Genomic DNA, 55,301 nt, shown 5'->3' with positions numbered 1-55,301 from the left:
CGACTTCGAGGCGAAGTACATCGACTCGGCGGCCGGCCTGGTGCCCGCGCCGCTGACCGACGAGCAGACCGCCGAGGTGCGCCGGCTCGCCGTCGAGGCGTTCGACGCCGCGTCCTGCGAGGGCCTGGTGCGCGCGGACTTCTTCCTGCTCGACAGCGGCGAGTTCGTGATCAACGAGATCAACACCATGCCGGGCTTCACGCCGATCTCCATGTACCCGCGGATGTGGCAGGAGACCGGGGTGTCCTACCCGGAGCTTGTCGACCGTCTGATCCAGGCCGCGCTGCGCCGCCCTACGGGCCTGCGCTAGCGATACGGGGCCGGAGGGCCGGTACTACAGGCTCTTCGGCACCGACTTCTTCACCGGCTCCGCGAAGGCCGCCAACGGCGTCACGTCGTGGGCGTACTTCGCGGGGAGGGTCAGCTCGACGTAGGCCTCGCGGTAGGTCGTGGTGAACCGCGGGCGGCCGTCCTGCTGCCGCTCCAGCATCCAGTTGACGCCGTCCGCCTCCACTCCCTGCGCCGCCGGATCGTTCATCTTCTCCGGCCGCGGGACGCCGCAGCGCAGTACGATCGCCGGATCTCCCCATACGGCGGTGAGGTCCGACTCCGGGTCGGCGGTGCGCCGCTTCTGCCCGTCGACGGCGTCCGGCAGCTCACGGTGCAGTGACCGGCACACCCCGGCCTCTTCCGGGGCCGGGGTGGGAACCGGGACCGCGACGGCATCGTCCGTGAGGGAGCAGCCGACGGCAGCGAGGAGCAGCGCGGCGCACGACAACGACGACAACGCCGACACCGAGGAATGCGACACGAGCCGGCGGGAAGAGGAAGTCACCGGCCAAGAGTAGACGGGGCTAGATGTGCACGACCGGGCAGGTCAGAGTGCGGGTGATGCCGTCCACTTGTTGGACCTTGGCGACCACCAGCCGACCGAGGTCATCGACCGTGTCGGCCTGTGCCCGCACGATCACGTCATAGGGTCCGGTCACGTCCTCGGCCTGGATCACTCCCGGAATCTTGCCGATGGTTTCGGCGACGGACGACGCCTTTCCCACCTCGGTCTGAATAAGGATGTACGCCTGTACCACGGAACCTCCAGGGCGGCCACGAGGATCATGTGGGAGATAAAGAGACGCCACCGTATCGCAGCGTCGCGGGCAGCGGGGAGACTTGCGCGGCCGTCGGCGTACGGAGCGTGGCGTACGGAGACCAGAAGTTGACGTATGAGTTGACGGTACCTACAGCAGTGATGGCTCGCGACCGCAAGCGCACTGGGGCAGAAGGGGCACATCCATGAAGGGCACTGTGGGCGAACTGGGGGAGTTCGGGCTCATCAGAGAGCTCACCTCGCGGCTCACCTCCACCCCGGCGGTACGGCTGGGGCCCGGCGACGACGCAGCCGTCGTGGCCGCACCCGACCGGCGGGTCGTGGCGAGTACGGACATCCTCCTCGAGGGACGCCACTTTCGGCGCGACTGGTCGACCGCGTACGACGTGGGCCGCAAGGCGGCGGCCCAGAACCTCGCCGACATCGCCGCCATGGGCGCGGTGCCGACGGCGCTGCTTCTCGGGCTCGTCGTGCCCGCCGAACTCCCCGTGAGCTGGCCGACCGAGCTGATGGACGGCATCAGGGACGAGTGCCAGGTCGCGGGCGCCGCCGTCGTCGGCGGTGATGTCGTACGCGGCGAGACCATCACCGTGGCGATCACCGCGCTCGGCGACCTGCGCAACCACGAACCCGTGACGCGGGCCGGGGCGAGGCCCGGCGACGTCGTCGCGGTCACCGGCTGGCTGGGCTGGTCGGCGGCAGGTCTGGCCGTCCTCTCCCGCGGTTTCCGCTCACCGCGCGCCTTCGTCGAGGCCCACCGGCGCCCCGAGCCGCCGTACCACGCGGGCCCCGCTGCCGCCGGGCTCGGCGCCACCGCCATGACCGACGTCAGCGACGGGCTCGTCGCCGACCTCGGGCACATCGCGGAGGCCAGCAAGGTCCGTATCGATCTGCGGTCCGGGCTCATCGACATTCCGACGCAGATGTCGGACATCGGGCAGGCGGTGGGCGTGGACCCGCTGCAGTGGGTGCTGACCGGTGGAGAGGACCACGCGATCGTGGCGACATTCCCGCCGGACACGAAACTGCCCGCCCGCTGGAAGATCATCGGTGAGGTCCTCAACCCGTCGGCGCTGCCGCAGGTGACGGTCGACGGGGCGCCCTGGACGAGCAAGGGCGGCTGGGACCACTTCGGCGACGACCATTTCGGGGACATCGAGACGGGGCTGTAGCCCGGTCCCGGGGGCCGGGCGTACTAGATTCGCCCGTATGCGAATACTTCCCTGCGTCCTCACCGTCGCCGGATCCGACTCCGGCGGCGGTGCGGGCATCCAGGCCGACCTCAAGACGATGCTGGCCCTCGGCGTGCACGGCATGAGCGTGCTCACCGCGGTGACGGCGCAGAACTCGCTGGGTGTGCAAGGCGCCTGGGACCTGCCGGTGGAGGCCGTAAGGGCGCAGTACCGCAGCGTCGTCGACGACATCGGCGTACAGGCCGTGAAGACCGGGATGCTGTCCTCGGCCGAACTCGTCGAGACGGTCGCGGAGCTGCTCGCCGGCACCGACGCGCCGGTGGTCGTCGACCCGGTGGGCGTCTCCAAGCACGGCGACCCGCTGCTCGCCACCTCCGCCCTGGAATCGGTACGGACGAAGCTGCTCCCCACGGCGACCGTCGCCACTCCGAACCTCGACGAGGTCGCCCAGCTCACCGGCGTACGCGTGGAATCCGAGGCCGGACTGCGGCGGGCGGCCGGAGCGCTGCTCGAATTCGGGCCGCGCTGGGTCCTCGTCAAGGGCGGGCACCTGCCGGGCGACGCGGTGGACCTGCTCACGGACGGCACCGAGGAGTACTGGCTCCGCGCTCCCCGGCACGACAACCGCCACACGCACGGGACGGGCTGCACGCTGGCGTCCGCGATCGCGTCCGGCCTGGCGAAGGGGCTCGACATACCGCAGGCCGTCGCCGCCGCCAAGGAGTACGTGACGGAGGCGATCGCGGCCGGGTTCGCGCTCGGGTCCGGGATCGGCCCGGTGGACCACGGCTGGCGCCTCAGGAGTACTCCTTCAGCCTGATGTTCGTCGCCGCCTTCTCGGTGATCTTCTTGAAGACCCCCGCGAGCAGCCGCGAACTCATCATCCGGTACGCCCGGTCGCGCTGCCGGATCTTCTTCTCGGTGGGCGGCGCGAGGAAGGGGCCCGCGTTCCCCGCCGTCTTCTGGCAGCCCTTCGCGAAGTCGGAGACCTCCGCCTCGTACGCCGCGAAGGCGGTGCGCTGGTCGCCGCGCGCGGCGGCGAGTTCACCCGCCAGGACGTAGGCGCACACGAGCGCCGCGCCGGTCCCCATGCCGCCCATGGTCGCGCCGTGACCCGCGTCGCCGAGCAGCACCACTCGGCCCCTGGACAGCCGGTCGATGTGGATCTGCGCGATCGCGTCGAAGTACAGTCCATCGGCGGCGTCGAGGGCGGCCAGTATCTTCGGGGTCTCCCAGCCCATGTCCGCGTACCGCGCGGCGAGGATCTCCTTCTGCCGGGGGAGGTCGCCCCGCTCGTACTCCAGCCGCTTCGAGGCGAAGACGAAGCTCGCACCGGCCCGGTCGGGGTCGCCGTCGTAGTTGGCGAGGGAGGCCATGCGACCGGGGTCGCTGCAGATCCGCGCGGTCCGGTCGAGACCGAGGTGGTTGGGCAGGTCGAAGCCGGCGACGTAGTACCCGAGGAAGCGCAGGTACCGCGACTCGTCGCCGAAGGCGAGACGACGGGTGCTCGAGTGCAGTCCGTCGGCACCGACGACGAGGTCGAAGCGGCGCGCCCGCGGTCGAAGGTGACGTCGATGCCGTCGGCGTCCTCGGTCATGCCGGCGATCGAGTCTCCGAAGACGTACTCGACGGTGTCCCTGGTGCGCTCGTACAGGATGGCGGAGAGATCGCCCCGGAAGATCTCCACATCGCCGCTCAGCATGGCGGAGGGCAGATCGACGCGCGGGCGTCCGTCGATGTCGACGACGCTCTGCACACCCATGCGGGTCTGCCGACGGTGGACCTCGTCCCAGATGCCGAGCTCCTGGAGGACCTTGCGGTGGACATGGCCGCGGAAGTCGACGGCGAAGCCGCCGGCGCGCAGGGCGGGGGCCTTCTCGACGACGGTGACACGGGCGCCGTACCGGGAGAGCTGGAGGCGAGGGCGGGGCCGGCCAGCCGCAGTTCGTCCAGCCGGGCGGCCTGCGCCTCGGCGAACGGCACCCCTGCCAGGTCGGCGAGCGCCCGCCCGCGCCACAGCCCGAGCGCCTCCCGCAGCAGCTCCGCCGCCCGCGCGTGATCGCCCTCGGCGAGGGCCCGGTGTCCCGCGCGGGCCAGCCGTTCGAAGCGGTGCGCGTCCACGTCCTCGGGGTCCGCGACGAGGCGGTAGCCGGCCGGCAGCGACTCGACGGTCACGCCGAGACGCTTGCGCAGGCGGGACACCTGGGACTGGAGCGCGTTGGCGGCCCCGGCCGGCGGCTCGTCGCCGTACAGGCCGTCGGTCAGCCGGTCCGTGCCCACGACCCGGCCCGCGTCCAGCAGCAGCAGAGCGAGGAGGGCGCGCGGGCGGGGGCCGCCGGGAGCGAGCGCGTCACCGTCGGAGGAGCGGATGTCGAGACAGGGGTGCCGACAGGCGTCCGGACATATCTGACGGGCGTCCGGACACAAAAGAACCGGCCCACCACGAGGGTGGACCGGTTCTTAAGCAACCAGCTAGGTGGCCGCGCTTGGCATACGTCAGCGCGAGACCTTGCCGGCCTTGATGCACGAGGTGCAGACGTTGAGCCGCTTCGGCGTCCGACCGACCACTGCACGCACGCGCTGGATGTTGGGATTCCAGCGACGAGACGTACGGCGGTGCGAGTGCGAAATGTTGTTGCCGAAGCCCGGCCCCTTGCCGCAGACGTCGCAGTTGGCAGCCACGGGTCACTCCAAAGACTTCAGATGCACTTACAGTGGATCCCGGCATGCCGGGATCGAAGAATCGAGTGGCGTAGCCGGGGGAATGTCCCGATTTTCATCGGGCAACCGGAGCAGCATACATCGGCTGCTCCCGTAGAACGAAACTACCATGGCTCCCGAGGCCCCCCGCCCCGTCCCCCTGGGTCCGCCCCCGCCACCGAGATGGCGGGACGCGCGACTACCCTGCGGTTCAACCCGCTCTCAAGGAGGACGCCAGGTGCCGCAGACCCTCGACGCCGTCGCGGTACGCACCTGGTGCTCACTGGCCCTCGAGGCGCTGGGCAGAGCCCGCGAGGAAATCGACGCGATCAACGTCTATCCGGTCGCGGACGGGGACACCGGCACCAACCTCTACCTGACCGTGGAATCCGCCGTACAGGCTGTCGAAGCGGTGTTCACCGCACACGAGACCGTCACCGGCGCCGACGCCGCGCAGCCCTCGGTTCCCGCTCTCGCCGACGCGGTACGGGCCATGGCCCACGGCGCCCTCATCGGCGCCCGGGGCAACTCCGGGACCATCCTCGCGCAACTGCTGCGCGGCATGGCGCAGGTGCTCTCGGACCGGGCCGCCGACGCGGAGGGACTGCGCCGGGCCCTGCGCAGGGCCGCCGAATCGGCCTACCAGGCCGTCGCGCACCCCGTGGAGGGCACCGTACTCACCGTCGCGACGGCCGCGGCCGAGGCCGCCGAACAGGCGGGCGGCGACGCCACCGAGGTGGTGCGCGCGGCGTACGCGGGGGCGCGCACCGCGCTCGACGAGACCCCCCGGCAGCTTGCGGTGCTCGGCCGTGCGGGTGTGGTCGACGCGGGCGGCCGGGGCCTGGTGGCCGTGCTCGGCGCGCTCGTGGAAGCCGTCTCGGGCGAGGCCGTCGCCGTACGCAAGAGGGAAGCGCCGGCGCCACTGCCCGTCGGCGACGACTGCCCGGCGGACGCGGAGTGTGCGGACGCGGCACAGGAGGGCGGTCCCGCCTTCGAGGTGATCTACCTGCTCGAGGCGGACGACGCGGCGGTGGCCCGGCTGCGCACCCGGCTCGACGGGCTCGGGGACTCGCTGGTGGTGGTCGGCGGCGACGGCCTGTGGAACGTCCATGTGCACGTGGACGACGCGGGCGCGGCCGTGGAGGCGGGCGTCGAGGCCGGCCGGCCGTACCGGATCCGCATCACGCACTTCGCCGCCGACCGGGCCGCGCCGCCCCGGGAGCGGGCCCAGCGGGCTGTCGTGGCCGTCGTGCCCGGCGAGGGGCTCGCGGGACTGTGCGCGGAAGCCGGCGCGACGACGGTGCTCGCGCGTCCGGGGGAGCCGCCCGCGAGCGGGGAACTGGCGGAGGCGATCCGGCGCGCCCACGCGCGCGAGGTGGTCCTCCTGCCGAACGACGCCGACCTGCGGCACACGGCGGCAGCTGCGGCGGAACAGGTCCGTACCGAAGGGGTACGGGTCGCCCTCATCCCGACCCGCGCCGCGGTCCAGGGCATCGCGGCCCTCGCTGTCCACGAACCCGACCGGCGCTTCGACGAGGACGTCGTGGCGATGACGTCGGCGGCGGGCGCCACCCGCTACGGCGAACTGACCGTCGCCGAGCGGCAGTCGTGGACGATGGCGGGCATCTGCCAGGCCGGTGACGTGCTCGGCCTGATCGACGGCGACGTGGCCGTGATCGGGTCCGACCTCACGGCGGCGGCCCGCACGGTCCTGGACCGCATGCTGGCGGCGGGTGGCGAGATGGTCACCCTGGTCCTGGGGGAGGCGGCGCCGGCGGGCCTGGCGGAGTACCTCGAAGCGCATGTCCGCGAGTCCCACCTGGCGGTGGACACGGTGACGTACGACGGCGGCCGCCAGTCGTCCCCGCTGCTGATCGGCGTCGAGTAGCGCCTTCCGTTCGCCGCCCGCGAAGACTTCACCACCTCCCCGCCCGGGGAGACCTCCCTTTCCCCGCCCGGTGGGACCTCTCCCCGCCAGGGGAGAAAACGGGCCCTCCCGCGAGGGAGCGTGGCCCGTTGTCAGTGGTGTGGTGTGCAATGGATCCCGTGCCCGCGCTCGACGAACCACTCAAGAAGACGCTCGGCGGCACCACCGCGAAGGTGATGGCCGAGCACCTCGACCTGCACACGGTCGGTGACCTGCTGCACCATTACCCCCGGCGGTACGCCGAGCGCGGCGAGCTGACCCAGCTCGCCGACCTCCCGCTCGACGAGCACGCCACCGTGGTGGCACAGGTCGCCGACGCGCGCGTCCTGCGCTTCAACAACGGCAAGGGCCAGCGCCTGGAGGTGACCCTCACCGACGGCAGCGGACGGCTCCAGCTGGTCTTCTTCGGCAAGTCGATCTACCACCACCAGAAGGAACTGCTGCCGGGCCGCCGCGGCATGTTCTCGGGCAAGGTCGGCATGTTCCGCAACATCCGCCAGCTCTCCCACCCGGCGTACGAAATGCTCGGCAAGGACAGCGGCGCCGACGCCGTCGAGGCCTGGGCGAACCAGCTGATCCCGCTCTACCCCGCCTGCGCCCAGATGGAGAGCTGGAAGATCGCGAAGACGGTCGACGTGGTCCTGGCCTCGATGGAGGCCACCGGCTGGCAGGAGATCACCGACCCCCTGCCGACCGCCCTGCGTGAGGGCCGCGGGCTCACCGACCTGCCCGACGCGTTCCGCAAGGTCCACCGGCCCGGTACGAAGGCGGACATCGCCGAGGCGCGGGACCGGCTCAAGTGGGACGAGGCGTTCGTCCTCCAAGTCGCGCTCGCCCGGCGCCGGTTCGCCGACACCCAGCTCCCGGCCGTCGCCCGCCGCCCTGTCCCCGGCGGCCTGCTCGACGACTTCGACGCCAAGCTGCCCTTCACCCTCACCGACGGCCAGCAGCGGGTCACGAAGGAGATCTTCGACGACCTGGCCACCGAGCACCCCATGCACCGCCTCCTCCAGGGCGAAGTGGGCAGTGGCAAGACGATGGTCGCGCTGCGCGCCATGCTCGCCGTCGTCGACGCGGGCGGCCAGGCCGCGATGCTCGCGCCCACCGAGGTCCTCGCCCAGCAGCACCATCGGTCGATCACCGAGATGATGGGCGAGCTGGCCGAGGGCGGCATGCTCGGCGGCGCCGAGCAGGGCACCAAGGTCGTCCTGCTCACCGGCTCCATGGGCATGCCCACCCGCCGTCAGGCCCTGCTCGACCTCGTCACGGGCGAGGCGGGGATCGTCATCGGCACCCACGCGCTGATCGAGGACAAGGTGCAGTTCCACGACCTCGGCCTGGTCGTCGTCGACGAACAGCACCGCTTCGGAGTCGAGCAGCGCGACGCCCTGCGCTCGAAGGGCAAGCAGCCCCCGCACCTGCTGGTGATGACGGCGACCCCTATCCCGCGCACGGTCGCGATGACGGTCTTCGGCGACCTGGAGACCTCGGTCCTCGACCAGCTCCCGGCCGGCCGTTCGCCCATCGCCACCCACGTCGTCCCGGCCAAGGACAAGCCGCACTTCCTCGCCCGCGCGTGGGAGCGCGTGCGCGAAGAAGTGGAGAACGGCCACCAGGCGTACGTCGTCTGCCCCCGCATCGGCGACGACGAGGACGACCCCAAGGGAGCCAAGGGAGCCAAGGGCGCCAAGAAGAAGGCCGGTGCTGCCGAGGAGGACCCGGAGAAGCGGCCGCCGCTCGCGGTCCTGGAGATCGCCGAGCAGATCGCCGCCGGCCCCCTCGAGGTCCTGCGCGTCGAGGTCCTGCACGGCCGGATGCAGCCCGACGACAAGGACGACGTGATGCGCCGGTTCTCCGCGGGTGACGTCGACGTCCTGGTGGCCACCACCGTCATCGAGGTCGGCGTGAACGTTCCCAACGCCACCGCCATGGTGATCATGGACGCCGATCGCTTCGGAGTCTCGCAGCTGCACCAGCTGCGCGGCCGGGTCGGCCGTGGAGCGGCCCCCGGGCTGTGTCTGCTGGTCAGCGAGATGCACGAGGCGAGCCCGGCCCGCGCCCGGCTGGCCGCCGTGGCCGCCACTCTCGACGGCTTCGAGCTCTCCCGCATCGACCTCGAACAGCGCCGTGAGGGCGACGTGCTCGGCCAGGCCCAGTCCGGCGTCCGCTCGTCCCTGCGCATGCTCGCCGTCATCGACGACGAAGAGGTCATCGTGGCTGCCCGGGAGGAGGCCGTCGCCGTCGTCACCGCCGACCCCGAGCTCGAACGGCTCCCGGAGCTGCGCACGGCCCTGGACGCCCTGCTCGACAAGGAGAGGGAGCAGTACCTCGACAAGGGCTGACAATGGGGGAGCAGTATCCGTTCTGCTCACCGGCCGTGAACCCGGCAACGCACCTACGACGCTAGGACCCGACACCCATGACCCGCGTGATCGCCGGCACGGCCGGCGGACGCCGCCTGGCCGTCCCGCCGGGCAACGGCACCCGCCCCACATCCGACCGCGCGCGTGAGGGCCTGTTCTCCACCTGGGAGTCGCTGCTCGGCACGCTCGAGGGCATCAGGATCGCCGACCTGTACGCCGGCTCGGGCGCCGTGGGGCTGGAGGCACTGTCGCGCGGCGCCGTGCACGCCCTGCTCGTCGAGGCCGACAGCCGCGCCGCCCGCACCGTCCGGGACAACGTCCGCACCCTGGACCTGCCCGGCGCCGAAGTCCGGGCGGGCAAAGCAGAGCAAATCGTGACAGGCCCGGCGCCCGAGACGCCTTACGACGTGGTGTTCCTCGACCCTCCGTACGCCGTCACCGATGACGATCTTCGGGAGATCCTGCTCACACTCCGCACTCAGGGCTGGCTCGCGGACGATGCCATGGCCACCGTGGAGCGCAGCACAAGAGGTGGACAGTTCAACTGGCCCAAGGGATTTGAGCCACTGCGGGCCCGTCGCTACGGCGAGGGCACGCTTTGGTACGGTCGCGCCGCCTCTACGTGCGAAGACGCACCATGACCGGACCGGAGAGCGAGGGACTACAGATGCGCCGCGCAGTCTGTCCCGGGTCATTCGACCCGATCACCAATGGACATCTCGACATCATTGCCCGCGCCTCCAAGCTGTACGACGTCGTACACGTCGCGGTGATGATCAACCAGTCGAAGCAGGGTCTGTTCACGGTCGAGGAGCGGATCGACCTGATCCGCGAGATCACGGCCGAGTTCGGCAATGTCGAGGTCGAGGCCTTCCACGGCCTTCTCGTCGACTTCTGCAAGCAGCGCGACATCCCGGCCATCGTGAAGGGCCTGCGCGCGGTCAGCGACTTCGACTACGAGCTCCAGATGGCCCAGATGAACAACGGCCTCTCGGGCGTCGAGACCCTGTTCGTCCCCACCAACCCCACCTACAGCTTCCTCTCCTCCAGCCTGGTCAAGGAGGTCGCCGCCTGGGGCGGCGACGTCTCCCACCTGGTCCCCCCGAGGGTCCTCGGCGCGCTCACCGAGCGCCTCGCGAAGAAGTGACGATCTGACGGAGCGTCACCAGGTGTCGGACGAGGGCCGACTGCCCGTACAGTCGTCCCGTCCGTCTCCAGCCGGAAGAACAGGTGGCGAGCAAACGGTGGACGTGCAGAAGAAGCTCGACGAGATCGTCGAAGCGGTGGGCAGCGCCCGGTCCATGCCCATGTCGGCCTCGTGCGTGGTCAACCGCGCCGATCTGCTCTCGATGCTCGAAGAGGTACGCCAGGCCCTGCCCGGCTCCCTCGCGCAGGCGCAGGAGCTGATCGGCGGCCACGAGCAGCTGGCCGAGCAGGCCCGCCAGGAGGCCGAGCGGATCATCGAGTCCGCGCACGCCCAGCGCGGTTCGCTCATCTCCGACACCGAGGTCGCCCGCCGCTCCCAGGAGGAGGCCGACCGCATCCTCGCCGAGGCCCGCCGCGACGCCGAGGAGATCCGCGCCGAGGCCGACGAGTACGTCGACTCCAAGCTCGCGAACTTCGAAGTCGTGCTCACCAAGACCCTCGGCTCCGTCGACCGTGGCCGCGAGAAGCTGCTCGGCCGCGGCCCCGGCCTGGACGACCAGGGGTACGCCGACGAGGAGGCCCCGGAGCGCAGCCACGACCCGGAGACCCTGCGCCAGCGCGCGGACGAGTACGTCGACACCAAGCTCGGCGCCTTCGAGGCGGTGCTCTCCAAGACCCTCGAGGCGGTCGGCCGCGGCCGGCAGAAGCTGCACGGCCGGGTGGCCTCGGACGACCTCGGCGCGCACATGGTGGCCCAGGACGAGGCCGGCGCGCAGCGCAGCAGCGACGCGGACTTCCTCGCCGACCTGGCCGAGCCGCACGCCGTCGTGCCGATGCCCGAGCAGCAGCAGGCGCAGCAGATCCCCGCGCAGCAGTCGTACGACCCGTACGCGTACCAGCAGCCGCCGCAGCAGCAGGACCCCTACGCGTACCAGCAGCCCCAGGATCCCTACGCCGCCCAGCAGCCGGATCCGTACGCGTACCAGCAGCAGGACCCGTACGCGTACCAGCAGCAGGGCTACGGCCAGGGGCAGGGCTACGGCCGGCAGCCCCAGCAGCCCGGGCAGATCCCCGCGCAGCAGGGTGCTCTCGACGAGACCAGCCTGTTCGACACGAGCATGATCGACCTCGATCAGCTGCGGGAGTACGAGCAGGGGCGCTAGGCGCCGATTGGGCCCTGGGCGAAGCGTCAAGTATCCTGGCTCTTCGGTCGCGCGTATGCCCGCGATCACGGCTGCCCGCTTCGCGTTCCGCGACAGCGATACGGCGGCCCCCCCACAGCGAACCGAAAGCAGGAAGACCCCTGAACGCCCACCTCGACCACCGCAACCCCCTCGTGTTCGACACACACGAGCTGGGTCGGCGTCCCGGTGCGCTCCAGCGGCTGACCCGCTCGGTGGCGGCCCCCAAGGACTTCGGTATCGACGGGGTCATCGGTGTGCCCGAGGGTGCGCCGGTCAATCTCAGGCTCCGCCTCGAATCCGTCATGGAAGGGGTGCTTGTCACAGGCACCGCCCGTGCGACGGCCGAGGGGGAGTGCGTAAGGTGTCTGGAGCCGCTGGAGCTCGACGTTGCAGCGGACTTCCAGGAGATGTTCTCGTACCCTGCCGCCGATGACCGTGGCCGCTCAAAAGCGGAACCGGCCGACGACGACGAGGACGACGAGGACACGCTCTACCTCGAGGACGGTCTGTTCGACCTCGAGTCCGTGCTGCGTGATGCGGTAGTGCTCGCACTGCCGATGCAGCCGGTGTGCCGGGAGGACTGCCCCGGCCTGTGCCCGCAGTGCGGAATCAGGCTGGACGAGAACCCCGATCACAACCATGACGCCGTCGACATTCGATGGGCGGCACTGCAAGGACTCGCCGGGACCAACCAGGACGGCGAGAAGGACAACATTGGCGACGCCGCCGAGTCGGGCGTCGACGAGAAGCAGGAGAAGTAGCCGTGGCTGTTCCGAAGCGGAAGATGTCGCGCAGCAACACGCGCCACCGCCGGTCGCAGTGGAAGGCTGCGGTCCCCACCCTGGTTTCGTGTGAGCGTTGCCAGGAGCCGAAGCTCCAGCACATTGCGTGCCCGAGCTGCGGCACGTACAACAAGCGCCAGGTCCTCGAGGTCTGAGCGGCTGGTGAGAGGCACGATGTCTGACGCCAAGGCGGACAACGCCAAGAAGCCGGCGGAGAACACGGCCTCGTCCCACACGCTTCTGGAAGGGCGGCTCGGGTATCAGCTCGAGTCCGCCCTTCTGGTGCGCGCGCTGACCCACCGTTCGTACGCGTACGAGAACGGCGGCCTGCCCACCAACGAGCGCCTCGAGTTCCTCGGGGATTCCGTGCTCGGCCTGGTGGTCACGGACACGCTGTACCGGACCCACCCCGATCTGCCGGAAGGCCAGCTGGCCAAACTGCGGGCCGCGGTGGTCAACTCTCGTGCACTGGCGGAGGTGGGCCGCGGCCTCGAACTCGGCTCCTTCATCCGGCTCGGCCGGGGCGAAGAGGGCACGGGTGGCAGGGACAAGGCATCCATCCTCGCCGACACCCTTGAAGCGGTGATCGGCGCGGTCTATCTCGATCAGGGTCTCGGAGCCGCATCGGAACTGGTGCACCGGCTCTTCGATCCGCTGATCGAGAAGTCTTCGAGCCTCGGTGCGGGCCTGGACTGGAAGACCAGTCTCCAGGAACTCACCGCGAGCGAGGGCCTCGGTGTTCCCGAGTACCTCGTGTCGGAGACCGGACCCGACCACGAGAAGACCTTCACTGCTGCTGCCCGCGTCGGTGGTGTCTCGTACGGCACCGGCACCGGCCGCAGCAAGAAGGAAGCGGAACAGCAGGCGGCGGAGTCCGCGTGGCGCGCGATTCGCGCGGACGCGGACGAGCGCGCGGCGGCGGCCGAGGCCCCCGCCGAAGCGACACCCGTGACGGCCGCGGCCGACGACGCGACGCCGTCGGCCCAGGCCTCCGCCTGAGTCACGCGAGCACGGCCCGCTGTGCCCCCTGCCACATTCCGGCAGGGGGCACAGCGGTATGCTGCATGCGTGCCCGAGCTGCCCGAAGTCGAAGTCGTACGCCGCGGGTTGGAGCGCTGGGTCACCGGCCGTACCGTCTCCGAGGTGCACGTGCTGCACCCCCGGGCCGTACGCCGCCACCTCGCCGGCGGTGAGGACTTCGCCGTACGTCTCAAGGGGCACCGCATCGGGGCCGCGCGCCGCCGCGGCAAGTACCTGTGGCTGCCGCTCGAGGACACCGCCGCCTCGGTCCTCGGCCACCTCGGGATGAGCGGCCAGCTGCTCGTACAGCCCGAGGCCGCCACCGACGAGAAGCACCTGCGCATCCGCGTCCGCTTCGACGACGCCCTCGGTACGGAGCTGCGCTTCGTCGACCAGCGGACCTTCGGCGGCCTCTCGCTGCACGACAATTCCCCCGACGGGCTCCCCGACGTCATCGCGCACATCGCGCGCGACCCGCTGGACCCGGCCTTCGACGACGATGCCTTCTGCGCGGCGCTGCGCCTGCGCCGTACGACGGTCAAGCGCGCCCTGCTCGACCAGTCGCTGATCAGCGGCGTCGGCAACATCTACGCCGACGAGGCGCTGTGGCGCGCGCGGCTGCACTACGAGCGCCCCACCTCGACCCTCACGCGCCCCCGGGCCGCCGAGCTCCTCGGCCACGCGCGGGACGTCATGTACGCCGCGCTCGCCGTCGGTGGCACCAGCTTCGACAGCCTCTACGTCAACGTGAACGGCGAGTCCGGATACTTCGAGCGGTCCCTGGACGCGTACGGGCGCGAGGACGAGCCGTGCCGGCGTTGCGGAACGGCGATGCGCCGGCGGCCCTGGATGAACCGCTCCAGCTATTTCTGCCCGCGCTGTCAGCGCCCGCCGCGCGTCTCGTCGTAACGCGACCGCGCCGTCAGTACCTCCGGCATGCGCCCTTCGACCAGCTCGATCAGGGCGAGCAGCCGGTCGGCGATCTCCTGCCCCAGCGGCGTCAGGTCATAGTCCACGCGCGGTGGGTTGGTCGGCTGCGCCTGCCTGCTGACGAGGCCGTCCCGCTCCAGCGCGTGCAGCGTCTGGGACAGCATTTTCTCGCTCACCCCGTCGACCCGGCGGCGCAGCTCGTTGAAGCGCAGCGTGCCGCCCTCCTTCAGGGCGCCGATCGTCAGGCTGCCCCAGCGCCCCGTCACGTCCTCCAGGGTGCTGCGCGAGGGGCACTGCCGGGAGAACACATCGAAGGCCGGGTCGTCGCAGGTCCGCTGCGCTCTGCTGTCCATACGGCCAGCATACTCCCGGGCAGCGCTATCTCTAGGGTTGCGCTTTCTGAAAGTTAGTGCTTTTCTTCTGTTGCTCGCCACTGAGCAGAAGCGACCACGAGGAGCCGTCACCGTGACCACCCCTGTTGTTCCGCCCGTAGTCTCGATCGCCTACCACTCGGGCTACGGCCACACCGCGGTCGTCGCCGAGGCCGTCCGGGCCGGAGCTGCCGACACCGGCGCCACCGTCCACCTGATCAACGTCGACGGGATCACCGACGAGCAGTGGGCGCTGCTCGATGCCTCCGACGCGATCGTCTTCGGCTCGCCCACGTACATGGGGACCGCCTCCGGCGCCTTCCACCAGTTCGCCGAGGAGACCTCCAAGCGCTGGTTCGCGGACGCCTGGCACAACAAGCTGGCGGCCGGCTTCACCAACTCCGGCTCGAAGAGCGGCGACAAGCTGCATACGCTGCAGTTCTTCCAGACCCTCGCTGCCCAGCACGCCATGCACTGGGTGAACCTCGGTCTCAAGCCCGGCTGGAACACCACCGAGGGTTCCGAGAACGACCTCAACCGGCTCGGCTTCTTCTCGGGCGCCGGCGCCCAGACCAACGCCGACGAGGGCCCCGAGGGCGTGCACAAGGCGGACATCGCCACCGCCGAGCACCTCGGGCGCCGCGTCGCGGAGACCGCCAGGGTCTTCACGGCGGGCCGGGAAGCCGTCGCCGTCTGACCTTCCGCTTCCTCCGCCCGCGCGCCCGGTGCGCGAAAGCAAAGGCCCCCGTCGCCTTGGACGGGGGCCTTTGCTGGTGCGTGCTCAGGGGGGAGCGGACGTGGGGGTCAGAAGCCGAAGAAGTGACGTGGGGCCTCGCTGACCTGGGGGCTCCTAAGCGACCAACGCTGTGACCTGTGGCTTATCCGTCGACGGTTGTCAACGTTGGTCGCCTTCGGCTGCCCTCGGACGGCCCCGCGACGGCCCACGCGACCGCTGCGGCTCTGCTAGAACAGTGCTGTGCCTCTACCTTTCAGTAAGTCTCAGATCCAGCGGCTTGGCGAGCGTCTGGTGACTTCTGAGGAGCCGACCGACGAAGACTTGGATGCGCTCAACGAGTTGCTAGTGGCCTATGACGACATGCTGGGACGTGCTCTGGATGTGGTCCGCGATCTTGGCTTTGAGCCCACAAGCCGCGTGAAGAACACTGGCACGATCCTGGAGAAGCTCGCGCGTCACGGAGGCTCGTGGCTCAAGAGCATTCAGGACCTCGCTGGTATGCGCATCGTTCTGGACGCCAACAGGGCGGCACAGGATGCGGCTGTCTCGACGATTGTGCAGGCGTTCACCGGTTCGGACCGGGGGCCAAAGGTCACGGATCGGCGGGCGGGGCCAAGCCATGGTTATCGTGCCGTCCATGTGATCGCTTACCCGGAAGGCATGTCCGTCGAGATCCAGGTTCGAACCCGTTGGCAGCACGAGTGGGCGGACATGTTCGAGAAGCTCGCGGATGTACTCGGGAGAGGCATCCGCTATGGGGAGCCGCCGAGCCGCCTTGCAGGCGAGCTGGAAGTTCTTCCCGACGTCAGTCCTGAGAAGATGAAGGCTTTTCGCCATCTGCGCGAGTTGGGGCATCAGTGGCACATCGCTCTAGTCAAGTCGGTGGTAGTGCTCAGCGACCTGATCGACGCGTTGGAGGAGGCAGAAGCGGAAGGGGTCAGCAGCGATGATCCGGAGGTGCAAGCGCACTGGAGAGACGTCCAAGAGGACTTGGCCAGGTTCCGTGAAAGGATCAAGGAGATCGCGCCCACTGAATCCGGAGTGCCCTGGGTAGGCTTGTCCCATGACTAACGTCCTCGTCGTTTACGACCGCTCTGCTGGTCGGCTGCTTAGCGAGCAGCAATTTGAGCATCGGCGAGACGCTCTTGCTGCGCGGTTCGAAGCTGAGCGCCACCATCGTGACCGCTCCAACATCGAAATTGTGGTGCTGGCAGCGAGGACGCGCGACGATCTGCTTCGAACCCATGCGCGTTACTTCATGAGCCTTGACGAGCTCGCAGCCAAGATGGGTTAGCGGTCGCCACTAGGTCGGCGGAGCGGCTTTGGGCTGGAGCTGCTTTGGGGCGAGTGATCATGGCCCCTTACGCTGGCCGCGATTCGGGCAGCACCTAGCCTGCCCGCAATAGCCCGAATCGGGGCCATGATCTTAGAGGCTCGCCCCAAAGTGGCTGCCTAAAGCCGTGGAGCCGACCGCCCCAGCCACAACGGGTTTCCTCCCCATCCCCGAGCACGCAGCGCGCCGCCGGGCGCGGCCAGCCGGGGCGGAGACAGGAGGCAGGCCGCGCCGCAGAGGCGGCGCGCCCCGCGCTGTGCGCGGGGTCTTGATAGAGGTAGAGAAACCTGTAACAGCTCCGCCTGGGTGATCTAGGTTGCAGCGGCTCGTTCGGCCAAGTCTGCCAAGGGCTTGGGCACTCGATGGCCAGAGAGCTGGACGAGATCACGGATCAACTCACGGGCGAGGTGATGGGAGTGGATTTGCTCCTGCGCGAGTTGTTCGGCCTTGAGGAGAGCGGCAACGGAATCGCCGACGTGTCGCCGCTGCGCGTGTGCCCGCGCCACGTCAAGCAGGAAACGGGCTTGGCGTTCCGGCGACAACCTGGCTGCGTTCACTCGCTCGGCAACGTCCAGGGCCAGACCCGCGTCGCCAAGGTCGACCGCCGTGCTCACAGCGTGGATCTCGACGTTCGTCGGGCCGAACTCCGTGTCGAAGTCGTTCCTGTCCTCTCCGAGTCGCGCGGCAATCGTCCGTGCACGGGCGATGTGCTCATGCGTGGCGGAGCGCTTACCCTCACGTGCATTGATCACGGCTAGCACGAGGTTCATCGCCCCGAGGAGAGACAGCTCCTGTGGCGGGCAGTCCGATGACTCGGCTCGTGGGTCCAACACGTTAACGGCTGAGGCCGCTGCTTGCTCGGCCTGCTCGGTGTGCTGCTGCCGGATGAAGGCGTGTGCCATGCGGAAGAGGCTCGCGACCACTTCGAGTGGCTGCCCGGCAAGCTCGGCGGCTTGTAGCGCACGGTCCGCTGCAACCCACGCTGCATCTGCCTCGTCCTGCCGTACGAAACTGGCGGCGGCAACCTGGTAGGCGCGTGCACGGAGCGCGTGAAGTTCGGTTCGCTCGCTGGCCGGCGCTCGGCGTACTGCGGCCTCGATCTTGGGCAACAGGGCCGACAGCTTGTCGCTGAGCGCGGCATAGCTCGACGCATGGGCGAGCACCCAAGCCTCTTCGACCTGCGACCGGAAGTCGGCCACGGTCTCTGCCGGGCCGCCCTGCGGCTCATTAAAGAGGCTTCCCAGCGCTGGGTGCCCCGTCAGAGCTACACGGAGGCCATCGAGGTCATTGCTGACTAGCTGCGGCACCTGCTCCGGCTCTTCCGGTGCTGCGGCGTCGGGGCGGACATCGTGTACGGATACCCCCAGCGCGTCGGCCAGGGCTTGCAGGATCGACAACCTTTCAACGGGTTGCACACCCCGCTCAACCTGGGAGACCCAGCTTTCTGAACGCCCCATCGCTGCCGCCAGATCGCTTTGGGACATCTCGGCCTGACGACGCAGCTCCTTGATTCGCTGGCCGGTAGTGCGAGGGTCGATCACGGTCACTTCTGAGCCTCAGCCGGGTACTTGCCTGCGTACGGCGACATTCGATCAACCTCTGTCTTGAGGACGAACTTCTTTCGCTCGGACAGGAAGTGGCGCGTGTGCGGCTGGCGCTCGTGCTCCTCGAAGGCGGCGTGATCCTCGTAGAGCTCGAAGAAGATCCGCTCAAGCGGCGCACCTTCCACCTTGTGGCAGGCGTAGACGAGCGTCCTCGGCTCCTTCGCCTCAATCGCTGCGGTGGTCTCGCGGACTAGAGCGTCGAAGTCCGCGCTCGCACCGTCCTTGAGCGTGAAGCGGACGAACAACCCAAAGTTGACCATCTCTCCTCCTCCTGTTGCGTTCAAGCATCGCAGAATCGGAGATCTTCTACTAGTCGCAGCTTTTCTGTTGACCCGCAGTTTCTCTGCGGGTAGCTTGAGATTGCTGCTCCACTACAGACAAGATCGCCCCGGGCAACGTGCGTCCGCCAAGATCACAACGTCGCCCAGGGCACTTCCCACAAAGGGAGTTCCCATCATGCCTGCGACGCTCACCGCTTCGCGAACCGCGTTACTTTCTCCGGCCGTTGTGGCGAGCCTGCCTGACGTGTCGTTGATCCTGGCGCTGTACGCCTCCGACTGCGTATCCCTGCGCCACCTGGACCCCGCGAAGATCGCCGCGTTCATGGTTGACGGCGCGAACCGCTGGGGGCTGGCGCAGCTCATCGAGCGAACGTGTGACCTGGTCGTGTTCTGGCAGCGATGCGCCGACCAGATCACCACCTCTGAGGACTGGGCGAAGCACCGTGCTCGCTTCGACAACAGCCGGATCATCCGCTTCTCGCTCGATGCAAGCGAAATGGCTCCTGTCCGCCAGCACCTGGCCGCCATGGCCTCTGAGGCGGTCGCCGCATGACTGCCTCCGTAGTCGTACCGCTGACGGACGTTTCCGCTCCTTCCGTACAGCCGCCTCCGTCTGGTGTCCTGCGGGCGCCGGAAACCCCGCTCGGGCAAGCGCGAGTGGTGCGGGGCTGGTCTCAGCACAAGGTCGTGCGCGCCTTGACTCTCACGGCTGAGCACTGGGGCTGGGACATCGCCGCTGATAACTCGTTGAAGGTCTTCGTCTCCCGTTGGGAGAACGAGACCCATCGGCCGGGAGCGACCTATCAGGTCCTGCTCTGCGCGGTCTTCCGCGCTACCCCCGACGAACTGGGCTTCACCCGGCCCGTGCCTGTGGTCTCGCTGTCCCAGCGGGTTGCCGCGCTGGAGTCCCTGGTCCGCGACCTTTCCGAACAGCTCGGGCAGGTGGCTGCGTGAACCACTTTCCTGTGGCCCCGGCCGCTGTCGCTGATGTGGCGGCGGCCGTGGGCACCGACCCGATCACCCTCGCGGACCTGCTGCGGGTGGCCAGCTCGCCTGGCTTCGAGCGCTGGCAGGAACAAGTCCGCCGTACCGGTGGCTGCGCGAACCCCATTCACCTGAGTGGTCATTCGCGGACGGTGGACACGCTGACGGGGGAGTTCTTCGAGTATTCCACCAGCAGTGAGCCGGGCGGGCGTCTGCGGATCGCCTGCGGCAACCGCCGGGCCTCGCGCTGCCCGTCCTGCGCCTGGACCTACGCCGGGGACACCTACCACCTGATCATGGCCGGACTCGTCGGCGGCAAAGGCGTGCCCGCCACCGTGGCCGAGCGGCCCCGTGGCTTCGCGACGCTCACCGCTCCGTCGTTCGGTCCGGTCCACAACCGCCCCTCGTCCGGCCGCTGTCGCTGCGGCGCCGCCCACGCTGAGGACGATCCTGCCCTGGGCACGGCGCTTGATCCGGAGCGCTACGACTACGCGGGCGCGGTGCTGTGGAACAACCATGCCGGGGCCCTGTGGCAGCGCTTCACGATCTACCTGCGCCGCGAGGTCGCCGCCCGCGCCGGGCTGACGCAGGCCGCGTGCAAGGCTGAGGCTCGGGTCTCGTTCGGGAAGGTCGCAGAGTTCCAGAAGCGCGGTGCGGTCCACTTCCACGCGATCATCCGGATCGATGGCCCGGACGGACCCGTCACCCCGGCCCCGGCCTGGGCGACGGTCGAACTCCTCGACGACGCGATCCGCGCCGCCGCAGCACGGGCGACGGTTCCGCTCGCGCCCGCCGGCCGACTCCCCGCCCGAACCCTGCGCTGGGGAACCCAACTCGATGTCCAGCCCATCGGCGCCCTGGAGGACCAGGCCGACATCACGGAACGGTCCGTGGGCGCCTACGTCGCCAAGTACGCCACCAAGGCGGCGGAGACGACCGGCACCCTGGACCGCCGCATCGGAGAACTCTCGGAGCTGGACCTCCATCCCGAACTGCCCGACCACACCCGGCGGCTGATCGAAGCCTGCTGGGACCTGGACGACGCCTATCCCGATCGGCTGCTCGCGCACTGGTCGCACATGCTCGGCTTCCGGGGCCACTTCTCCACCAAGACCCCCCACTACTCGACCACGCTCGGGGCCTTACGCGGTGCGCGGGCCGACTGGCGGGCCCAACAAGAACGCCGGGAACGCGGCCTGCCCGACCTCGACCAGGACGACGACACCGAGGACACCACGCTCGTGCTCGCGCACTGGGAGTACGCCGGGCAAGGCCACACCCCGGGTGAATCCTGGCTCGCCGCCTCCATCGCCCGCGACCTCAAGCTCAACCGCGACACAGCACGCGAAGCCCTGGCGGCCATGCCCGCCCTCGATCACGCGGAGGTGTGGGCATGAAGCGGCCTCTGCCCGATCGCTACCTGACACCGGTCGACCTGGCCGACCTCCTCGGCGTGCCTGTCGAGACGGTCTACCAGTGGCGCCGGAAGGACACCGGACCTCGGGGCTTCCGCGTCGGCCGACACCTTCGCTACGACCCGGAAGACGTACGCGCCTGGGTCGCCACCCTCATGGAAGAGGCTGCCTGATGGCTGGACACGTTCAAGACCGCTGGTACAAGACCGAGCCGGGGTCGGAGGGCAAGTCCATCAGGGTCAAGACCGACCGCTTCGGTGTCGGCTTGCGCTACCGCGCCCGATACATCGCTCCGGACGGCACGGAGAAGAGCAAGGCGTTCCCCGACAAGCAGAAGCGCAAGGCGGATGCGTGGCTGGCCAACATCGAAGCCGACATGACGCGCGGCGACTACATCGATCCGCAGGCGGGCAAGACCACCTTCCGGCAGTACGTGACTGGCTGGCTGAAGACTCAGACCACTGACCCGTCGACGCGGGCAGCCGTCGACATGCGGCTTCGCCTGCATGCTGTCCCTTACTTGGGCTCGCGCACCATGGGCGCAATCCAGCCCTCGCACCTGCGGCTCTGGATGCGGCAGATGGAGGACGCCGGACTCTCGCCCGGCTACCGCCGTGTGATCTTCGCGCACGTCTCGACCGTCTTCACCGCAGCCGTGGAAGACCGGGTCATCAAGGACAACCCGTGCCGTGCCCGCTCGGTCAAGGCTCCTCGGCTGGACCCTCGCAAGGTCAAGCCCTGGACGTACGAGCGGGTGATGAGCGTGCGCTCGGAGCTTCCCGACCGCTACAGCGAGATGATCGAGGCTGCGGCCGGATGCGGGCTGCGACAAGGGGAGATCTTCGGGCTCGCAGTCGAGGATGTCGACTTCCTCGGTGGCGTCTTGCACGCCGTCCGGCAAGTCAAGCTGCTCGGCAGCCGCGCCATCTTTGCCCCGCCCAAGGGTGGCAAGCAGCGTGACGTACCGCTCCCCGAGTCGGTGGCCTTCGCGCTCGCGGCTCACATCACTCGGCACAAGCCCACGGAGGTCACGCTGCCCTGGAAGACCGTGGACGGGCCGCCAGAGACGGCAACGCTCATATTCGTCAGCGCTGAAGGGCTCGCGCTGAACCGGAACCGCTTCAACGATCGCGTCTGGCGTCCCGCCCTGCGTTCGGCCGGCATAACGACCGGACGCGAGAACGGCATGCACGCGCTGCGGCACTTCTACGCCTCGGTCCTCCTGGACGCGGGCGAGAGCATTAAGGCACTGAGTGAGTACCTCGGGCACCACGATCCGGGCTACACCCTCCGGACGTACACACACCTGATGCCGAGCAGCGAGACCCGGACGCGGGCAGCCGTTGATGGGGTCTTCGCTCACCAAACTCGGGCCGCCGACGGCCCTGACACGGCCCGAGCGTCAGACTAGGTCGTTGACCTGCGGAAAGCTCAGAAGCCGAAGTTCTGAGTCCACCAGGGGCCGCCGGGCGCCATGTGCACGCCGACACCCAGGGTCTTGTAGTCGCAGTTCAGTATGTTCGCCCGGTGGCCTTCGCTGTTCATCCAGGCGTCCATCACCGCCTGCGCGTCGGCCTGGCCGCGTGCGATGTTCTCGCCGCCCAGGCCGTCGATGCCCGCCTTCTCGGCGCGGTCCCAGGGAGTCGCCCCGTCCGGGTCGGTGTGGTCGAAGAAGTCGCGCGCCGCCATGTCCTCGCTGAAGTTCCCCGCCAGCGAGGCCAGCGAGTTGTCGGCCCGCACCGGGCTGCACCCGGCCGTCGCCCGCTCCTTGTTCACCAGGGTCAGTACGGCCGCTTCGGCGGCGGCCTCCGAGCCGGAGCCGACGGCGTCGCCGGCCCGCGGCGGCTTCACGCTGGGCGTGGGTACGACGCGTTCGGGCTTCGCCGGCTTCCGCGTCTCGGCCGGCTTCTCCGTGGGCTTGTCCGCGGGCGTCTGACGCTCGGAGGGCTTGGCGGACGGCTTCGCGGAGGGCTTGTCCGCGGGCTTCTTGGGCTGGGACGGCTTGGGGGAAGGCGACTTCGACGGCGCGTGCGCCGGTCCGGTGTCCTCGGCGGCGGGCGTCGTCACCCGCTCCGTGGGCTGCGCCGTGCTGCCGCCCTGCGTCTCGAGCCCGGCCGGGCCCTCGGCGCTGACCCGGTCACCCGGGTCGCCGCTGAAGGAGTAGTTCTCCCCGCCGGGAACCAGCCCGGAGGCAACGGCCACCGCGCCCATGGCCACGGCGGCGGAGACACCGAGCAGCCCGGTGCGTACCGGTGCGGCCCGCTTCTTCCGGCGGCGCGCACCACCCTGATACCGGCCTGCCGGTGCGTCCGCGTGGTCTGCTGCTGCGGGTCCGGCGGCGGAGCGACGATGGCGTCCCATCTGCTGTGCCTTCCTCAATGCTTGCTCGACGTGGTCAACGTCAATGCGCCTCACCCGAATGAGTGAGGCCTCATTTCGTCGGGACTGTACGCCATGACGCGTGGGGGCGAAGTGTCTCGTGGGCAATTGGCCAGTTAGCGTGCAGTCATGAACGAAGATGCAAGGCTCACTGCCTGGGTACGCGGCCGTGTACAGGGAGTGGGCTTCCGCTGGTTCACCAGGGCAAACGCTCTGGAGATCGGCGGCATCGAGGGCTTCGCCCTCAATCTGGACGACGGCCGGGTGCAGGTAGTGGCGGAGGGTCCGCGTGACAATTGCCACCGTCTGCTGGAATGGCTGCGCTCCGCCGACACTCCCGGGCGGGTCGACGGAGTCACCGAGATCTGGGGCACACCGCGCGGCGGTTATGCGGGCTTCGAGATTCGGTGATCAAACCCGGCGCAGGGGCGTCGCCGGCGCATTCCGGGGATGCCCGTGGCAGGTGCCTGGGGCAGAAACGACCTGGTGGTTGCCAAGAAACGGTTGTCGTGGAAAGCTGCCGAAGTACGGATGATCTCTACGCCCCCAGGGCCCCGCAGAAGAGGCGGCACCGCGCATTCGCGGCTGCGCGCCCCCGGGCTGCCCAGCGATGCGGGGCGTGATCGTGTTGACCGTCAAACTTTTTGGTGAGACTCTGGAAGCCCCGCGCACCTTAGCTGTTTGGCATTGAGAACAACAGAGATGACAAGCACCGCGGGTGCGATTCCCTCACGACCCACCACCGCTTCGGTCGGTCACTCAGTGTGGAGGACCATCCATCATGGCAAAGGCGCTTCTCGGTTACGTCGGCGGTTCCGACCCGCGACTCCTCGCCGAGATGCGACGGCTTCAGCAGCGCGTCCAGGATCTTGAGTCCGAGCTCAACCGGATTCAGTCCGAGAACGACGCGCTGAGCGCCGCCGCTCACCACCGCGGAGATTCGCTGCTCGACGGCATCGACATCGACGTACCCCAGGCGGAGCCTGCGCTCACCTGACACGGCTCGTAGGAGAATCCGAGCCCGTCAGGCTGTCCGTATCAGCCGCTTGAGATCTGCTCAAGATCTATCAGCAAGACATTGCAAGGGACGCTTCGGCGTCCCTTCTTTTTTGCGTCCCGCAGGGAGACCTCTTCCCTTACCGTCTGATGTGCCCTGCACGTTCATGGGTGAAACCGACGGTGAAAGGTAGAGTGCGGCGGTGCATCTCAAGGCCATGACTCTCCGCGGTTTCAAATCATTCGCATCGGCCACCACTCTGCGGTTCGAACCAGGGATCACCTGCGTCGTCGGGCCCAATGGTTCGGGCAAGTCCAACGTGGTGGACGCCCTGTCCTGGGTGATGGGAGAGCAGGGGGCCAAGTCGCTGCGCGGCGGCAAAATGGAGGACGTGATCTTCGCCGGGACGACCGGGCGGCCGCCTCTCGGCCGGGCCGAGGTCTCGCTGACCATCGACAACTCCGACGGTGCGCTCCCCATCGACTACGCCGAAGTCACCATTACGCGGATCATGTTCCGCAACGGCGGCAGCGAATACCAGATCAATGGGGATACCTGCCGGCTGCTCGATATCCAGGAGCTCCTCTCGGACTCCGGTATAGGGCGAGAGATGCATGTGATCGTCGGGCAGGGCCAGCTCGACTCCGTACTGCACGCCGATCCGATGGGCCGAAGGGCGTTCATCGAGGAGGCTGCGGGCGTTCTCAAGCACCGTAAGCGGAAGGAGAAAGCGCTGCGGAAGCTGGACGCGATGCAGGCGAATCTCTCGCGCGTACAGGATCTGACCGATGAACTGCGGCGGCAGCTGAAGCCGCTCGGCCGGCAAGCGGCCGTGGCGCGGCGGGCCGCCGTCATCCAGGCCGACCTGCGCGACTCCCGGCTGCGGCTGGTCGCCGACGACCTGGTGAAGCTGCGCGAGGCGCTGCGCGCGGAGATCGCCGACGAGGCGGCTCTCAAGGAGCGCAAGGACGCGGCCGAGGCCCAGCTGAGGTCCGCCCTGGCGCGCGAGGCGGAGCTGGAGGACGAGGTACGCCGCCTCGCTCCGCGACTGCAGCGGGCGCAGCAGACCTGGTTCGAGCTGTCGCAGCTGGCGGAGCGGGTGCGGGGCACGGTCTCGCTCGCCGACGCCAGGGTGAAGAGCGCGACGGCGCCGCAGGAGGAGGAGCGGCGCGAAGCCAGGGACCCCGAAAGCATGGAGCGCGAGGCCGCGCGGGTCCGGGAGCAGGAGGCGGAGCTCGAAGCCGCGCTGGAGGCGGCGCGGCGGGCTCTGGAGGACACGGCCGAGCACCGGGCCGAACTCGAGCGGGAGCTGGCGGCGGAGGAGCGCCGGCTCAAGGACGCGGCGCGGGCCATCGCCGACCGGCGCGAGGGGCTCGCCCGGCTGAACGGCCAGGTCAACGCGGCGCGCAGCCGGGCCGGTTCCGCGCAGGCGGAGATCGACCGGCTGGCCGCGGCGCACCAGGACGCCCAGGAGCGGGCCGCGGCCGCGCAGGAGGAGTACGAGCAGCTCAGGGCCGAGGTGGAGGGGCTGGACGTCGGCGAATCCGACCTGACCGAACAGTACGAGGCGGCCAGGCGGGAGCTCGCCGAGGCGGACGCCGGGCTCACGGCGGCCCGGGAGGCGGCCACCTCCGCGGAGCGCCGCCGGGCGGCGACGTCCGCTCGACACGACGCGCTGGCCCTGGGACTCCGGCGCAAGGACGGGACGGGCGCGCTGCTGACCGCGCAGCCCCGGCTCACCGGCTTGCTCGGCCCGGCGGCGGAACTCCTCACGGTCACCCCCGGCTTCGAGATCCCGGTGGCGGCGGCGCTGGGCGTGGCGGCCGACGCCATCGCGGTGACTGACCCGGCAGCGGCCGCCGAAGCGATCCGCCTGCTGCGCAAACAGGACGCGGGCAGGGCGGTGCTCCTGCCGGGTGGGCCGGCGGGCACGGACGGTTCCGCCGCCTCCTCCGTCATGGGCACCACGTCGGACGCGGGGGACGGCCCTGCGCCCGGCGGGGAGTCCGGGGCCGCGCGTGGCGTGCCCGTGCAGGGCGGTGCGCCCGGACGTGGGGATGCGACTGCGGGTACGGGTGGCATGCCTGCGGCTGACCGTGGTGTGGGCGGGCCGGATCGCGAGGGCGTGGCCGGTGGCACCGGTGCCGTGCACGGTGTGCCAGGACAGACGGGTGCTTCCGCGGAGAGCGGCGAGTCCGGAGCCGGAGGCGCTGCCGGTGGGGCCGTAGTGCCGGCCGGTGTGCCGGGGCGGGCGCACGGCGCCGGGGGACAAGGACTGGCCGGGGAAGGCGTGGCCGTGGTCGCGGCCCGGCGGGAAGGCGGTGGGGCAGCCGTCGTCGCCGACATGGTGCGGGGGCCCGATGAGCTGATGCCCGCCGTGCGGCGGCTCGTGCGGGACATGGTGGTCGTCGGCACGCTGGACGACGCCGAGGATCTGATCGCCGCCCGGCCCGGGCTGACCGCCGTGACCGCCGAGGGCGATGTCCTCGGGGCGTACTTCGCGCACGGCGGCTCGGCGGCGGCGCCGAGTCTGCTGGAGGTACAGGCCTCCGTCGACGAGGCCGCCGCGGAGCTGGAGGAGCTGGCCGTACGGTGCGAGGAGCTGGCGGAGGCGCAGCACGTGGCGGGGGAGCGGCGTAACGCGTCCGCCGCGCTCGTCGAGGAGCTGGCCCAGCGGCGCCGCGCCGCCGACCGGGAGAAGTCCGGCGTCGCCCAGCAGCTCGGGCGGCTCGCCGGACAGGCACGCGGCGCCGCCGACGAGGCCGAGCGGTCGGCCGCTGCCGCCGCCCGCGCCCAGGAGGCGCTGGAGCGGGCCACCGAGGAGGCACTGGAGCTGGCCGAGCGGTTGCTGGTGGCCGAGGAGGCACCCGGAGAGGAGGAACCGGACACCTCTGTCCGGGACCGGCTCGCCGCCGACGGGGCCAACGCCCGCCAGACCGAGATGGAGGCCCGGCTCCAGGTCCGCACGCACGAGGAGCGGGTGAAGGGCCTCGCCGGGCGGGCCGACGCCCTCGACCGGGGGGCGCGCGCAGAGCGTGAGGCACGGGCGCGCGCAGAGCGGCGGCGCGCCCGGCTGCGCCACGAGGCACGGGTCGCGACGGCTGTCGCGGCCGGTGCGCGTCAGCTGCTGGCGCATGTCGAGGTCTCGCTCGTACGGGCTGCCGAGGAGCGGGCCGCGGCCGAAGCGGCAAAGGCGGAGCGGGAGAGGGGCCTGGCGGCCGAGCGCGGCCGGGGCAGGGACCTCAAGGGCGAGCTCGACAAGCTGACCGACTCGGTGCACCGGGGCGAGGTGCTCGGCGCCGAGAAGCGGTTGCGCATCGAGCAGTTGGAGACCAGGGCGCTGGAGGAGCTGGGCGTGGAACCGGCGGGACTGGTGGCGGAGTACGGGCCCGATCAGCCCGTACCGCCGTCGCCGCCCGCGGAGGGCGAGGCGGTGCCGGACGATCCGGAGGACCCCCGCAACCAGCCGCGGCCGTTCGTGCGCGGGGAACAGGAGAGGCGGCTCCGGGCGGCCGAACGGGCGTACCAGCAGCTCGGGAAGGTGAATCCGCTGGCCCTTGAGGAGTTCGCGGCGCTGGAGGAGCGCCACAAGTTCCTCTCCGAGCAGCTGGAAGACCTGAAGAAGACCCGCACCGACCTGATGCAGGTGGTCAAGGAGGTCGACGAGCGCGTCGAGCAGGTGTTCAGCGAGGCGTTCCGGGACACGGCGAAGGAGTTCGAAGGGGTGTTCTCACGGCTCTTCCCGGGCGGGGAGGGCCGGCTGATCCTCACGGACCCCGACAGCATGCTGACCACGGGTGTGGACGTCGAGGCCCGGCCGCCGGGCAAGAAGGTCAAGCGGCTCTCCCTGCTCTCCGGCGGCGAGCGGTCGCTGACCGCGGTGGCGATGCTGGTGTCGATCTTCAAGGCCCGGCCGAGCCCGTTCTACGTGATGGACGAGGTCGAGGCGGCGCTCGACGACACCAACCTCCAGCGGCTCATCCGGATCATGGAGGAGCTCCAGGAGAGCTCGCAGCTGATCGTGATCACTCACCAGAAGCGGACCATGGAGGTCGCGGACGCGCTGTACGGCGTGTCCATGCAGGGGGACGGCGTCTCCAAGGTCATCAGCCAGCGCCTTCGCTGACCGCTCGACCAAATCTTCAAATCTTGAACACAATCAGCTACGCCGGGTCCACATATTTCACGTTCGCCTGCTCTTGACTTCGAAACCTGAAGGCATAGTCTCGGCAACGTCGTTTTTACCTTCAAGTGATGCGCAACGCGATGTTGTGCCCACTGGGAATGCTTGCCCCCCACGCCAGGCGACGCGGCCAGGCACCAGGAGTTGATGTGACCAGCACTGCGCAACCACCGGCGTCCGGAGCCCGAACGGCCCACCCGGACCACCTCGGCCACGTCATCTTCATCACGGCGGCAGCCGCGATGGGCGGTTTCCTCTTCGGTTACGACAGCTCGGTGATCAACGGAGCGGTCGAAGGCATCCGGGGCAAGTACGACGTAGGGTCCGCGACCCTCGCCCAGGTCATCGCCATCGCGCTGATCGGCTGCGCCATCGGCGCCGCCACCGCGGGCCGCATCGCCGACCGCATCGGCCGTATCCGCGTCATGCAGATCGCGGCCGCGCTGTTCACGATCAGCGCCGTCGGCTCCGCGCTCCCCTTCGCCCTGTGGGACCTCGCCTTCTGGCGGGTGCTCGGCGGCATCGCCATCGGCATGGCCTCGGTCATCGGCCCGGCCTACATCGCCGAGGTCGCCCCGCCGGCGTACCGCGGCCGCCTCGGCGCCTTCCAACAGGCCGCCATCGTCATCGGCATCGCCGTCTCCCAGCTCGTCAACTGGGGCATCCTCAACCTCGCCGACGGCGACCAGCGCGGCACGCTGCTCGGCATCGAGGCCTGGCAGGTCATGCTCGGCGTCATGGTGATTCCGGCCGTGCTCTACGGGCTGCTCTCCTTCGTCATCCCCGAGTCGCCGCGATTCCTGATCTCCGTGGGCAAGACCGACAAGGCCAAGGCGATCCTGGCCGACGTCGAAGGCAAGAACGTCGACCTCGAGCTGCGCGTCGCCGAGATCGAGGACGCGATGCGCAGCGAGCACAAGTCCACGTTCAAGGACCTGCTCGGCAGCCGCTTCGGTTTCCTGCCCATTGTCTGGGTCGGCATCGGCCTCTCGGTCTTCCAGCAGCTCGTCGGCATCAACGTCGCCTTCTACTATTCCGCGACCCTGTGGCAGTCGGTCGGCATCAACCCGAGCGACTCGTTCTTCTACTCGTTCACGACGTCGATCATCAACATCATCGGCACCGTGATCGCCATGGTCTTCGTCGACCGCATCGGACGCAGGCCGCTCGCACTCATCGGCTCGACCGGTATGGCGATCGCCCTCGCCTTCGAAGCCTGGGCCTTCTCCGCGAACCTGATCGACGGCAAGCTGCCGCACACCGAGGGCATCGTCGCGCTGATCGCCGCCCACGTCTTCGTGCTCTTCTTCGCCCTCTCGTGGGGTGTCGTCGTCTGGGTCTTCCTCGGCGAGATGTTCCCCAACCGGCTCCGCGCCGCCGCGCTCGGCGTCGCCGCCTCCGCCCAGTGGATCGCCAACTGGGCGATCACCGCGAGCTTCCCGAGCCTCTCCGAGTGGAACCTCTCGGGGACGTACGTGATCTACACATTCTTCGCCGTGCTCTCGATCCCCTTCGTGCTCAAGTTCGTGAAGGAGACCAAGGGCAAGGCGTTGGAGGAGATGGGCTAATCCCCGCTGCCCCTCTCCTCGAACACGGCACTGCCCCGGCTCAGCTGTTGAGCCGGGGCAGTACGTGTTCCGCGAAGAGCTGCAGACTGCGCCAGCCCTCGTCGACGGGCATCCCGCCGCACAGCGGGTGCAGTACGAGACTCCGGGCCGCGAGCGCCACACACTCGTCCGGCGTCACGACGCGATAGACCCCCTCGTCGCGCAGCTCGTCGACGCCGGTCGCCCGCGAACGTACGGCCGACCTGATGTCCTTCGACTGCCAGGCGGCGTACGTCTGCGCCTCGTGCAGGAAATGCTCGCCGTACTCGGCCCATGTGCGGTCCGGATCCTCCGCGACATGCAGCAGCGGCGTCTCGGCCGCCGGCATCATGCAGAAGCCCTCGGTCCCGAACTCCGCCCGCCGCGCGTGGTAGTACGCCTCCAGCTCGGGCAGATGCGCGCTCGGGAAGAACGGCAGACCGAAGCGCGCCGCGCGCCGGGCCGCCGCCTGCGACGACCCGCCGACCAGCAGGAGGGGGTGCGGCTGGGTGTACGGACGCGGCGTCACGCGCACGGTCCTGCCGCGGTACGGGAAGGGCTCGCCGGTCCACGCCTGCAGGAGCGTTTCCAGCACCTCGTCCTGGAGCCTGCCGCGCCGCCCCCAGTCGACGCCCAGCTGCTCGTACTCCTCCGGCCGGTAGCCGATGCCCGCCACCGTGACCAGGCGCCCTCTGCCGATCAGGTCGAGTACGGCGATGTCCTCGGCCAGCCGCAACGGCTCGTACAGCGGACCGATGATCGCGGAGACGGTGACAGCGATGCGCCGCGTCGCGCCGAGGACCGCGCCGGCGAAGACGAAGGGGGAAGGAAGCCAGCCGTTCGAGGCGCCGTGGTGCTCCTCGGTCTGCACCGTGTCGATGCCGCGGTCGTCGGCGTACGCGGCCATCTCCAGCGCGGCACGATAGCGGGCCGCGTGCGTTTCGGGGGTCGCGTCGGGATCGACGAGGTTGAAGCGGACCACTGTGAAGGCCATGACGAAACGTCCCCCTCCGCCGGGTGTCGGTGTGGCGAAGGGGGACGTTAGTTGACGTGACGTCAGATGGACAGGCTTCCGGCGGGCTCCGCGGCCTCGGTCCTGGCCGTCCGCTCCGGCTCCACGGCCTTCGTCCTCGGCAGCACCGCGTACAGCAGCGCCGCCACGACCACGGTCGCCGCCCAGCCCAGGCCGTTGCGCCCGATCCAGGAACCGGCGAGCGGTCCGGTGAACCAGTCGACCTTGGTAAACAGCAGGCCCGCCACCAGCGCGACGCCCCACGCCGCCATGGCCTGCCAGGCGAAGCCGCCCCGGTACCAGTAACCGCTGGTGCGGGTGGTGTTCATCAGGGCCTCGCCGTCGTACGTGCGACGGCTCAGCATGTCCACACCGAAGACGCCGATCCACGCCGAGAACGCCACCGCCAGCAGCGTCAGGAAGGAGATGAACGAGCCGAAGAAGCTCGTCGCCACCACCATCAGCAGGAAGCCGAAGATGAGGCTGATGATCGCGTTGACACTCACGGCCCAGGCGCGCGGCACGTTGATGCCCAGCGTCTGCGCGGTGAAGCCGGCCGAGTACATCGACATCGAGTTGATCAGCAGCATGCCGATCAGGGCGATCAGGAGGTACGGGACGGCGATCCAGGTCGGCAGCAGCTCGCCGATGAAGGACACCGGGTCGGAGGCCGAAGCCAGGTCCGGCGTACTGACGGCCATCACCGCGCCCATCACGACCATCGGCAGGACGACGACGCCCGCACCACCGATGGTGGTCGAGACGAGCGCCTTGCCGGACGCCGCGCGCGGCAGGTAGCGGGTGAAGTCCGGGCCGGAGGGCACCCAGCTGATGCCGCCGGCCGCGATGGTGCCGATGCCCGCGATCATCATCGCGGTCGAACCTGCGGGCTTGGCGAACACGGCGGACCAGTCCGTACCGGCGATCAGATAGACCAGTACGAGCACGCTGAAGGCACCGAAGAGGTACGTCGACCAGGTGCTGCACCGGCGCAGCGCGTTGATGCCCAGACCCGAGACGAGGAAGGTGCACCCGACGAAGAGCATCAGCGTCACGACGATGAGCACGGTGTTGCTCTTGATGCCGAAGAGCAGATCGAGCACGGTCAGCACGGCGTACGCGCCGGTCACCGCGTTGATCGTCTCCCAGCCCCAGCGTGCGACCCAGATCAGCGAGCCGGGGAAGAGGTTGCCCCGCTGACCGAAGACGGCCCGGGAGAGCGCCATGCCCGGAGAACCGCCGCGCTTGCCCGCGATCGAGATCAGGCCGACGAGCCCGTACGAGACGACGGGCGCCGCGACGGCCACCACCAGCACCTGCCAGAAGTTGAGCCCGTTGAAGACGACCAGGCCGGCGCCCATGGTGAGCAGGAGCACGCTGATGTTGGCGGCGACCCAGGTGGGGAAGAGTTCGCGGACGCGGCCCGAGCGCTCGTTGTCGGGGACGGGCTCGAGACCGCGGGTCTCTATCGCGCCCTCGGACTCGGGGGCGGACGTTTCAGGCATGGTGGAACTCCGTGCAGGGGTGGGGGGAACGAACAGCATCTTACGGGCACACCTGCGTGCGGTCCCCCCAAAAGGTCCAAATCCCGCGCAAGCCCCTCGTGTGATCCTCCGACAAGGCTCTGTGTCCACGGCTGTGACTGATACTGGGTGCGTTATGGAAATCGTCATCCTTGCTGTAGTCATCGCCCTGGTCGTGATCGGCGCCATCAGCGGGCTCGTGGTCAGCAGCCGCAAGAAGAAGCAGCTGCCGCCGCAGGCGCCGCCGACCACGCCGACCATCACCGCCCCGCCCGCCGAACCGCAGGTCGGCGAGGACGCGGCGCCACCGCGCGACGAGGCGCGCCGGACCATCGAGGAGGTGGACCTCCCCGACGCGTCGACCGCCGTCGAGGAGCCCGTCGCCCTCGAGGACCCGGTCGTCGCCGAACCCGTCGCGCCCGAGATCGAGATTCCCGAGCCCACCGCCGGCCGTCTGGTGCGGCTGCGCGCCCGGCTTGCCCGCTCGCAGAACACGCTCGGCAAGGGTCTGCTGACCCTGCTGTCCCGCGAGCACCTCGACGAGGACACCTGGGAGGAGATCGAGGACACCCTGCTCACCGCGGACGTCGGCGTGGCCCCGACCCAGGAACTGGTCGAGCGGCTGCGCGAGCGCGTACGAGTGCTCGGCACGCGTACGCCGGAAGAGCTGCGCGGCCTGCTCCGGGAGGAGCTGCTGAACCTGCTCGGTACCGACATGGACCGCGCGGTGAAGACCGAGAGCGCCGCGGACATCCCGGGCATCGTCATGGTCGTCGGCGTCAACGGCACCGGCAAGACCACCACGACCGGCAAGCTCGCCCGCGTGCTGGTGGCCGACGGCCGCAGCGTGGTGCTGGGCGCGGCCGACACCTTCCGCGCTGCCGCCACCGACCAGCTCCAGACCTGGGGCGACCGGGTCGGCGCGCGCACGGTGCGCGGACCGGAGGGCGGCGACCCGGCGTCGGTCGCCTTCGACGCGGTGAAGGAAGGTATCGCCGAGGGCGCGGACGTCGTACTCATCGACACGGCCGGCCGGCTCCACACCAAGGCCGGGCTCATGGACGAGCTCGGCAAGGTCAAGCGCGTCGTGGAGAAGCACGGCCCGCTAGACGAGGTGCTGCTGGTGCTGGACGCGACGACCGGACAGAACGGCCTGGTCCAGGCGCGCGTCTTCGCGGAGGTCGTCGACATCACCGGCATCGTGCTGACGAAGCTGGACGGCACGGCGAAGGGCGGCATCGTGATCGCGGTGCAGCGCGAGCTCGGCGTGCCGGTGAAGCTGATCGGCCTGGGCGAGGGCGCGGACGACCTCGCGCCGTTCGAGCCGGAGGCGTTCGTGGACGCCCTGATCGGCGACTGACGACGCGCGGCACAACAGAACGCCGGACGGGCTCGCTGACGAGCCCGTCCGGCGTTTTCGTGCGTCTTGCGCCGCTACTCCGTACGCCGCCGCTTCGTCACGCCGGTGAACGGTGCGCCAGGTACGCCAGCGTCCCCAGCAGCAGCCGCGCCGGCGGCGGCGCCTGGGCCGTGTCCAGGGACGGCGGGCGGAGCCAGCGGACCGGGCCGAGACCGGCCAGGTCGGACGGCGGCGCCGCGATGTGGTCGCCCGGGCCGAGCCCGCGCAGATCCAGGTCCGCGTCGTCCCAGCCCATCCGGTAGAGAAGGCGGGGGAGTTCGGCGGCGGCTCCCTGGGCGACGAAGAAGTGGGCGCGGCCGTCCGGCGTCGCGGCCACCGGTCCGACCGGCAGCCCCATCCGCTCCAGCCGTACGAGCGCCCGGCGCCCCGCGGCCTCGGCGACCTCGATGACGTCGAACGTGCGGCCCACCGGCAGCAGCACCGAGGCGCCCGGGAAATCGGACCAGGTCTCGGTCACCTCGTCGAGGGTGGCGCCGGCCGGCACCTCGGGCGCGAAGCCGAGCGGGTGGGCGCCGGGCGCCCGGCACGACGCATCGCCGCAGGAGCAGGTCGGCGCTCCGGAACCCGACGCGCCGGAACCGGCTCTGGCGCCCGGGACGACTGCCCAGCCCCACAGTCCGGTGTACTCGGCCACCGTTGTGCAGTCCGACATGCGGCCGCGGCGCCGTGAGCCGGACCGCGTCTCCCGGCCGATCGTGAAGCCCATGCCCCCTCCAACGGGTCCAGTGCGCCGATGGTTACGACATGGAGTCAAGTCGTTACGCTCCGCTTCCGTCCAGGCGGTACGGCAGCGCACAGAGTCATCGGAGGTGGTGCGGGCCGTTCCGAGCGCCCCGGCGCACATCGCTCCGCCGACTCCTGGTCGGCGTATGTCAAGTGAATCGCGCCCGGCGGCAGGGGAGTTCATTCGATGGGGTGGCGAATGGTGGCGTTTGTGGAATCGCCATGGCCGGAGGGGTGATCGTAGGATTACTTTCGGTACACGAACCCCGGAATAACGGCGCGTGTGGGTATGCCGGAGGCAAGCCGGTTTCTTGTTCGAGGGGGCGCATCCCCGCGACAACAGGGCGCAACTCACGGCATTCTGTCAGGGGTCCGGGCAAAGAGGCTTCGGCGGGATGGGGGCGTTCCAGTGAGCGGCAGTGGCGCAGGCGGTACGAACGCTGGAAAGCGCCCGAACGAGCAGCTGAACTCGTGGTTCGTGCGCAGCGGCTGGTCCAAGGGCGAACTCGCGCGGCAAGTGAACCGCCGGGCTCGCCAGATGGGCGCGCACCACATCAGCACGGACACCTCACGGGTCCGCCGCTGGCTGGACGGCGAGCAGCCGCGCGAGCCGATCCCGCGCATCCTCTCCGAGCTCTTCTCCGAACGCTTCGGCAGCGTCGTCGCCGTCGAGGACCTCGGACTGCGCTCCGCGCACCAATCACCTTCGGTGTCCGGCGTCGACCTGCCCTGGGCGGGCCCACAGACCGTCGCCCTGCTCAGCGAGTTCTCCCGCAGCGATCTGATGCTCGCGCGACGCGGCTTCCTCGGCACCTCACTGGCGCTCGCCGCCGGCCCCGCCCTGATCGAGCCCATGCAGCGCTGGCTCGTGCCCGCGCCCCCCGGCGAGCCCGGCCGCCCCGAGCCGGCCGGAGCGTCCCGGCGGCCGTCCCGGCTCTCCAGGCCGGAGCTGGACCTGCTGGAGTCCACGACGATGATGTTCCGCCAGTGGGACGCCCAGTGCGGCGGCGGCCTGCGGCGCAAGGCGGTCGTCGGACAGCTGCACGAAGTGACGGACCTCCTCCAGGAACCGCAGCCCGAAGCCACCTCCAAGCGGCTCTTCAAATGCGCCGCCGAGCTGGCCGAGCTGGCCGGCTGGATGAGTTACGACGTGGGTCTGCAGCCCACAGCCCAGAAATACTTCGTCCTGGCCCTGCACGCCGCCAAGGAAGCGGGCGACAAGCCGTTCGGCTCGTACGTCCTGTCCAGCATGAGCCGCCAGATGATCCACCTCGGCCGCCCCGACGACGCGCTGGAGCTCATCCACCTCGCCCAGTACGGCAGCCGCGACTGCGCCACGCCCAGGACCCAGGCGATGCTGTATGCGATGGAGGCCCGCGCCTACGCCAACGTCGGACAGCCCAGCAAGTGCAAACGAGCCGTCCGGATGGCCGAGGACACCTTCTCCGACGCGGGCCTGGACGGCGAGCCCGAGCCCGACTGGATCCGCTTCTTCTCCGAGGCCGAGCTCAACGGCGAGAACGCCCATTCCTACCGCGACCTGGCCTATGTCGCAGGCCGCAGCCCCACCTACGCCTCGCTGTCCGAGCCCGTCATGGCGCGCGCCGTCGAGCTCTTCGGCACGGACGACGAACACCAGCGTTCGTACGCACTCAACCTCGTCGGCATGGCCACCGTGCACCTGCTGAAGCGCGAGCCCGAGCAGTCCGTCGTACTGGCCGAAAGGGCCCTGGGCGTCGCCAGGCGTGTGCGCTCCGAGCGGGTCAACACCCGGCTCCGCAAGACCGTCGACACCGCCGCCAGGGACTTCGGCGACGTCGCCGAGGTCCTCGACCTCACCGACCAGCTCGCAGCCCAGTTGCCCGAAGCCGCCGAAGCGGTCTGAGGGCCCGGCCGGGCGCACCAAGGACGCCGGCCGCGACAGCTACCCCGTGAAGCCCGACTCGGCTCCCCCGCGCCAGGTCAACCGGGTAGCGGTCGCGGCCGGTTTTTGATGGTTGCGACACGATAACGGCCGCACGGCGCGCGGTCTTGTGGTTCATCCGGACGTAACACGCACGACCTCTTCGTCACTGGTGCGAAACATCGAGCAGCATCGGCCGAAACCGCGCTGCGCCAACCTCATGGCGCATAACCGGCTCACCCCTGTTGCTGCCGAACCGGCCATCAGGTCATCAGGCCAGCAGGCTCCGCCCCCGCACGGGCCGCACCGACGACGAGGAGACGCCGATGCCTCCAGGCATCACGACGCTTGCCGCAGACACGATCGAACTGTCTGCCGCCAATACCGGCTTCATGCTCATCTGTTCCGCCCTGGTGATGCTCATGACGCCGGGCCTGGCCTTCTTCTACGGAGGCATGGTCCGCGTCAAGTCCACCCTGAACATGCTGATGATGAGCTTCATCAGCCTCGGGATCGTCACGATCCTCTGGGTGCTGTACGGCTTCAGCCTCGCCTTCGGCACCGACGTCGGCTCGGTGATCGGCTGGTCGTCCGAGTACGTCGGACTGAGCGACATCGGCATCACGCAGCTCTGGGACGGCTACACCATCCCGGTCTACGTCTTCGCCGTGTTCCAGCTGATGTTCGCCATCATCACCCCCGCCCTGATCAGCGGCGCCCTGGCCGACCGCGTCAAGTTCACGGCCTGGACGCTGTTCGTCACCCTCTGGGTCACCGTCGTCTACTTCCCGGTCGCGCACTGGGTGTGGGGCTCCGGCGGCTGGCTCTTCGAGATGGGCGTCATCGACTTCGCGGGCGGCACGGCCGTCCACATCAACGCAGGTGCCGCCGCACTGGGCGTCATCCTCGTCATCGGCAAGCGCGTGGGCTTCAAGCGGGACCCGATGCGCCCGCACAGCCTGCCGCTGGTGATGCTCGGCGCCGGGCTCCTGTGGTTCGGCTGGTTCGGCTTCAACGCGGGCTCCTGGCTGGGCAACGACGACGGCGTGGGCGCCGTGATGTTCCTCAACACCCAGGTCGCCACCGCCGCCGCCATGCTCGCCTGGCTGGGATACGAGAAGATCCGCCACGGCTCGTTCACCACCCTGGGCGCCGCGTCCGGCGCCGTCGCGGGCCTCGTCGCGATCACTCCGTCCGGCGGCGCCGTCAGCCCGCTCGGCGCGATCGCCGTCGGTGCCATCGCCGGTCTGCTGTGCGCCATGGCGGTCGGTCTCAAGTACAAGCTGGGTTACGACGACTCCCTGGACGTCATCGGCGTCCACCTCGTCGGCGGTGTCGTCGGCTCGCTCCTCGTCGGCTTCTTCGCCACCGGCGGTGTCCAGTCCGACGCCAAGGGCCTCTTCTACGGCGGCGGACTCGACCAGCTCGGCAAGCAGGCCGTGGGTGTCTTCGCGGTACTGGCCTACTCTCTGGTGGTCTCCGCTCTCCTCGCCTTCGTCATCGACAAGGTGATGGGCATGCGGGTCCCCGAGGACGACGAGGTCTCCGGCATCGACCAGGTCGAGCACGCGGAGACCGCGTACGACTTCAGCGGAGCGGGCGGCGGTTCGGCCTCCCGTACGGCCGTAACCACGACCGGTCCGACCGACACAGCCGGCGCCGCGACGCAGACCAAGAAGGTGGACGCATGAAGCTCATCACCGCAGTCGTGAAGCCGCACCGGCTCGACGAGATCAAGGAGGCCCTCCAGGCCTTCGGAATCCAGGGGCTCACGGTCACCGAGGCCAGCGGCTACGGCCGCCAGCGCGGCCACACCGAGGTCTACCGGGGCGCCGAGTACACGGTCGATCTCGTACCGAAGATCCGGATCGAGGTGCTGGTCGAGGACGGTGACGCCGAACAGCTCATCGAAGTGGTGGTGAAGGCCGCCCGTACCGGCAAGATCGGCGACGGCAAGGTGTGGAGCGTGCCGGTCGAGACGGCGGTCAGGGTCCGGACCGGCGAACGCGGCCCGGACGCCCTCTGACTCTGACCGCATGGTGAAAACGGGAGCTGCTGGGTGACGAGTGTGGAAGTACTGACCGAACCGTCCGACGACTCGGGACCCAGCGGCTACGCGGCGGCCCGGCTGCGACTTCTCCAGGAGGAGTCGCGGTCCGGGCCGTCGCGCCGTACCGGCCTCGCGCGGCTGACCGACGACTGGCTGGACGCGCTGTTCAGCACGGCCGCCCTCGAAGCGGGCGTGCCGGGCGCGGCCCTCGTCGCCGTCGGGGGATACGGGCGGGGCGAGCTGTCCCCGCGCAGCGACCTCGACCTGTTGCTGCTGCACGACGGCCGCGCCGACCGGCGCGCGGTCGCGGCGCTCGCCGACCGCGTGTGGTACCCGGTGTGGGACCTGGGGGTCGCTCTCGACCATTCCGTACGTACGCCCGCCGAGGCCCGCAAGACCGCCGGAGAGGACCTCAAGGTGCACCTCGGGCTCCTCGACGCCCGGCACATCGCCGGCGACCTCGGAGTCACCGCCGGGCTGCGCACCGCCGTCCTGGCCGACTGGCGGAATCTCGCCCCCAAGCGGCTGCCCGAGCTCCACGAGCTGTGCCAGGAACGGGCCGTACGCCAGGGCGAACTCCAGTACCTCCTCGAACCCGACCTGAAGGAGGCCCGCGGCGGCCTGCGCGACGCCACCGCGCTGCGCGCCGTCGCCGCCTCCTGGCTCGCGGACGCCCCGCGCGAGGGCCTCGACGCGGCGCGCCGCCGGCTCCTCGACGTGCGCGACGCACTGCACCTGACCACCGGGCGCGCCACCGACCGCCTCGCCCTCCAGGAGCAGGACCAGGTGGCCGCCGCGCTGGGCCTGCTGGACGCCGACACGCTGTTGCGGGAGGTGTACGAAGCCGCGCGCACCATCTCGTACGCCAGCGACGTCACCTGGCGCGAGGTCAACCGGGTCCTGCGCGCCCGGTCCGTCCGCCCCCGGCTCCGCGCCATGCTCGGCAGCAAGAGCGCCCCCGAACGCACCCCGCTCGCCGAGGGCGTCGTCGAGCAGGACGGCGAGGTGGTGCTCGCGCGCACCGCGCGCCCCGAACGCGACGCGGTGCTCCCGCTGCGGGCCGCCGCCGCCGCGGCCCAGTCGGGGCTGCCGGTCTCCCTGCACGCCGTACGCCGCCTGGCGGCCGTGGCGCGGCCGCTGCCCGTGCCGTGGCCGGCCGAGGCCCGCGAGGAACTCGTCACACTGCTCGGCGCCGGTGAGGCGACCATCGGGGTGTGGGAGGCGCTGGAGGCCGAAGGGGTCATCACGCGTCTGCTGCCCGACTGGGAGCGGGTACGGTGCCGCCCGCAGCGCAACCCCGTCCACACCTGGACCGTCGACCGCCACCTGGTCGAGACCGCCGTACGGGCCTCCGCGCTCACCCGCCGTGTGCACCGCCCCGACCTGCTGCTGACCGCGGCCCTGCTGCACGACTTCGGCAAGGGCTGGCCGGGCGACCACTCGGTGGCGGGCGAGATCATCGCCCGCGACATCGCGACCCGGATCGGCTTCGACCGGGCCGACGTAGGGGTGATCGCCACGCTCGTACGCCACCACCTCCTCCTCATCGAGACCGCGACCCGACGCGACCTGGACGACCCGGCCACCGTCCGCGCGGTCGCCGACACCGTCGGCGCGACCGGAACGCTGGAGCTCCTGCACGCCCTCACCGAGGCCGACGCCCTGGCCACCGGGCCCGCCGCCTGGTCCACCTGGCGCGCCTCGCTCGTCACCGACCTGGTCAAGCGCGTCGCCGCCGTCCTGGCCGGCGAGGAACCGGCCGCACCGGAACCCGCCGCGCCCAGCGCCGAGCAGGAGCGCCTCGCCATCGAGGCGTTCCGCACCGGCGGGCCCGTCCTCTCGCTGCGCGCGCAGACCGAGGCGCGGGGCGAGGACGCGGGGGAGGAGCCGGAGCCGCTGGGCGTCGAGCTGCTGATCGCCGTACCGGACCAGCCGGGGGTGCTGCCCGCCGTGGCCGGAGTGCTGGCCATGCACCGGCTGACCGTACGCACGGCGGAGCTGCGGTCCGCCGATCTGCCCGCTTCGGTGGCCGCCGACGGCCCGGCGTCGCCGGGCGACGTGCTGCTGCTCGACTGGCGGGTGGCGGCCGAGTACGGGGCACTGCCGCAGGCGGCCCGGCTGCGGGCGGATCTCGTACGGGCCCTGGACGGCTCTCTGGACATCCCCGCGCGCCTCGCCGAGCGGGAGCGCGCGTACGAGAAGAACCCGCGCCGCCGCGGCGCCCAGGCCCCGCCGCCCCGCGTCACGGTCGCCCCCGCCGGGTCCCGTCTCGCGACGGTGATCGAGGTGCGCGCCCAGGACGCCCCCGGGCTGCTGCACCGCATCGGCCACGCACTGGAGGCCGCGAAGGTACGGGTGCGCAGCGCGCACGTGTCGACGCTGGGTGCGAACGCGGTCGACGCGTTCTATGTCACAGGTCCCGAGGGCGCCCCGCTCCCGCAGACGGAGGCGGCCGAGGTGGCCAGGGCTCTGGAGGGAGCGCTGCGGTAGGGGAAGGGGGCAGACCCCACCGCAGACGGACAGATACCCTGGGGGCATCTGTGTCCACCCGCCCCCTGACCCGAGGATTCGCGACCGCCGTGTTCGATACTCTTTCCGACCGCCTCGCAGCGACATTCAAGAGCCTCCGGGGCAAGGGCCGCCTGTCCGAGGCGGACATCGACGCCACGGCACGTGAGATCCGTATCGCGCTGCTCGAAGCGGATGTCGCGCTGCCCGTCGTCCGGGCGTTCATCAAGCAGGTAAAGGAGCGCGCCGCCGGGGCCGAGGTCTCGCAGGCGCTGAACCCCGCGCAACAGGTCATCAAGATCGTCAACGAGGAGCTCATCGGCATCCTCGGTGGCGAGACCCGCCGGCTGCGGTTCGCCAAGAACCCGCCCACCGTGATCATGCTCGCGGGCCTCCAGGGTGCCGGTAAGACCACTCTGGCCGGAAAGCTCGGCCTCTGGCTCAAGGGCCAGGGCCACTCGCCGATCCTGGTCGCCTGCGACCTCCAGCGCCCCAACGCCGTCAACCAGCTGAGCGTCGTCGCCGAGCGCGCCGGTGTCGCGGTGTACGCACCGGAGCCCGGCAACGGCGTCGGTGACCCGGTCCAGGTCGCCAAGGACTCCATCGAGTTCGCGAAGAACAAGCTGCACGACATCGTCATCGTCGACACCGCGGGCCGCCTCGGTATCGACCAGGAGCTGATGCAGCAGGCCGCGGACATCCGCGACGCCGTCAGCCCCGACGAGGTCCTCTTCGTCGTCGACGCGATGATCGGCCAGGACGCGGTCAACACCGCCGAGGCCTTCCGCGACGGCGTCGGCTTCGACGGTGTGGTGCTCTCCAAGCTCGACGGTGACGCCCGTGGTGGCGCCGCCCTGTCGATCGCCAAGGTGACCGGCCGCCAGATCATGTTCGCCTCCAACGGCGAGAAGCTGGACGACTTCGACGCGTTCCACCCGGACCGCATGGCGTCCCGCATCCTCGGCATGGGCGACATGCTCTCGCTGATCGAGAAGGCCGAGCAGACCTTCAGCCAGCAAGAGGCCGAAGCGATGGCGGCCAAGCTGGCGAGCAGCAAGGGCAAGGACTTCACGCTCGACGACTTCCTGGCCCAGATGGAACAGGTCCGCAAGATGGGCTCCATCTCGAAGCTGCTCGGCATGATGCCCGGCATGGGGCAGATCAAGGAGCAGATCGCCAACATCGACGAGCGCGACGTGGACCGTACCGCCGCGATCATCAAGTCGATGACCCCCGCCGAGCGCCAGGACCCGACGATCATCAACGGCTCGCGCCGTGCCCGCGTCGCCAAGGGCTCGGGCGTCGACGTCAGCGCCGTGAAGAACCTGGTGGAGCGGTTCTTCGAGGCGCGCAAGATGATGTCGAGGATGGCCCAGGGCGGCGGAATGCCGGGTATGCCGGGGATTCCGGGCATGGGTGGCGGTCCGGGCCGTCAGAAGAAGCAGCAGAAGCAGGCCAAGGGCAAGCGCAAGAGCGGCAACCCCCTGAAGCGCCAGCTGGAGGAGCAGGCCGCGGCCGAGCGCCGCGAGCAGGCCGCGCAGTCGGGCGGCGCGCTGGGGCTGCCGGCCGGTCAGGGTGCGAAGGACTTCGAACTGCCCGACGAGTTCAAGAAGTTCATGGGCTGACGCCCGACGGTCCGTACAGCAGCAGGCGCGTGCAGCGCTGTGAGCGCCCCTCCTTCCGGAGCGGGCGCCCACGCTGCTTACTGCGTACGCGCGATGAGATAGCGGAAGACGTTCGACATCCAGACCGTTCCGTCCCGCCGCACGTGGGGATGGAGCGCCTCGGTGAGCTCCGTCTCCACCTGCGCGGGGTCAGTGGCCCGTACGGCCGCGTCGAAGAGCCCGGTCGACAGCAGGCCGCGTACGGCGCTCTCCATGTCGGCGTAACCGAAGGGGCACGCGACCCGTCCAGAGCCGTCCGGCTTCAGGCCGGCCCGCGAGGCCACGTCCTCCAGGTCGTCCCTGAGCGCGGGGCGCCAGCCGCGTCCGCCGGCGCCCCGGAGGCTCTCGGTCAGCCGGGAAGCGACCCTCAGTACCGAGGACGTCGCGCACCGCTCGGGCGGCCCCCAGCCGGCCAGCACCACTTCGCTGCCGCGTTCGGCGAGGGGCATCGCGCTTTCGAGCGCCGCGGCGAGCCCTTCGGAGTCACCGGCCGCACAGCCGAGCGGTTCGAAGGCGGTCACGAGGTTGTACGCCGGGGCAGCGCCGTCGCAGACCTCCGCCGAGCCGCCCTCGTACAGGCGCGTGGATTCGTCCGAGGCCCCCTCGGGGCCGCCGGCGCCGCGCGCCGTGTCCGCCAGCAGACGTTCACGGGCCAGCGCGACCCGGGCGGGGTCGGCTTCGACGCCTGTCACGCGGGCGCCTCGCGACGCGGCGATCAGCAGGGCGAGTCCCGAGCCGCAGCCGAGGCCGAGCAGCCGGGTGGCGGGGCCCACCTCGAGCCGCTCGTACGCCGCTTCATAGAGCGGGACCAGCATCCGTTCCTGAATCTCGGCCCAGTCGCGGGCGCGCGCGCCCGCGTCGGTCGCCGGCGCTGAGGCTGTGTTCGGATCGTGCCGGTGGTGCCGGACGAGCGTAGGTGTCATCGAAAGCGCCCCAATCCGCCGAGAGGTCATTTCGTGTCCTGATGGACGTTCCCCCGTGTGCGTGCGCTTGTACTCCCCGTAGCCAGGGAACTCCGCATCCGGCGGCAAGTCCAGGGGTTGTATGGCAATGCTTGTATGCCCCTGCCGTGCGCCCCCGCGCCGGAGCGGATCCAGCTTCCAGAGTGCCGCCGTCGGGCGGATCGCGCCACGGGAGCGCCGGCGGCCGTACGCTGCCCGCCCGACGCGCACGGGGCGGTGGCCGCCATGGAGTGCGCCCCCGGTACTGTCGCCGTCTGCGGCCCCTCTTCGCAGGGGCTCGCGTTCGGCGCCCGGGCGTCTCTCGCGCCCCTTGCAGCATCCGATGACCCGGCGTGCGGTCTTTTTCTACGCGCCGGGGCGTACGCGCGGGTACGCCCCGGGATGATGCGCACTGGGCGGGTCCTCCGCAGATCAGCGCACCCGCCCTCGTCACGACGCATCAATGGCAACTGACTGGTACGTGCAAATTATTTGGGATGGCCCGGAATAGGAACACCACGGCACCCCGGCTCGTTGTCACGACGTGAGCACGACACCACCTGTTCTCGCCGCAGAGCTGGCGCAGGCGTGGGCCGACATTCAGCGGTACCACCCCGAGCTGCCAGACCTAGCCGCGCCCGAATCCCTGATCGGAGAGTCCTCGTCCGCCTGTGGCGCCGAGCTCTCCTTCGAACGACTGCTGCACGAGGCAGTCCACGGCATCGCCGCCGCGCGCGGCGTCCGTGACACCTCGCGCGCCGGCCGCTACCACAACCGCAGATTCCTCGCGATCGCCGAGGAAATGGGCCTCGACCACCCCGAGGAACCGCACCCCAGCAGCGGTTTCTCACTGGTCTCGCTCAACCCCGAGGCGAGGCGGCGCTACCGGCCGACCATCGAGCGGCTCCAGCGCGCCCTCAAGGCGCACACGGTCGCGACAGCGTCGGACACCAAGCGCTCCTTCCGCGGGCCCGCCGCCCGGCACGGCTCGTCCGGTGGCGGAGTGCGGGTCAAGGCCGTCTGCGACTGCGGACGCAACGTCCGCGTCGTGCCTTCGGTCCTGGCCCAGGCCCCGATCGTGTGCGGGGGCTGCGGAAAGCCGTTCCGTATCCCGGAAGTGGTGGCCGCAGCGAGCTGACCGCCCTTTGTCGACGCCTTTCAACGCCCGTGCGGAACCGCGCCGGCCGGGTGCCGGACGGGCGCTGGTCCGCTGTGGGCCGGGTGATGTCCGTGCCACAGGTGTGTGGCACAATGGCTAGCTGTACTCGACAGCCGCACAGGAACCCTCTCGCCTCCGGCTGACGCGTCCATCGGGCACCCGAGTACCGCAACCCCACGTGGCATCTTCGTTGTGCCCAACCACGTCAGAGACCAGGAGACACCACTCCAGTGGCAGTCAAGATCAAGCTGAAGCGTCTGGGCAAGATCCGTTCGCCTCACTACCGCATCGTCGTCGCCGACTCCCGTACCCGCCGTGACGGCCGGGCCATCGAGGAGATCGGTCTGTACCACCCGGTGCAGAACCCGTCGCGCATCGAGGTCAACTCGGAGCGTGCGCAGTACTGGCTGTCCGTCGGCGCCCAGCCGACCGAGCCGGTCATGGCCATCCTGAAGCTCACCGGTGACTGGCAGGCGCACAAGGGCCTCCCGGCCCCCGCGCCGCTGCTCCAGCCGGAGCCGAAGGCCGACAAGCGTGCCGCGTTCGACGCGTTCGCCAAGGGCCTCGAGGGTGGCGACGAGTCCAAGGGTGAGGCGATCACCCCGAAGGCGAAGAAGGCCGACAAGAAGGCTGACGAGGCTCCGGCAGCTGATTCGGCGTCCGCCGTTGAGTCGACCGAGGCCTGAGCATGCTCGAGGAGGCTCTTGAGCACCTCGTGAAGGGCATTGTCGACAACCCCGACGATGTGCAGGTCGCCTCGCGCAACCTGCGCCGCGGACGCGTGCTGGAGGTCCGGGTACACCCGGACGACCTCGGCAAGGTGATCGGCCGCAACGGTCGCACCGCTCGCGCTCTGCGTACGGTCGTGGGCGCCATCGGCGGCCGTGGCATCCGCGTCGACCTCGTCGACGTGGACCAGGTCCGCTGACAAAGTTGGCCGTTTTTACCTAGATACGCCGGCTCGGGCCGGGAAGGGCTCACGAGCCCTTCCCGGCCCGTAGTCGTAAGACAGGAGAAACATCAAGTGCAGCTCGTAGTCGCGCGGATCGGCCGCGCCCACGGGATCAAGGGCGAGGTCACGGTAGAGGTACGTACGGACGAGCCGGAGCTGCGGCTCGGGCCCGGCGCCGTACTCGCCACGGACCCGGCCTCCGCAGGGCCGCTGACCGTCGAGACCGGCCGGGTGCACAGCGGCCGGCTGCTGCTGCGCTTCGTGGGCGTCAAGGACCGCACGGCCGCCGAGGCGCTGCGCAACATCCTCCTCATCGCCGAGGTCGACCCGGAGGCGACTCCGGAGGACCCGGAGGAGTTCTACGACCACCAGCTGATGGACCTCGACGTCGTCCTGGCCGACGGCACCGAGATCGGCCGGATCACCGAGATCACCCACCTGCCCTCGCAGGACCTGTTCATCGTGAAGCGCCCCGACGGCAGCGAGGTGATGATCCCCTTCGTCGAGGAGATCGTCACCGAGATCGACCTCGAGGAGCAGCGCGCGGTGATCACTCCGCCGCCCGGCCTGATCGACGACAGCGAGGCCGAGGTCGTGTCCCGTCAGGACGACGAAGCCTGATGCGGCTCGACGTCGTCACGATCTTCCCCGAGTATCTGGAGCCGCTGAACGTCTCGCTCGTCGGCAAGGCCCGGGCGCGCGGGCAGCTCGACGTACACGTGCACGACCTCAGGGACTGGACGTACGACCGCCACAACACGGTCGACGACACCCCGTACGGCGGCGGCCCCGGCATGGTCATGAAGACCGGGCCCTGGGGCGACGCCCTCGACGGCGCCCTCGCGGACGGCTACGAGAGCGGGGCGCACGGCCCGGTGCTGGTCGTGCCGACGCCCAGCGGCCGTCCCTTCACCCAGGAACTCGCCGTCGAGCTCTCCGAGCGGCCCTGGCTGGTCTTCACACCCGCGCGGTACGAGGGCATCGACCGCCGCGTCATCGACGAGTACGCCACCCGCATGCCGGTGTACGAGGTCTCCATCGGGGACTACGTCCTGGCGGGCGGCGAGGCGGCCGTACTGGTGATCACCGAGGCCGTGGCCCGGCTGCTGCCCGGTGTGCTCGGCAACGCCGAATCGCACCGCGACGACTCCTTCGCGCCCGGTGCGATGGCCAACCTTCTCGAAGGCCCCGTCTACACCAAGCCGCCCGAGTGGCGCGACCGGGGCATCCCCGACGTGCTGCTCAGCGGCCACCACGGGAAGATCGCCCGGTGGCGGCGGGACGAGGCGCTGCGACGTACGACCGCGAACAGGCCCGACCTCATCGAGCGCTGCGACCCCAGGGCGTTCGACAAGAAGGACCGCGAGATGCTGAGCATCCTCGGTTGGCGGCCCGGCCCCGACGGCCGATTTGGGCGTAACCCCGAGGCCGTGGAAGAATAGGCCGCTGCTGTACGTCCGGCGTGCGCCCCTGCCACAGGGGGAACGACGCCCGCCCGACGCGGACAGCACCCCGAAACTCCCTTATCGAATTCCGTCGATGACCTGTGGCATCGGCGAGGAAGCAGACTTACATGTCCAGCCTTCTCGACTCCGTCGACTCCGCATCGCTGCGCAGCGACCTCCCCGCCTTCCGTCCCGGTGACACCGTGAACGTCCACGTTCGCGTCATCGAGGGCAACCGCTCGCGTGTGCAGCAGTTCAAGGGTGTAGTCATCCGCCGCCAGGGTGCGGGCGTCCGCGAGACCTTCACGGTCCGCAAGGTCTCCTTCTCCGTCGGCGTCGAGCGCACCTTCCCGGTGCACAGCCCGATCTTCGAGAAGATCGAGCTCATCTCCCGCGGTGACGTCCGCCGCGCGAAGCTGTACTTCCTCCGTGAGCTGCGCGGCAAGGCCGCGAAGATCAAGGAGAAGCGCGACCGCTAAGTCGCGCATTCGGCGCCCGGGACCGGCCGGATAGGCTCACGTCCCGATGGACACCGAAGCACACGACACGGAGCGCGACCGCTCCTCCGCCCCTGAAGCAGGGCGAGAGGAGGGGTCGCGCTCCGTGCGTTTTCTCGACGCTCCGTGGCGCAGGCCGGCTCTGCTCGGCGCCATGTGTGCGGCTTTTCTGCTGCTCTTCAGCACCTTCGTGATGCAGCCCTTCCTGATCCCCAGTGGCTCGATGCAGCCCACCCTGGCGATCGGCGACCGGGTGCTCGTCAACAAGTTGGCGTACCGTTTCGGTTCCGTACCTCAGCGCGGTGATGTCGTCGTGTTCGACGGCACCGGGTCCTTCGTACGCGAGGAACCCGCCGGCAACCCGGTCGCCGGACTGCTGCGGTGGGCGGCCGCGGCTGTGGGTCTGGCCGAGCCCGCCGAGACCGACTACATCAAGCGCGTGGTGGGCGTGGGGGGCGACCGGGTCGTGTGCTGCGACAAGCGGGGGAGGGTCGAGGTGAACGGCCGGCCGGTGGACGAGGAGTACCTGTATCCGGGCGACGTCCCGTCACAGGTCCCGTTCGACATCGTCGTACCGCAGGGCACGCTGTGGGTCATGGGCGACCACAGATCGCACTCGCGCGACTCCCGCGACCACCTGGGTGAGCCGGGCGGCGGCATGGTGCCCGTCGGGAAGGTCCTGGGGCGGGCGGACTGGGTCGGCTGGCCGGTGGGCCGCTGGTCCTCGCTGGACGAATCCGGCGCCTTCACGCGCGTGACCGCGCCCGGGCCGGTCGGGTCCCATGGGTAACCGCGGGCGGGCACGGGCGAGCCACCGTGCGGACACCCGGCTGCCCACCGGAACGCGCCCGACGACGGGGCCCGCGCTGCCGGGCAGGGCGGACCGGCGGAAGCTGGCCAAGCGGGTGAAGCGGCGGCGGCAGAGGTCGGCCGTGAAAGAGATACCGATCCTGATCACCGTGGCGCTGCTGATCGCGCTCGTACTGAAGACCTTCCTGGTGCAGGCCTTCGTGATCCCGTCGGGCTCCATGGAGCAGACGATCCGGATCGGCGACCGGGTGCTGGTCGACAAGCTGACACCGTGGTTCGGCTCGAAGCCCGAGCGTGGTGATGTCGTGGTCTTCAAGGACCCCGGCGGCTGGCTGCAGGAAGAGGAGACGGACATCAAGGACGACCCGGTGGTCGTCAAGCAGATCAAGGAAGCCCTGACCTTCATCGGGCTGCTGCCCTCCGAGGACGAGCAGGACCTGATCAAGCGGGTGGTCGCGGTCGGCGGGGACACCGTCAAGTGCTGCGACCAGGACGGGCGGGTCACCGTCAACGGCGTACCGCTCGCGGAGCCCTACCTGAACCCGGGCGACCGTCCCTCCGAGCTGAAGTTCGAGGTGAAGGTGCCCGCCGGGCGGCTGTTCGTGATGGGTGACCACCGGTCGAACTCCGCCGATTCCCGTTTCCACCTGGACGAGGAATTCGAGGGCACGGTCGGTGAGGAGGAGGTCGTCGGGCGGGCCGTCGTCATCGCGTGGCCCATCGGCCACTGGCGGAAGCTGGAGGAGCCCGACACGTACGCCGGTGTCCCTGACCCGCGCGGCGGGACGACCGCGGCGCCCGGCCCGTCGAATAGGGTGTCGTCCCAGGATCCGAACGCGGTGATCCTGCTCCCGACCCCTGCGGAACTCCCGCTCGTTATGGGAGTGGTGGGCCTGCGTCAGGTATGGCGTCGGCAGTGGAACGGAGTGAGGAGTTGATGTGGGGGATTTGGCGGTCGGCGCACGATCCGAACGCGACGAGCCCGAGGAACGACCGGAGTCACCCGCAGCCGTGAGCGACGACGTACGGGGCGAAGACCCGTCCAGCAGCGACAGCAGCGACAGCAGCAGCGGTGACAGCGCGGGGCCGAAGAAGCCGCGCTCGTTCTGGAAGGAGCTGCCGCTGCTGATCGGCATCGCGCTCCTGCTCGCACTGCTGATCAAGACCTTCCTGGTGCAGGCGTTCTCGATCCCTTCGGACTCGATGCAGAACACCTTGCAGCGGGGCGACCGGGTGCTGGTCGACAAGCTGACACCGTGGTTCGGCTCGGAGCCGGAGCGCGGCGAGGTCGTGGTCTTCCACGATCCGGGCGGCTGGCTGGAGAGCACCGAGGTGCCGGACCCGAACGTCGTGCAGAAGTTCCTCAGCTTTATCGGCCTGATGCCGTCCGCGGAGGAGAAGGACCTGATCAAGCGGGTCATCGCGGTCGGCGGGGACACGGTCGAGTGCAAGAAGAACGGGCCGGTCAAGGTCAACGGCAAGTCGCTCGACGAGAAGTCGTTCATCTTCCCCGGTGACACACCGTGCAACGACGAGCCCTTCGGGCCGCTCAAGGTGCCGGAAGGCCGGATCTGGGTGATGGGCGACCACCGCCAGAACTCCTTGGATTCGCGTTACCACCAGGAGCTGCCGGGCCAGGGCACGGTCGCGAACGACGAGGTCGTCGGGCGCGCCATCGTGGTGGCGTGGCCCGTCAACCGCTGGGCCGTGCTGTCGGTTCCCAGCACGTTCGACCAGCAGGGACTCAACGCCGCCGGTGTCGCGATGGCGGCGGCGCCCGGTGCGCTGGGGCTCGCGGGAGCGGTGCCGCTGGTGCTGTGGCGCAGGCGGAGGCTGACCGCCGGGCGTACCGCCGGGTAGGGTGCCGCTCGGATCAGCGATTTTCGATCTCCGAGGTGGGAGCGCTGCGATGAGCGGAACAGGACGTACAGAAGGCGGCCGCGGTCGGCTCGGCAACGCGTTGTCCGGGCTGGCCGTGGCCGTCGGCTGTGTGCTCTTCCTCGGCGGCTTCGCCTGGGGAGCGGTGCAGTACAAGCCGTACACGGTGCCGACCGATTCGATGACCCCCTCCATCAAGGCGGGGGACAGGGTGCTCGCCCAGCGAATAGGCGGTGGCGAGGTGCGGCGCGGAGACGTGGTGATCTTCACCGACTCCGTGTGGGGAAATCTGCCGATGGTCAAGCGCGTCGTCGGGATCGGCGGCGACAAGGTCGTCTGCTGTGGCAAGGACGGCCGGCTGACCCTGAACGGCAAGCCCCTGGACGAGCCGTACCTGGAGGGCGGGGAGCCGGCGTCGACCACTCCCTTCACCTCCGAGGTGCCCGAGGGGCACCTGTTCCTGCTGGGTGACGAGCGGCGTACGTCGGTCGACTCGCGGGGACACATCGAGGACGCCGCGAAGGGAACGGTCCCGGTGGCCAAGGTGGACGCGCGCGTCGACGCCGTGGCCTGGCCGTGGGGCGGGGTTCTCGACCGCCCGGGCTCCTTCGAGGCGCTGCCGGGCGGGGTTTCGCAGCCCGGACCGGTTCTTCCGGTGCTGGCCGCCGTCGTGGGCGGGGTGGTGCTGATCTTCGGCGGGGCGGCGTACGGACCTGTCGCCAAGCGGGTCGGCCGGCGGAAGGCGGGTACCGGTGGACGGTGAGGTGACGGTGGAAGGGCTGACGCAGGCCGAGGCGCAGGGCCGGCTCCGTAGGGTCGCGCGGGTGATCCTGCTCGACCCGGCCGACCGCATCCTGCTGATGCACGGGTACGAGCCGGACGACCCGGCGCTGACCTGGTGGTTCACCCCGGGCGGCGGCTTGGAGGGCGACGAGACGCGGGCCGAGGCCGCGCTGCGTGAGCTCGCGGAGGAGACGGGGATCACAGAGGTCGAGCTCGGCCCGGTGATCTGGCAGCGGCACTGCTCCTTCATGTTCGACGGGCGGCGCTGGGACCAGGACGAATGGTTCTACCTGGCCCGTACGACGCAGACCGAGACGGTGCTCGACGGACTGACGGGACTTGAGCAGCGGAGCGTCGCGGGGCTGAGGTGGTGGACCTCCGCCGAACTGTCCGCGACGCGTGAGACGGTGTACCCCATCAAGCTCGCCGGGCTGCTCCGTACGCTGCTCGACGAGGGTCCTCCTGGTACGCCGACGGTCTTGGCCCCGGAAGTCGCATAGGGGCGCACGGGGCTGGCGCACAATAGGGGGACGCAAGGCTGAAGGGGAACATGCCATGAGCGCCGAGGACCTCGAGAAGTACGAGACCGAGATGGAGCTGAAGCTCTACCGGGAGTACCGCGATGTCGTCGGTCTGTTCAAATACGTGATCGAGACCGAGCGGCGTTTCTACCTCACGAACGACTACGAGATGCAGGTGCACTCGGTCCAGGGTGAGGTCTTCTTCGAAGTATCCATGGCGGACGCCTGGGTCTGGGACATGTACAGGCCGGCGAGGTTCGTCAAGCAGGTGCGGGTGCTCACGTTCAAGGACGTGAATATCGAGGAGCTCAACAAGAGCGACCTCGAGCTTCCGAGTGGCTGAGTTTTCCACAACTGACGAGTTGTCCACCAAGATCCACTAGTTGGTGGTGAGCGCGGCACATTCGGTTCCGGAGGTGGAACCGGATGAACGCGAAGAATGCCACAGGAGCTCTCGGCCGGTACGGCGAGGAGCTCGCGGCGCGCAGGCTCGTCGAGGGCGGCATGACCGTCCTGGAGCGCAACTGGCGCTGCCGCGCGGGGGAGATCGACATCGTCGCCCGGGACGGCGACGCCCTGGTCATCTGCGAGGTCAAGACCCGCAGAGCCGGACCGTTCGAGCACCCGATGCAGGCGCTCAGGTCCACGAAGGCCGAGCGGCTTCGCCGCCTCGCCGAACGCTGGACGCACGAGCACGGAGGACCCCCGCCGGGCGGGGTGCGGATCGACCTCGTCGGGGTGGTGCTGCCCCGTCGCGGGGCACCTCTCGTCGAGCATGCGCGGGGGGTGGCGTGATGGGCTTCGCGCGCACGTGCTCGGTGGCCCTGGTCGGGGTCGAGGGTGTGGTGGTGGAGGTCCAGGCGGACCTTGAGCCGGGAGTGGCCGCCTTCACGCTGGTGGGGCTGCCGGACAAGAGCCTGGTCGAGAGCCGGGACCGGGTGCGGGCGGCCGTCGTCAACTCGGGCGCCGACTGGCCCCAGAAGAAGCTCACGGTGGGGCTCAGCCCGGCCTTCGTACCCAAGAGCGGGAGCGGCTTCGATCTCGCTGTCGCTGTGGCGGTGCTGGGGGCGGCGGAGCGTATCGACCCCAAGGAGATCGCCGATCTCGTGATGATCGGGGAGCTGGGACTCGACGGGAGGGTCCGGCCGGTGCGCGGGGTCCTGCCGGCCGTCCTCGCCGCCGCCGAAGCGGGATACCGGCAGGTCGTCGTACCGCAACAGACGGCGGCGGAGGCCGCGTTGGTGCCGGGGGTGTCGGTGCTCGGCGTGCGCAGCCTGCGCCAGCTCATCGCCGTGCTCACCGGATCAGAGGTGCCGGAGGAGGAGCGGGCCGAGGAGGGGCGGCCCGACGCCATGCTCGCGGGGCTGATGGTGCCGGGCGCCGGGGTGGGCACGGGGCTGGCCGTCGGTGGCGGGGGCGACGGCCCGGACCTCGCGGAAGTCGCGGGGCAGCACGCGGCCCGCACGGCGCTGGAGGTCGCGGCAGCCGGTGGCCACCATCTGCTGCTGCACGGCCCGCCGGGCGCGGGCAAGACGATGCTGGCGGAGCGGATGCCGGGTGTCCTGCCGCCGCTCACCAGGCAGGAGTCTCTGGAGGTGACCGCCGTGCACTCGGTGGCGGGCATCCTGCCGCCGGGTGAGCCGCTGGTCAGGACGCCGCCGTACTGCGCACCGCACCACTCGGCGACGATGCAGTCGCTCGTGGGCGGCGGCAACGGACTACCGAGGCCCGGAGCCGTATCGCTGGCGCACCGTGGAATTCTCTTTCTGGACGAAGCCCCCGAGTTCAGTGGGCGGGCCCTGGACTCGTTGCGGCAGCCGCTGGAGTCGGGGCACGTGGTGGTGGCGCGGAGCGCGGGTGTGGTGCGGCTGCCCGCCCGGTTCCTGATGGTCCTGGCGGCCAATCCATGTCCCTGCGGTCGGCACACCCTGCACGGTTCGGGGTGCGAGTGCCCGCCCTCGGCGATCCGCAAGTATCAGGCGCGCCTGTCGGGGCCGCTGCTCGACCGGGTCGACCTGAGGGTCGGGGTGGAACCGGTGCAGCGGGCGGATCTGCTCGGCCAGGGCGGGCGCGGTGAACCGACGGCCACGGTCGCGGAGCGCGTACGCGAAGCGAGGGCGCGGGCGGCGGCTCGGCTGGAAGGCACCCCGTGGAACACGAACAGCGACGTGCCGGGACACGAGCTGCGTACGCGCTGGCAGCCGGCGCCCGGAGCCCTCGGCGCGGCCGAGCGCGACATGGAGCGCGGGCTGCTGACCGCCCGCGGCCTGGACCGGGTGCTGCGCGTCGCCTGGACCGTCGCCGACCTGGCCGGCCGCGACCGGCCCGACGAGCGCCATGTCGACCTGGCGCTGGAGCTGCGCACGGGGATCGCGCGGGGCGCCCCCGCGCCGACCGGAGGTGTGGGATGAGCGGGGAAGCGCGGGAGGAGGCGGACGCGGTAACGCGTGCAGAGGGAGCGGGCGAGGAAGCGGAGGAAGGGGGGCTTGGCGGCGGGGGCCGGGGCGTGGGCGACGCGGAGCGGCTGGCGAGGGCGGCGCTGACCCGGGTGATCGAGCCCGGGGACGAGGCCGGCGGGCGCTGGCTGCGCGAATGCGGGGCGGTGGAGCTGATGCGCCGGCTCACCTCGCTCGACTTCGAGGAGGCGGCCGAGGCGCTGACCGGCGTGACGGGGAAGCGGCTGGGCGGGTACCGGATGCGGGCGGCGGCCGCCGACCCCGCGCGGGACCTGGCGGCGGTGGCCGCGGTCGGCGGCCGCTTTGTGTGCCCCGGCGACGAGGAGTGGCCCGGGCAGCTCGACGACCTGGGGGACGGCCGCCCGGTGGGGCTGTGGGTGCGCGGGGGGCCGCACCTGCGCATGTGGGCGCTGCGGTCCGTAGCCGTCGTCGGCGCCCGGGCGTGCACGTCGTACGGGGCGCACATGGCCGCGTCGCTGGGCGCCGGGCTCGCGGAACGCGGCTGGGTCGTGGTGTCCGGGGCGGCGTTCGGCGTCGACGGCGCCGTCCACCGGGGGGTCCTGGCGGCGGCCGGGGCCACCGTCGCGGTGCTGGCCTGCGGGGTCGACGTCGTCTACCCGCGAGGGCATGCGGAGTTGATCGGGCGCATCGCGGAACAGGGGCTGGTGGTCGGGGAGTTGCCTCCCGGAGGGCACCCCACTCAGAGCAGGTTCATCCTCCGCAACCGGGTGATCGTGGATTCTCTGGGGGTCGATGCTGTTGCCGTGGGTTCTGTCTCACGTTGATGCTGCTCAGCGACCTAGTAGGTGAGTTTATGCATCACAACACCTGTGG

56 protein-coding genes and 2 pseudogenes (1 of these 58 running past the window's edge) are annotated in these 55,301 nt (G+C 70.1%); 45 read left to right on the top strand and 13 right to left on the bottom strand.

The genetic code is table 11. The annotated features are described in order from the left end of the window. Positions 1-310, top strand: partial view of a D-alanine--D-alanine ligase family protein gene (locus ACWIHY_RS30780; RefSeq protein ID WP_454379277.1) — the 3' portion only. Its footprint begins 848 nt before the window's first position; 310 of the gene's 1,158 nt are visible here — the last part of the coding sequence; the start codon falls outside the window, past its left edge; the stop codon is at positions 308-310. Between the two features lie 24 nt (positions 311-334). Here ACWIHY_RS30780 and ACWIHY_RS30775 read toward each other — a convergent pair whose 3' ends face one another. Both ACWIHY_RS30775 and ACWIHY_RS30770 read right to left on the bottom strand, forming a co-directional pair. After that, on the bottom strand, positions 335-835 hold the full coding sequence (locus ACWIHY_RS30775; RefSeq protein WP_454379275.1) for a DUF3515 domain-containing protein: 501 nt from the start codon (positions 833-835) through the stop codon (positions 335-337). Between the two features lie 19 nt (positions 836-854). Then, positions 855-1,088 (bottom strand): Lrp/AsnC family transcriptional regulator, encoded by a 234-nt coding sequence (locus ACWIHY_RS30770; RefSeq protein WP_069926747.1) that lies wholly within the window; start codon positions 1,086-1,088, stop codon positions 855-857. A 205-nt stretch (positions 1,089-1,293) separates the two neighbouring features. On the opposite strand from ACWIHY_RS30770, the gene ACWIHY_RS30765 reads away from it, so the two are divergent. Continuing rightward, positions 1,294-2,280, top strand: coding sequence for a thiamine-phosphate kinase (locus ACWIHY_RS30765; RefSeq protein WP_454379273.1), 987 nt, complete (start codon positions 1,294-1,296; stop codon positions 2,278-2,280). A gap of 37 nt (positions 2,281-2,317) precedes the next feature. Continuing rightward, positions 2,318-3,121: a bifunctional hydroxymethylpyrimidine kinase/phosphomethylpyrimidine kinase gene (gene thiD, locus ACWIHY_RS30760; RefSeq protein ID WP_454379272.1), complete on the top strand. Its 804-nt coding sequence runs from the start codon at positions 2,318-2,320 to the stop codon at positions 3,119-3,121. On the opposite strand, the gene ACWIHY_RS30755 is transcribed toward thiD, so the two are convergent. The 3 genes from ACWIHY_RS30755 to rpmB form a co-directional block, all read right to left on the bottom strand. Beyond that, the gene (locus ACWIHY_RS30755; RefSeq protein ID WP_454379270.1) at positions 3,099-3,677 is read right to left on the bottom strand and encodes a hypothetical protein; all 579 of its coding nucleotides are present in this window, start codon (positions 3,675-3,677) and stop codon (positions 3,099-3,101) included. The two genes, thiD and ACWIHY_RS30755, sit on opposite strands and share 23 nt — an antisense overlap. Positions 3,678-3,996: 319 nt before the next feature. Continuing rightward, on the bottom strand, positions 3,997-4,728 hold the full coding sequence (locus ACWIHY_RS30750; protein WP_454379269.1) for an AfsR/SARP family transcriptional regulator: 732 nt from the start codon (positions 4,726-4,728) through the stop codon (positions 3,997-3,999). Positions 4,729-4,797: 69 nt separating this feature from the next. Continuing rightward, entirely contained in the window at positions 4,798-4,983 is a 186-nt protein-coding gene (gene rpmB / locus ACWIHY_RS30745; protein ID WP_003957616.1) for a 50S ribosomal protein L28, read from the bottom strand. Between the two features lie 148 nt (positions 4,984-5,131). Between rpmB and ACWIHY_RS30740 the strand changes: the two genes are divergently transcribed. From ACWIHY_RS30740 to mutM, 9 genes are all read left to right on the top strand, one after another. Beyond that, a complete protein-coding gene (locus ACWIHY_RS30740; protein WP_454379268.1) occupies positions 5,132-6,889 on the top strand; it encodes a DAK2 domain-containing protein in 1,758 nt (585 codons plus the stop codon). A 149-nt stretch (positions 6,890-7,038) separates the two neighbouring features. Beyond that, on the top strand, positions 7,039-9,270 hold the full coding sequence (recG, locus tag ACWIHY_RS30735; RefSeq protein ID WP_454379267.1) for an ATP-dependent DNA helicase RecG: 2,232 nt from the start codon (positions 7,039-7,041) through the stop codon (positions 9,268-9,270). 77 nt (positions 9,271-9,347) lie between these two features. Then, positions 9,348-9,932, top strand: coding sequence for a 16S rRNA (guanine(966)-N(2))-methyltransferase RsmD (rsmD, locus tag ACWIHY_RS30730; protein ID WP_454379266.1), 585 nt, complete (start codon positions 9,348-9,350; stop codon positions 9,930-9,932). Between the two features lie 26 nt (positions 9,933-9,958). Next, complete coding sequence (coaD, locus tag ACWIHY_RS30725; RefSeq protein ID WP_454379265.1) at positions 9,959-10,438, top strand: pantetheine-phosphate adenylyltransferase; 480 nt, start codon at positions 9,959-9,961, stop codon at positions 10,436-10,438. 97 nt (positions 10,439-10,535) lie between these two features. Further along, positions 10,536-11,600, top strand: a complete 1,065-nt coding sequence (locus ACWIHY_RS30720; protein WP_454379264.1) for an ATP synthase F0 subunit B — start codon at positions 10,536-10,538, stop codon at positions 11,598-11,600. A gap of 140 nt (positions 11,601-11,740) precedes the next feature. Next, positions 11,741-12,382 carry a YceD family protein gene (locus ACWIHY_RS30715; protein ID WP_454379311.1) on the top strand — a complete coding sequence of 214 codons (642 nt, stop codon included), beginning with the start codon at positions 11,741-11,743 and terminating at the stop codon, positions 12,380-12,382. A 2-nt stretch (positions 12,383-12,384) separates the two neighbouring features. Next, entirely contained in the window at positions 12,385-12,558 is a 174-nt protein-coding gene (gene rpmF, locus ACWIHY_RS30710) for a 50S ribosomal protein L32 (RefSeq protein WP_003965982.1), read from the top strand. A 19-nt stretch (positions 12,559-12,577) separates the two neighbouring features. Next, positions 12,578-13,402, top strand: a complete 825-nt coding sequence (gene rnc / locus ACWIHY_RS30705; protein ID WP_454379262.1) for a ribonuclease III — start codon at positions 12,578-12,580, stop codon at positions 13,400-13,402. A gap of 69 nt (positions 13,403-13,471) precedes the next feature. After that, positions 13,472-14,332: a bifunctional DNA-formamidopyrimidine glycosylase/DNA-(apurinic or apyrimidinic site) lyase gene (mutM, locus tag ACWIHY_RS30700; RefSeq protein WP_454379260.1), complete on the top strand. Its 861-nt coding sequence runs from the start codon at positions 13,472-13,474 to the stop codon at positions 14,330-14,332. Here mutM and ACWIHY_RS30695 read toward each other — a convergent pair. Next, positions 14,305-14,706, bottom strand: a complete 402-nt coding sequence (locus tag ACWIHY_RS30695) for a winged helix-turn-helix transcriptional regulator (RefSeq protein ID WP_454379258.1) — start codon at positions 14,704-14,706, stop codon at positions 14,305-14,307. The genes mutM and ACWIHY_RS30695 overlap by 28 nt on opposite strands. 112 nt (positions 14,707-14,818) lie before the next feature. Between ACWIHY_RS30695 and ACWIHY_RS30690 the strand changes: the two genes are divergently transcribed. The 3 genes from ACWIHY_RS30690 to ACWIHY_RS30680 all read left to right on the top strand — a co-directional run bounded on the left by ACWIHY_RS30690 (position 14,819) and on the right by ACWIHY_RS30680 (position 16,754). Beyond that, entirely contained in the window at positions 14,819-15,421 is a 603-nt protein-coding gene (locus ACWIHY_RS30690) for a flavodoxin family protein (RefSeq protein WP_454379256.1), read from the top strand. 330 nt (positions 15,422-15,751) lie between these two features. Then, entirely contained in the window at positions 15,752-16,531 is a 780-nt protein-coding gene (locus ACWIHY_RS30685; protein WP_454379254.1) for a hypothetical protein, read from the top strand. Beyond that, complete coding sequence (locus tag ACWIHY_RS30680; protein WP_454379253.1) at positions 16,524-16,754, top strand: hypothetical protein; 231 nt, start codon at positions 16,524-16,526, stop codon at positions 16,752-16,754. Before ACWIHY_RS30685 ends, ACWIHY_RS30680 begins: the two co-directional genes overlap by 8 nt. Positions 16,755-17,104: 350 nt before the next feature. On the opposite strand, the gene ACWIHY_RS30675 is transcribed toward ACWIHY_RS30680, so the two are convergent. Together ACWIHY_RS30675 and ACWIHY_RS30670 are read right to left on the bottom strand one after the other, a co-directional pair. Then, positions 17,105-18,340, bottom strand: coding sequence for a helix-turn-helix domain-containing protein (locus tag ACWIHY_RS30675; protein WP_454379251.1), 1,236 nt, complete (start codon positions 18,338-18,340; stop codon positions 17,105-17,107). Beyond that, positions 18,337-18,657: a putative quinol monooxygenase gene (locus ACWIHY_RS30670; protein ID WP_454379310.1), complete on the bottom strand. Its 321-nt coding sequence runs from the start codon at positions 18,655-18,657 to the stop codon at positions 18,337-18,339. The genes ACWIHY_RS30675 and ACWIHY_RS30670 overlap by 4 nt, the downstream gene beginning before the upstream one ends. A 196-nt stretch (positions 18,658-18,853) precedes the next feature. Between ACWIHY_RS30670 and ACWIHY_RS30665 the strand changes: the two genes are divergently transcribed. From ACWIHY_RS30665 to ACWIHY_RS30645, 5 genes are read left to right on the top strand one after another with little or no spacing between them, the layout of a single operon-like run. After that, on the top strand, positions 18,854-19,231 hold the full coding sequence (locus ACWIHY_RS30665) for a hypothetical protein (RefSeq protein ID WP_454379249.1): 378 nt from the start codon (positions 18,854-18,856) through the stop codon (positions 19,229-19,231). Continuing rightward, entirely contained in the window at positions 19,228-19,632 is a 405-nt protein-coding gene (locus tag ACWIHY_RS30660) for an XRE family transcriptional regulator (RefSeq protein WP_454379247.1), read from the top strand. The genes ACWIHY_RS30665 and ACWIHY_RS30660 overlap by 4 nt, the downstream gene beginning before the upstream one ends. Then, complete coding sequence (gene repSA / locus ACWIHY_RS30655) at positions 19,629-21,059, top strand: replication initiator protein RepSA (RefSeq protein WP_454379245.1); 1,431 nt, start codon at positions 19,629-19,631, stop codon at positions 21,057-21,059. Before ACWIHY_RS30660 ends, repSA begins: the two co-directional genes overlap by 4 nt. Beyond that, a complete protein-coding gene (locus ACWIHY_RS30650) occupies positions 21,056-21,250 on the top strand; it encodes a helix-turn-helix transcriptional regulator (protein ID WP_215133303.1) in 195 nt (64 codons plus the stop codon). The genes repSA and ACWIHY_RS30650 overlap by 4 nt, the downstream gene beginning before the upstream one ends. Further along, positions 21,250-22,488 (top strand): tyrosine-type recombinase/integrase, encoded by a 1,239-nt coding sequence (locus ACWIHY_RS30645; RefSeq protein ID WP_454379242.1) that lies wholly within the window; start codon positions 21,250-21,252, stop codon positions 22,486-22,488. The genes ACWIHY_RS30650 and ACWIHY_RS30645 overlap by 1 nt, the downstream gene beginning before the upstream one ends. Before the next feature lie 20 nt (positions 22,489-22,508). On the opposite strand, the gene ACWIHY_RS30640 is transcribed toward ACWIHY_RS30645, so the two are convergent. Beyond that, entirely contained in the window at positions 22,509-23,438 is a 930-nt protein-coding gene (locus ACWIHY_RS30640) for a CAP domain-containing protein (protein ID WP_454379240.1), read from the bottom strand. A 147-nt stretch (positions 23,439-23,585) separates the two neighbouring features. Between ACWIHY_RS30640 and ACWIHY_RS30635 the strand changes: the two genes are divergently transcribed. The 4 genes from ACWIHY_RS30635 (at position 23,586) to ACWIHY_RS30620 (ending at position 30,204) form a co-directional block, all read left to right on the top strand. Beyond that, positions 23,586-23,867, top strand: coding sequence for an acylphosphatase (locus ACWIHY_RS30635; protein WP_454379238.1), 282 nt, complete (start codon positions 23,586-23,588; stop codon positions 23,865-23,867). Between the two features lie 370 nt (positions 23,868-24,237). Then, positions 24,238-24,453: a hypothetical protein gene (locus ACWIHY_RS30630; protein WP_454379236.1), complete on the top strand. Its 216-nt coding sequence runs from the start codon at positions 24,238-24,240 to the stop codon at positions 24,451-24,453. 202 nt (positions 24,454-24,655) lie between these two features. Beyond that, complete coding sequence (locus ACWIHY_RS30625; RefSeq protein WP_454379234.1) at positions 24,656-28,579, top strand: AAA family ATPase; 3,924 nt, start codon at positions 24,656-24,658, stop codon at positions 28,577-28,579. 206 nt (positions 28,580-28,785) lie between these two features. Continuing rightward, the gene (locus ACWIHY_RS30620; protein ID WP_454379232.1) at positions 28,786-30,204 is read left to right on the top strand and encodes a sugar porter family MFS transporter; all 1,419 of its coding nucleotides are present in this window, start codon (positions 28,786-28,788) and stop codon (positions 30,202-30,204) included. 40 nt (positions 30,205-30,244) lie between these two features. On the opposite strand, the gene ACWIHY_RS30615 is transcribed toward ACWIHY_RS30620, so the two are convergent. Together ACWIHY_RS30615 and ACWIHY_RS30610 are read right to left on the bottom strand one after the other, a co-directional pair. Beyond that, positions 30,245-31,216, bottom strand: coding sequence for an LLM class flavin-dependent oxidoreductase (locus ACWIHY_RS30615; protein WP_454379230.1), 972 nt, complete (start codon positions 31,214-31,216; stop codon positions 30,245-30,247). 62 nt (positions 31,217-31,278) lie between these two features. After that, entirely contained in the window at positions 31,279-32,739 is a 1,461-nt protein-coding gene (locus tag ACWIHY_RS30610; RefSeq protein ID WP_454379228.1) for a purine-cytosine permease family protein, read from the bottom strand. A 154-nt stretch (positions 32,740-32,893) separates the two neighbouring features. Here ACWIHY_RS30610 and ftsY point away from each other — a divergent pair, with 154 nt between their 5' ends. Further along, a complete protein-coding gene (ftsY, locus tag ACWIHY_RS30605) occupies positions 32,894-34,117 on the top strand; it encodes a signal recognition particle-docking protein FtsY (protein WP_454379226.1) in 1,224 nt (407 codons plus the stop codon). A 97-nt stretch (positions 34,118-34,214) separates the two neighbouring features. On the opposite strand, the gene ACWIHY_RS30600 is transcribed toward ftsY, so the two are convergent. Then, entirely contained in the window at positions 34,215-34,883 is a 669-nt protein-coding gene (locus tag ACWIHY_RS30600; RefSeq protein WP_454379225.1) for a bifunctional DNA primase/polymerase, read from the bottom strand. A gap of 426 nt (positions 34,884-35,309) precedes the next feature. On the opposite strand from ACWIHY_RS30600, the gene nsdA reads away from it, so the two are divergent. The 5 genes from nsdA to ffh all read left to right on the top strand — a co-directional run bounded on the left by nsdA (position 35,310) and on the right by ffh (position 42,986). Then, positions 35,310-36,785, top strand: a complete 1,476-nt coding sequence (gene nsdA, locus ACWIHY_RS30595) for a transcriptional repressor NsdA (RefSeq protein WP_454379224.1) — start codon at positions 35,310-35,312, stop codon at positions 36,783-36,785. Positions 36,786-37,129: 344 nt separating this feature from the next. Beyond that, on the top strand, positions 37,130-38,494 hold the full coding sequence (locus ACWIHY_RS30590; protein ID WP_454379223.1) for an ammonium transporter: 1,365 nt from the start codon (positions 37,130-37,132) through the stop codon (positions 38,492-38,494). Further along, positions 38,491-38,829, top strand: a complete 339-nt coding sequence (locus ACWIHY_RS30585; RefSeq protein ID WP_454379222.1) for a P-II family nitrogen regulator — start codon at positions 38,491-38,493, stop codon at positions 38,827-38,829. The genes ACWIHY_RS30590 and ACWIHY_RS30585 overlap by 4 nt, the downstream gene beginning before the upstream one ends. Before the next feature lie 33 nt (positions 38,830-38,862). Then, a complete protein-coding gene (locus ACWIHY_RS30580; RefSeq protein ID WP_454379221.1) occupies positions 38,863-41,343 on the top strand; it encodes a [protein-PII] uridylyltransferase in 2,481 nt (826 codons plus the stop codon). 89 nt (positions 41,344-41,432) lie between these two features. Then, positions 41,433-42,986 (top strand): signal recognition particle protein, encoded by a 1,554-nt coding sequence (gene ffh, locus ACWIHY_RS30575; RefSeq protein ID WP_454379220.1) that lies wholly within the window; start codon positions 41,433-41,435, stop codon positions 42,984-42,986. Positions 42,987-43,063: 77 nt separating this feature from the next. Here the strand turns inward: ffh and ACWIHY_RS30570 are convergent, their stop codons facing one another. Continuing rightward, positions 43,064-43,948, bottom strand: coding sequence for a methyltransferase domain-containing protein (locus ACWIHY_RS30570; RefSeq protein WP_454379219.1), 885 nt, complete (start codon positions 43,946-43,948; stop codon positions 43,064-43,066). 562 nt (positions 43,949-44,510) lie between these two features. On the opposite strand from ACWIHY_RS30570, the gene ACWIHY_RS30565 reads away from it, so the two are divergent. The 15 genes and pseudogenes from ACWIHY_RS30565 to ACWIHY_RS30495 all read left to right on the top strand — a co-directional run. After that, entirely contained in the window at positions 44,511-45,104 is a 594-nt protein-coding gene (locus ACWIHY_RS30565; protein WP_138901802.1) for a hypothetical protein, read from the top strand. A 251-nt stretch (positions 45,105-45,355) separates the two neighbouring features. After that, positions 45,356-45,811, top strand: coding sequence for a 30S ribosomal protein S16 (rpsP, locus tag ACWIHY_RS30560; protein WP_454379218.1), 456 nt, complete (start codon positions 45,356-45,358; stop codon positions 45,809-45,811). Between the two features lie 2 nt (positions 45,812-45,813). After that, positions 45,814-46,053, top strand: coding sequence for an RNA-binding protein (locus tag ACWIHY_RS30555; protein ID WP_005311361.1), 240 nt, complete (start codon positions 45,814-45,816; stop codon positions 46,051-46,053). A 96-nt stretch (positions 46,054-46,149) separates the two neighbouring features. Then, the gene (gene rimM, locus ACWIHY_RS30550) at positions 46,150-46,698 is read left to right on the top strand and encodes a ribosome maturation factor RimM (RefSeq protein ID WP_454379217.1); all 549 of its coding nucleotides are present in this window, start codon (positions 46,150-46,152) and stop codon (positions 46,696-46,698) included. Next, entirely contained in the window at positions 46,698-47,519 is an 822-nt protein-coding gene (trmD, locus tag ACWIHY_RS30545) for a tRNA (guanosine(37)-N1)-methyltransferase TrmD (protein ID WP_454379216.1), read from the top strand. The genes rimM and trmD overlap by 1 nt, the downstream gene beginning before the upstream one ends. Positions 47,520-47,650: 131 nt before the next feature. After that, entirely contained in the window at positions 47,651-48,001 is a 351-nt protein-coding gene (gene rplS / locus ACWIHY_RS30540; protein WP_454379215.1) for a 50S ribosomal protein L19, read from the top strand. 46 nt (positions 48,002-48,047) lie between these two features. Then, positions 48,048-48,809, top strand: a complete 762-nt coding sequence (gene lepB, locus ACWIHY_RS30535; protein WP_454379214.1) for a signal peptidase I — start codon at positions 48,048-48,050, stop codon at positions 48,807-48,809. Beyond that, positions 48,802-49,860: pseudogene (gene lepB, locus ACWIHY_RS30530) on the top strand (signal peptidase I); the annotation flags it as partial. The gene lepB (ACWIHY_RS30535) and the pseudogene lepB (ACWIHY_RS30530), both read left to right, overlap by 8 nt. After that, entirely contained in the window at positions 49,778-50,689 is a 912-nt protein-coding gene (gene lepB / locus ACWIHY_RS30525) for a signal peptidase I (RefSeq protein WP_454379308.1), read from the top strand. The pseudogene lepB (ACWIHY_RS30530) and the gene lepB (ACWIHY_RS30525), both read left to right, overlap by 83 nt. A 49-nt stretch (positions 50,690-50,738) precedes the next feature. Continuing rightward, the gene (gene lepB, locus ACWIHY_RS30520) at positions 50,739-51,470 is read left to right on the top strand and encodes a signal peptidase I (protein ID WP_454379213.1); all 732 of its coding nucleotides are present in this window, start codon (positions 50,739-50,741) and stop codon (positions 51,468-51,470) included. Further along, positions 51,460-51,990 (top strand): NUDIX hydrolase, encoded by a 531-nt coding sequence (locus tag ACWIHY_RS30515; protein WP_454379212.1) that lies wholly within the window; start codon positions 51,460-51,462, stop codon positions 51,988-51,990. Before lepB (ACWIHY_RS30520) ends, ACWIHY_RS30515 begins: the two co-directional genes overlap by 11 nt. Before the next feature lie 55 nt (positions 51,991-52,045). Beyond that, positions 52,046-52,354, top strand: coding sequence for a DUF2469 domain-containing protein (locus tag ACWIHY_RS30510; protein WP_003993268.1), 309 nt, complete (start codon positions 52,046-52,048; stop codon positions 52,352-52,354). Between the two features lie 83 nt (positions 52,355-52,437). Continuing rightward, a complete protein-coding gene (locus tag ACWIHY_RS30505; RefSeq protein ID WP_454379211.1) occupies positions 52,438-52,806 on the top strand; it encodes a YraN family protein in 369 nt (122 codons plus the stop codon). Next, a complete protein-coding gene (locus ACWIHY_RS30500) occupies positions 52,806-54,422 on the top strand; it encodes a YifB family Mg chelatase-like AAA ATPase (RefSeq protein WP_454379210.1) in 1,617 nt (538 codons plus the stop codon). The genes ACWIHY_RS30505 and ACWIHY_RS30500 overlap by 1 nt, the downstream gene beginning before the upstream one ends. A gap of 95 nt (positions 54,423-54,517) precedes the next feature. Beyond that, positions 54,518-55,201, top strand: a pseudogene (locus ACWIHY_RS30495) (DNA-processing protein DprA); the annotation flags it as partial. Positions 55,202-55,301: the final 100 nt, after the last annotated feature.

Source organism: Streptomyces sp. NPDC055287, from assembly GCF_053646035.1.
This window is presented reverse-complemented; position numbering and strand designations above follow the sequence as displayed.

What these genes read in the sequence shown, in the direction of transcription:
- ACWIHY_RS30765 (WP_454379273.1), top strand. Translation starts at nt 1,294, where the DNA reads ATGAAGGGCACTGTGGGCGAACTGGGGGAGTTCGGGCTCATCAGAGAG.
- thiD (WP_454379272.1), top strand. Translation starts at nt 2,318, where the DNA reads ATGCGAATACTTCCCTGCGTCCTCACCGTCGCCGGATCCGACTCCGGC.
- ACWIHY_RS30755 (WP_454379270.1), bottom strand. Translation starts at nt 3,677, where the DNA reads ATGGCCTCCCTCGCCAACTACGACGGCGACCCCGACCGGGCCGGTGCG.
- ACWIHY_RS30740 (WP_454379268.1), top strand. Translation starts at nt 5,132, where the DNA reads ATGGCTCCCGAGGCCCCCCGCCCCGTCCCCCTGGGTCCGCCCCCGCCA.
- recG (WP_454379267.1), top strand. Translation starts at nt 7,039, where the DNA reads ATGGATCCCGTGCCCGCGCTCGACGAACCACTCAAGAAGACGCTCGGC.
- rsmD (WP_454379266.1), top strand. Translation starts at nt 9,348, where the DNA reads ATGACCCGCGTGATCGCCGGCACGGCCGGCGGACGCCGCCTGGCCGTC.
- coaD (WP_454379265.1), top strand. Translation starts at nt 9,959, where the DNA reads ATGCGCCGCGCAGTCTGTCCCGGGTCATTCGACCCGATCACCAATGGA.
- rnc (WP_454379262.1), top strand. Translation starts at nt 12,578, where the DNA reads ATGTCTGACGCCAAGGCGGACAACGCCAAGAAGCCGGCGGAGAACACG.
- ACWIHY_RS30695 (WP_454379258.1), bottom strand. Translation starts at nt 14,706, where the DNA reads ATGGACAGCAGAGCGCAGCGGACCTGCGACGACCCGGCCTTCGATGTG.
- ACWIHY_RS30680 (WP_454379253.1), top strand. Translation starts at nt 16,524, where the DNA reads ATGACTAACGTCCTCGTCGTTTACGACCGCTCTGCTGGTCGGCTGCTT.
- ACWIHY_RS30670 (WP_454379310.1), bottom strand. Translation starts at nt 18,657, where the DNA reads ATGGTCAACTTTGGGTTGTTCGTCCGCTTCACGCTCAAGGACGGTGCG.
- ACWIHY_RS30665 (WP_454379249.1), top strand. Translation starts at nt 18,854, where the DNA reads ATGCCTGCGACGCTCACCGCTTCGCGAACCGCGTTACTTTCTCCGGCC.
- ACWIHY_RS30660 (WP_454379247.1), top strand. Translation starts at nt 19,228, where the DNA reads ATGACTGCCTCCGTAGTCGTACCGCTGACGGACGTTTCCGCTCCTTCC.
- ACWIHY_RS30650 (WP_215133303.1), top strand. Translation starts at nt 21,056, where the DNA reads ATGAAGCGGCCTCTGCCCGATCGCTACCTGACACCGGTCGACCTGGCC.
- ACWIHY_RS30645 (WP_454379242.1), top strand. Translation starts at nt 21,250, where the DNA reads ATGGCTGGACACGTTCAAGACCGCTGGTACAAGACCGAGCCGGGGTCG.
- ACWIHY_RS30640 (WP_454379240.1), bottom strand. Translation starts at nt 23,438, where the DNA reads ATGGGACGCCATCGTCGCTCCGCCGCCGGACCCGCAGCAGCAGACCAC.
- ACWIHY_RS30635 (WP_454379238.1), top strand. Translation starts at nt 23,586, where the DNA reads ATGAACGAAGATGCAAGGCTCACTGCCTGGGTACGCGGCCGTGTACAG.
- ACWIHY_RS30630 (WP_454379236.1), top strand. Translation starts at nt 24,238, where the DNA reads ATGGCAAAGGCGCTTCTCGGTTACGTCGGCGGTTCCGACCCGCGACTC.
- ACWIHY_RS30615 (WP_454379230.1), bottom strand. Translation starts at nt 31,216, where the DNA reads ATGGCCTTCACAGTGGTCCGCTTCAACCTCGTCGATCCCGACGCGACC.
- ACWIHY_RS30610 (WP_454379228.1), bottom strand. Translation starts at nt 32,739, where the DNA reads ATGCCTGAAACGTCCGCCCCCGAGTCCGAGGGCGCGATAGAGACCCGC.
- ftsY (WP_454379226.1), top strand. Translation starts at nt 32,894, where the DNA reads ATGGAAATCGTCATCCTTGCTGTAGTCATCGCCCTGGTCGTGATCGGC.
- ACWIHY_RS30600 (WP_454379225.1), bottom strand. Translation starts at nt 34,883, where the DNA reads ATGGGCTTCACGATCGGCCGGGAGACGCGGTCCGGCTCACGGCGCCGC.
- ACWIHY_RS30590 (WP_454379223.1), top strand. Translation starts at nt 37,130, where the DNA reads ATGCCTCCAGGCATCACGACGCTTGCCGCAGACACGATCGAACTGTCT.
- ACWIHY_RS30585 (WP_454379222.1), top strand. Translation starts at nt 38,491, where the DNA reads ATGAAGCTCATCACCGCAGTCGTGAAGCCGCACCGGCTCGACGAGATC.
- ACWIHY_RS30570 (WP_454379219.1), bottom strand. Translation starts at nt 43,948, where the DNA reads ATGACACCTACGCTCGTCCGGCACCACCGGCACGATCCGAACACAGCC.
- ACWIHY_RS30555 (WP_005311361.1), top strand. Translation starts at nt 45,814, where the DNA reads ATGCTCGAGGAGGCTCTTGAGCACCTCGTGAAGGGCATTGTCGACAAC.
- trmD (WP_454379216.1), top strand. Translation starts at nt 46,698, where the DNA reads ATGCGGCTCGACGTCGTCACGATCTTCCCCGAGTATCTGGAGCCGCTG.
- rplS (WP_454379215.1), top strand. Translation starts at nt 47,651, where the DNA reads ATGTCCAGCCTTCTCGACTCCGTCGACTCCGCATCGCTGCGCAGCGAC.
- lepB (WP_454379214.1), top strand. Translation starts at nt 48,048, where the DNA reads ATGGACACCGAAGCACACGACACGGAGCGCGACCGCTCCTCCGCCCCT.
- lepB (WP_454379213.1), top strand. Translation starts at nt 50,739, where the DNA reads ATGAGCGGAACAGGACGTACAGAAGGCGGCCGCGGTCGGCTCGGCAAC.
- ACWIHY_RS30510 (WP_003993268.1), top strand. Translation starts at nt 52,046, where the DNA reads ATGAGCGCCGAGGACCTCGAGAAGTACGAGACCGAGATGGAGCTGAAG.
- ACWIHY_RS30505 (WP_454379211.1), top strand. Translation starts at nt 52,438, where the DNA reads ATGAACGCGAAGAATGCCACAGGAGCTCTCGGCCGGTACGGCGAGGAG.
- ACWIHY_RS30500 (WP_454379210.1), top strand. Translation starts at nt 52,806, where the DNA reads ATGGGCTTCGCGCGCACGTGCTCGGTGGCCCTGGTCGGGGTCGAGGGT.